The sequence below is a fragment of the Brevundimonas sp. genome (genome assembly GCF_041648115.1).
GTDB lineage: Bacteria > Pseudomonadota > Alphaproteobacteria > Caulobacterales > Caulobacteraceae > Brevundimonas.
Window position 1 is genome coordinate 109090 of record NZ_JBAZPR010000011.1, and the last position, 46246, is coordinate 155335.

A 46246-nucleotide genomic window follows, 5' to 3' on the forward strand; every position below is an offset into this window, starting at 1 on the left:
CCCACTTCGGCGACTGGGGTTTCCAGATGGGGCTTCTGATCGTCGCCTGCGGCGACGAAGACCTGGCCGACGCCTTCATGGTCGAGGGCGACGGTCCCTTCCCGGCCGAAACGCCCGTCACCCTGGCCGACCTCGACCGGCTGTATCCGCTGGCCGCAGGCAAGGCCAAGGAGGACCCCGCCTTCCGCGACCGCGCCCGCAAGGCGACGGCGGAACTGCAGAACGGCCGCCCCGGCTATCGCGCGCTGTGGCAACATTTCGTAGCCGTCAGCCGCGAGGCGCTGAAACGCGAATACGGCGACCTGTCGGTCGATTTCGACCTTTGGAACGGCGAGAGCGACGCCGACCCTCAGATGCCCGAAATGCTGGCGCATTTGAAGGACACCGGCCTGCTGGTCGAGGACGACGGCGCCCAGGTGGTTCACGTGGCCAAGCCCGGCGAGACGCGCAAGAAGAAGCTGGCCGACGGCTCGGTGATCGAGGCCCCGTCTCCTCCGCCCCTGCTGGTCATCAGCTCGGAAGGCTCGGCCATGTACGGCACGACCGACCTGGCCACGATCCTGGATCGCAAGAAGGCTCTGTCGCCCGACCTGGCCCTCTATGTCGTCGACGAACGCCAGGCCGAGCATTTCGAACAGGTGTTTCGCGCCGCCTACTTGGCCGGTTATGCCGTTGAGGACGCGCTGGAGCATCTCGGCTTCGGCACCATGAACGGCCAGGACGGCAAGCCCTTCAAGACCCGCGCGGGAGGCGTGCTGAAGCTGCGCGACCTGATCGACCAGGCGACGGACAAGGCGCGCGAACGGTTGCACGAAGCCAAGCTGGGCGACGACCTGTCGCCGCAGGAGTTCGAGGCCATCGCGCACAAGGTGGCCATCGCCGCCCTGAAGTTCGCCGACCTGTCGAACGCGCGGACCACCAGCTACGTCTTCGACCTCGACCGCTTCATGAGCTTCGAGGGCAAGACGGGCCCCTATCTGCTGTACCAGTCGGTGCGGATCAAATCCCTGCTGCGCAAGGGTGCCGAACAGGGGCTGACGCCCGGCGCCATCGTCATCGCCGAACCGGCCGAGCGCGACCTGGCCCTGACGCTGGACGCCTTCAACACCGCCGTGTCCGACGCCTACGACAAGCGGATGCCGCACCTGGTGGCCGAGCACGCCTATCGCGTGGCGCAGTCCTTTTCGAAATTCTACGCCGCCTGCCCGGTGCTGATCGCGCCGGATGAGGCGACCAAGCGTTCGCGCCTGGCCCTGTCGGCGACGGCGCTGCGCCAGCTGGAAATCGCGCTGAACCTGCTGGGAATCGACACGCCGGAGCGGATGTAGCGGGCGATCGCTCCGCATGCTATATTTGCTAGCAGATGGAGATCGCCATGCCTGCCAACCTTCATGTCCGCAACGTGCCTGATGAAATCGCACGGCGGATCAAGGTGCGCGCCGTCCAGAACGGCCGTTCCGCCGAGGCCGAGCATCGTGCGGCGCTGGAGCAGGTGTTCGGCGGGTTGGGCAAGGACGAATGGCTGAGACGCGCCGACGCCCTGCGCGCCTCGATCCTCGCCCGCAGAGGCGGTGAACTGCTGCCGTCCTCCGTTGATTTGATCCGCGAAGATCGAGACAAACGGTGATTGTGATCGACGCCAGCGTCGTCATCACCGCTCTTTTGCCAGAGGCCGAAAGCCCGGTCGCCAGGACGCTCATAGCGACAGAGGTCTGCGTCGCACCCGATCTTATCATCAGCGAATGCATCAACGCGCTTTGGAAGAACGTCAAACTAAGCCGCATCCTGGTCGCAGAGGCTGAGATCGCTCTCGAAACCCTGCCAAACCTCGGCATCAGCCTGATGGCGGGGCGAGAGCTAGCCGATCGCGCTTTTGAACTGGCCGTCGCCCTGGATCATCCCGCCTACGATTGCTTCTATCTCGCTCTGGCGGAAAGTCAGAGCGCTCCACTTTTCACCCAAGACGGACGTTTCCTGCGCAAGACACAAGGCTCAGGGGTTTCAAAAGCGGACGTACGCCTGCTCGACTCGGTAAGCCAATGACTGACCTCAACGCCTATATCGCCGGCCTGCCCAAGGCTGAACTGCACTTGCACATCGAGGGCAGCTTGGAGCCCGAGCTGATGTTCGAACTGGCGCAGCGGAACGGCGTCGCCATTCCTTACGACAGCGTCGAGGCCGTTCGGGCGGCCTATGATTTCTCGAACCTGCAGGACTTTCTGGACATCTATTATGCAGGCGCCGCAGTCCTGCTGACGCGCCGGGATTTCGAGGATCTGGCCTTCGCCTATTTCCAGCGCGCGGCCGCCGACAATGTGCGCCACGCCGAAATCTTCTTCGATCCCCAGACCCATACTGACCGGGGCGTGCCCTTCGGCGTGGTGGTCGAGGGGCTGATCGCGGGCATGGACCGGGCCAAGGCCGAACTGGGCGTCAGCAGCGGCCTGATCCTCAGCTTCCTGCGTCACCTGACCGAAGACGAGGCCTTCGCGACCCTGGAGGCGGCCAAGCCCTATCTGCATCATTTCATCGGGGTGGGGCTGGATTCGTCGGAGGTCGGTCACCCGCCGTCCAAGTTCCAGCGCGTCTTCGCCGCAGCCCGCGACCTGGGCCTGAAACTGTGCGCCCACGCCGGTGAGGAGGGTCCGCCCGCCTATGTGCACGAGGCGCTGGACCTGTTGAACATCGACCGGATGGACCACGGCAATCGCTCGATGGAGGACGAGGCGTTGATCGAACGGCTGGCGCGCGAGCAGATGACCCTGACCGTCTGCCCGCTATCGAACTTGAAACTGTGCGTCGTTGACGACCTGAAGGATCACCCCGTGCCCGAAATGCTGCGCCGGGGCCTGCACGTCACCCTGAACTCGGACGACCCGTCCTATTTCGGCGGCTATGTGAACGACAACTACAGCCGGTTGGCTGAGGCCGTCGGCCTGACGCGCGAGCAGGTGACGCAACTGGCGAAGAACAGTTTCGAGGGGGCGTTCCTGAGCGAGGCGGACAAGGCGGCGTTCGTGGCTGAGGTCGAGACCTACGCGCAACGCCAATGACAGTCATTCAAGTCACGCTGTCCATTGGTCTATGGTTGAGCATGGCGACCGGTCTCCTGGCTGCGCTTGGGGCGCATCTAGCCGCCGACCACAGCAAGCGAAACGGGATCGTCCCAAAGCGTACGTCGGACTTTTTCGATTTTTCGAAAGACGTCTTCTACTTCGGCATTGGGCCATCTTTTCATGCCATTTTTTCGGACGTCCATCGTCGCTATGAAAGCCGCTTCATAACGCGCTGCATCTACGCGGCTAGGACCGGATTCGTGCTGGCTCCAGCCTTTGTTGTCGCGCTTGTAATCAGCGCCTTTCTGAGCTGAGGCCCATTTCCAACGCCTGCATGTTCCTGATATGTTCCTTGGATGGAGCTGGCGAGAACACAGGCGGAAGACGCCGCTGGCCTTCGCTGGCTGTTCGTAGATCTGAACGCCTTCTTCGCCAGCGTTGAACAGCAGATGAACCCGGAGTGGCGTGGAAAGCCCGTCATCGTCCGGCCGGCCGAGAGCGAATACACCGGCGCCATCGCCGCCAGCTATGAGAGCAAGGCCTGGGGCGTCCATACCGGAATGCGGGTGTCGGAGGCGCGCAAACTGTGCCCCGGCCTGATCGTCGCCGAGGCGCGGCCCGATCTGTATGTCGCCGTCCACAAGAAAATCATGGCCGAGATCGACCGCCATATTCCGGTGTGGAAAATCGGCTCCATCGATGAATGTTCGTGCGAATTGATCGGCCCGGAGCGTCTGGAGGCGAACGCCGTCGCCTTGGCCCGAAGGATACAGGCGGGCATTCTGGAGAATGTCGGCGACTGTCTGCGGTCGTCCATTGGACTGGCGCCGTCGCGGTTTTTGGCCAAGACCGCCTGTGGCATGAAGAAGCCCGCCGGGCTGACGATTCTCAGGGCGAACGAACTGCCCGGCGCGTTGCTGGACCTGCCGCTGTCGAAATATCCGGGCATAGGATCGCGTATGCGACTGCGGCTGGAGGCGGCGGGCGTCACGGACACCGCCGGCCTGTGGGCCATGAGCGCGAAACAGGCCCGCGCAGTCTGGAACAGCATCGAGGGCGAACGCATCTGGCGCGGCCTGCACGGCCTGGACAGCGAACCGACGCCGGAGAAGCCGCCCGCCTCCATCAGCCACAGCCACGTCCTGGCCCAGGCCATGCGGACCCCGGACAAGGCGCGCGCCGTGGCGCGGCGGCTGGTGGTCAAATGCGGGGCGCGACTGCGGCGGATGGGTCTGACCGGGGCGAGCCTGACCCTGCATCTGGACATGGGGCCGAAGACCACGCCGAGAAGCGGCCGGCGTGGCTGGGAGACGGCGGCGATGAGTTGCGCCGTCGCGCCGACGCAGGACACCTTCGCCCTGCTGACCGCGCTGGACAGCCTGTGGCGCAAGGTCGAGCCTGAACTGGAGGCCGGGCGGCTGAGCTATGTCGGGGTCGGGGTTCATGGGCTGAAATCCCGCGACGCCTTCGAGACGGACCTGTTCGATACCGGCCCGGACCAAGGCGGCGAGGCCCCGTCCCTGCGCCTGTCCCAGGCGCTGGACGCGCTGAACCGCCGCTACGGCAAGGACACCGTCAGCATCGGCCCCAAGGCGGGTCTGCCCGAATATATCGGCGCCAAGATCGCCTTCACCCGCATCCCGGAGGCGGAGGATTTCTGGGAGTAGATTGTCCCCTTTCGTCATCCTCCGGCAAGCCGCTTGCGGCGCAGACCGGGGGACCCAGCGGCGCGCGTTAGCGCGAACCTGTCGAGCGTTCGCTGTTCGACGGTGGTGCGGCGGACGCATCGCCTTCGGCGCCGCTGGGTCCCCCGGTCGCTTCGCGCCGGAGGATGACGAAAAAAGAGATCAGCCGAAGAGTGATGCCGCCTCGATCTCCACCACCCCCAGCGCTTGGAAACTGTCCCGCGCCGTCGCTTCGGTCGGCGGGGCGATAGCGCGGCTGGCGTCCGAAATCACAACGGTCTCAAAGCCCAGCCGAACCGCGTCCTCGGCGGTGAAGCGGACGCAGTAGTCGAAGGCCAGGCCCGCGAGGAAGACGCGGGTCACGCCCAGGTCACGCAACAGGCCGGCGAGGCCCGTCGCGGTGCGATGGTCGTTCTCGAAGAAGCCGGAATAGGAATCGACCGCCGGATTATAGCCCTTGCGGATCACGGCCAGGGCCTTCTCGACCGTCGGGGCGACATCGGGATGGAAGACGGCGCCGGGCGATCCCTGAATGCAATGATCCGGCCACAGCATCTGGCGACCGTAACCGACTTCGATCTCGGTGAAGGGCGTCGCGCCGGGGTGGTTGGAGGCGAACGAAATCTGGTCCGGCGTATGCCAGTCCTGGGTCACGACCACCCGATCGAACCGCTCGGCCAGCCGGTTGATCAGCGGCATGATCGCCGCCCCGCCCTCGACCGCCAGACTGCCGCCCTCGCAGAAGTCGTTCTGCGGGTCGATGACCAGAAGCGCGTCTGTCGCGGCGATCTTCATCAGACGCCCGCGTAGGCGTCGATCTCGTTGGCCGAGCCCAGCGCGACCGGGATACGTTGGTGCAGATGCTCGGGCTGCACGTCCAGGATCGCCTGCTGTCCGTCCGTCGTCGCCTTGCCGCCGGCCTGTTCGACCAGGAAGGCCATCGGATTGCCTTCGTACATCAGGCGCAGCTTGCCGGGCTTGTTCGGCTCCCGCCTGTCCCACGGATAGAGGAAGACCCCGCCGCGCATCAGGATGCGGTGAACGTCTGCGACCATGGCCGCGACCCAGCGCATGTTGAAGTTCTTGCCGCGCGGACCGTCCTCGCCCTTCAGCAGGTCGCCGACATAGGTCTGCACCGGCTCGGACCAGTGGCGCAGGTTCGACATGTTGATCGCGAACTCCCTAGTGTCCGGCGAGATGGAGATGTCGTCGTGGGTCAGCAGCCAGTCGCCGTCGTTCGACAGGGTGAACCCCTTCACGCCCGCTCCGGTCGTCAGCACCAGCATGGTCTGCGGTCCATAGACGGCATAGACGGCGGCCACCTGATTGCGGCCCGGCTGCAGGAAGTCGGCCTCGGTCGGCGTCGCGGTCGCGGACTTCAGCACCGAGACGATGGTGCCGACGGGGGCGTTGATGTCGATGTTGGACGAACCATCCAGCGGGTCGAACAGGACCAGATATTCGCCGGCCGGATTGGTCGCGGGCTGGACCTCGTCCATCTCCTCGGACGCGACGCCGGCGACGGCGGGGCTGGCCAGCAGCGCGTCGGTCAGCATGTCGTTGGTCATGACGTCGAGCTTCTTCTGCTCCTCGTCCTGGACGTTGATCCGGCCAGAAGCGCCCAGCGCCCCGGCAAGGGCACCGCCTGCAACGACATCGCTGATCTCGGCGCAGGTCGCGGCGACGACGGTCAGGACCGTCTTCAGACCCTCGGGCGCATCCAGGGCGGCGATATGGGCGTCGAGGCTTGTGCGGGTCATGCGGTCGATCCGGTTCTGAAGGTCGCCCGTTCTTGGCGGGCGAGACGCCACACCGCAAGAAAAACCCTCTCCCGTTGGGAGAGGGCTTGAGCGCCCGAGAGCGTAGCGATTGGTTAGCGCGAAAGGGTGAGGGGTTACGCTGTGCGACGCGATCAGCACCGTAACCCCTCATCCGGCCCTTCGGGCCACCTTCTCCCTCAGGGAGAAGGGCCTCAAACTCAGATTGGCAGGATCGCCGTACCGAACGCCCGCTTCAGTTCGTGCGCCGCGAACGTCTGCGCCGCCATGGCGTCCGGCACGACCGTCGCCATGCCGAAGAACTCGTGCGTCGAGCCGTGGAAGGTCTTGTGACGCACGTCCACACCCGCCTGTTCCAGCTTCTCGGCAAGCAGTTCGCCTTCGGTGCGCAGGGGGTCGATCTCGGCGCAGATGACGGTCGAGGACGGCAGGCCGGCCAGGTTCGCCTTTTCGACGATGTTGATGCGCGGATCCTGGGCGTCGGCCTCGTTGGCGAAGATGTGCTTCACGAACCACTTCATCATCGGCTTGTTCAGCGGCTTGGCGTCGGCGTTCTCGACGTACGACTCATTGTCCATGTCCACGCCGGCGACCGGATAGACCAGCACCTGATGCACCGGCAGGGTCACGCCCGCATCGCGCGCCATCATCGACACGCCGATGGCCAGGTTGCCGCCGGCGCTCTCGCCCATGACCGCCACCTTCTGCGGGTCGCCGTGGAAGCTCTGGGCGTTGTCCAGCACCCAGCGATAGGCGGCGAGGGCGTCGTCGTGGGCGGCGGGGAAATGATGTTCCGGGGCCTGGCGATAATGGACCGACACCACGATCACATCCGCCATCTTGGACACGCCGCGCGGGCCACCGTCGTAGACGTCCAGATCCGCGATCACGAAGCCGCCGCCGTGAAAATAGACCACGACCGGATGCAGCTTGTCCTCGGAATGGTCGTGCGGCTTGTAGATGCGTGCCTGGATAGGGCCGGCGGCGCCGGGGATGGTGATGTCGGTCGTCTTGACGCCCAGATCATCGCTGGGGTCCTTGCCGTCCTTGCGCAGCAGGGATTTCACCGCGTCGGTCGGAGTCGGCTGCTGACGCGCCTCGGCCGGCGACAAGGTCTCGATCGGCTTGCCGCCGAGAGACGCCAGTTCGTCCAGCACCTTCTGCATCGGGCCGTCGGCCTTGGCTGGGGTGTCACGCGGCTTGTCGTTGTCGCCGAACAGCTTGTCTATAATCGACATTTTGGAATTCCTGGGTTTAGAGTGGGGGCTCCTCACGACAACCCGCCCCACGCATCCTTGTTCCCCGACCGCTTGACTTGGGACCAGAGTCGATGCCTTAGGTCGAGCGCTCTCGCGGGAGAGTTCGGAGTCTGGAAACAGACCTCGACGCCGAAGGCGCAACCGCCCCGGAAACGCTCAGGCAAACGGACCGCGACAGCATACGGACGCTGGAAAGTCGCTCTCGATGGGCGCGCCGACGGAGCAAGGCGACATGATTTGGTCGCCGGAATCTCTCAGGCTTCAGGACAGCGGGGGCGCGAGGACGGCGGAGCTCCGCCACAACACGCGACCGTGAAAGCCTGAACCATGACTGACCAGACCCTGAAGACGACCGCTCTGAACGCCGCGCACCGCGCGCTGGGGGCCCGCATGGTGGGCTTCGGCGGCTACGACATGCCGGTCCAGTATGAGGGCGTTCTGGCCGAGCACCGCTGGACCCGCGAACACGCCGGCCTGTTCGACGTGTCGCACATGGGCCAGTGCAAGATCACCGGCGAGGATGCGACCGCCCAGTTCGAGCGTTTCGTGCCCGGCGACTATGCGATCCTGAAGGCCGGCAAGCAGAAATATTCGCTGCTGCTGAACGACAAGGGCGGGATCATCGACGACCTGATGGCCGGCCGCCCCGATCACGACGGCCTGTTCGTCGTCGTCAACGCTGGCAACAAGGACGAGGACTTCGCCTTCTGGGACGCGAACCTGGAGGGCGACGCCAGGCTGACGGTTCTGGACCGCGCCCTGATCGCCATCCAGGGGCCGGAAGCCGCCGAGGTCATGGCGGCGCACGAGCCGGTCCTGGCCGAGATGGGCTTCATGGAATGCGCCCGGCTGATGCTGTTCGGCGCCGACTGCTATGTGTCCCGCTCGGGCTACACCGGCGAAGACGGCTATGAGATCTCGGTCCCCGCGGACCAGGCCGAGCGCATCTGGAACGCCATTCTGGAAGACGCCCGCGTCAAGCCGATCGGTCTGGGCGCCCGCGACAGCTTGCGTCTGGAAGCCGGCCTGCCGCTGCACGGCCACGACATCGACCCGACGACCTCGCCGGTCGAAGGCGCGCTGACGTTCGCCCTGTCCAAGTCCCGCAAGGAGCGCGCGGACTTCAACGGCGCCGACCGCATCCTGAAGGAACTGGCCGACGGTCCGTCACGCGTCCGCATCGGCCTGATCGTCAAGGAAGGCGCCCCGGCCCGCGAAGGCGCCGAGATCGCCGACGCCGATGGCAACGTTATCGGCAAGGTCACCTCGGGCGGCCCCTCGCCTACGCTGGGCCAGAACATCGCCATGGGTTTCGTGCCTCCCGCTTTTTCCGAGCTGGGCGCGGACCTGAAGGTCATCGTGCGCGGCAAGACCGCCGCCGCCGAAGTCGTCGCCATGCCCTTCGTGGCGCAACGGTATTACCGCAAACCCAAGACCGTCTGAGGATCAGATCATGAAGTTCACCAAGGATCACGAGTGGGTCAGCCTGGACGGCGACATCGCCACCGTCGGCATCTCCAAACACGCCGCCGACGCCTTGGGCGACGTGGTATTCGTCGAGGTGCCTGAGGTCGGCAAGACCGTCTCGAAGGGCGACAGCTTCGCCGTGGTCGAGAGCGTCAAGGCGGCGTCGGACGTCTACGCCCCCGTCTCGGGCGAAGTGGTCGAGGCCAACGACGCCCTGTCGACCGCCCCGGAAACCGTCAACTCGGCCGCCGAAGCCGACGGCTGGTTCGCCAGGATCAAGGTCTCGGACGCCTCGCAACTGGACGCCCTGATGGACCAGGCCGCCTACGACGCCTTCCTCGCCACCCTCTGATTTCCCCTTCCGCTCATCCCCGCGAAGGCGGGGACCCAGTTCTTTCGCGAGAACAGTGCTGGGATGGGCGGAAACTCCTCCGGCCACATCGGTCGCCCAAAGCACTAGGTCCCCGCTTTCGCGGGGATGAGCGGATTAGAAAATGCGTTATCTCCCCCTGACGCCCGACGACCGCACGGCGATGCTCGCCGCCATCGGCGCGAAATCGATCGACGACCTGTTCGTGGACGTGCCGCAATCGGCGCGGCTGGACGGCCCCGTGGACCTTCCCCGCGTGGCGGGCGAGCTTGAGGTCGAACGCGCCCTGTCCGCCATGGCGGCCAAGAACGCCACGGCCGGCGCCGTGCCCTTCTTCTGCGGCGCAGGGGCCTACAAGCACCACGTCCCGGCGACGGTGGATCACGTGATCCAGCGCTCGGAGTTCCTGACCAGCTACACCCCCTACCAGCCGGAAATCGCGCAGGGGACGCTGCAGTACCTGTATGAGTTCCAGACCCAGGTCGCGAACCTGACCGGCATGCCCGTCGCCAACGCCAGCCTTTATGACGGCTCGACCGCCATGGCCGAGGGCGTGCTGATGGCGACCCGCGTGACCCGTCGCAACAAGGCGGTGATTTCGGGCGGCGTCCATCCCCACTACGTCAAGGCGACCGAGACCGTGGTCCACGCCGTCGGCGTCGAGACCCTGGCCCTGCCCGCCGCCGTCGACGCGGAGGCCGCCGTGATCGACCAGATCGGTCCCGACACGGCCTGCGTCGTCGTCCAGACCCCCAACGTCTTCGGCACAGCGACCGATGTCACGAAGATCGCCGAGGCCGCCCACGCCGCCGGCGCCCTGCTGATCGTCGTGGTCACCGAGGCCGTGTCGATGGGCCTGCTGAAATCGCCCGGCGAGATGGGCGCCGACATCGTCGCGGCCGAGGGCCAGTCGATCGGCAACGCCCTGAACTTCGGCGGTCCCTATGTCGGCCTGTTCGCCACGCGAGAGAAGCTGATCCGCCAGATGCCCGGCCGCCTGACCGGCGAGACGGTGGACGCCGACGGAGAGCGCGGCTTCGTCCTGACCCTGTCGACGCGCGAGCAGCATATCCGCCGCGACAAGGCGACGTCGAACATCTGCACCAACTCGGGCCTCTGCACCCTGGCCTTCACCATTCACATGAGCCTGTTGGGCGAGACGGGCCTGCGCAAACTGGCCCTGCTGAACCACGAAAAGGCCGTCGCCACCCGCGACGCCCTGGCCGCCATCCCTGGCGTGGAAATCCTGACCTCGCGCTTCTTCAACGAGTTCGCGGTGCGCCTGCCCAGGAACGCGGCCGAGGTCGTGGATGCGCTGGCCGGCCATCACATCCTGGCCGGCGTGCCCTACAGCCGCCTGGCCCCCGACGCCGGTATGGATGATGTCCTGCTGGTCGCCGCGACCGAGACGACGCTGGATGCTGACATTCAGATCCTCGCCAAGTCGCTCTCCAAAGTCCTCGGCGCGTAAGGGACACTGACCATGAGCACCATGAACACCGTCGGCCGCCCGACCGCCCCGAACCAGGTCCAGACCAAGCCCGCCACCCTGACGGGCGGCCGCGGCCTGTTGCAGAACGAGGCCCTGATCTTCGAGGGCGACGGCTGGGGCAAGACCGGTGTCGATTTGCCGGAACCCAAGACGGACGGCTCCGACCTGGGCGACCTGGTTCGCAAGGATCCGATCGGCCTGCCCGGCCTGTCCGAGCCGGAAACCATGCGCCACTATGTGCGTCTGAGCCAAAAGAACCACGCCATCGACCTGGCCATCTATCCGCTGGGCTCGTGCACGATGAAGCACAACCCGCGCCTGAACGAGAAGATGGCGCGCCTGGCCGGATTCTCCGACATTCACCCGCTGCAGCCGATCTCGACGGTGCAGGGCGCGCTGGAGCTGATGGATACCCTGGCCCACTGGCTGAAGACGCTGACCGGCATGCCCGCCGTCGCGCTTTCTCCGAAAGCAGGCGCGCACGGCGAACTGTGCGGCCTGATGGCCATCCGCGCTGCGCACGAGGCCTCGGGCCAGCATGAGAAGCGCCGCAAGGTGCTGGTGCCGACATCCGCCCACGGCACCAACCCGGCCACGGCCGCCTTCGTCGGCTATACCGTCGTCGAGGTCGCCCAGACCGAGGACGGCCGCGTGGACGTGGCGGACCTGGCGTCCAAGCAGGGCGACGATGTCGCCGCCATCATGGTGACCAACCCCAACACCTGCGGCCTGTTCGAGCGCGACATCCTGGAGATCAGCCGCCTGACGCACGAGGCCGGCGCCTATTTCTACTGCGACGGGGCCAACTTCAACGCCATCGTCGGCCGGGTCCGCCCCGGCGACCTGGGCGTCGACGCCATGCACATCAACCTGCACAAGACCTTCTCGACGCCCCACGGCGGCGGCGGTCCGGGCGCGGGTCCGGTCGTGCTGTCCGAGGCCCTGGCCCCCTTCGCCCCGGCCCCCTGGGTCGTGCACGACGATAACGGCTATCGCCTGATCGAGCGCGAGGAAGACGAGGCGGAACAGGCCTTCGGTCGTCTGTGCGCCTTCCAGGGCCAGATGGGCATGTATGTGCGCGCCCTGTCCTACATGATGTCGCACGGCGCCGACGGCCTGCGTCAGGTGGCGGAAGACGCCGTCCTGAACGCCAACTACATCAAGGCTCGTCTGTCTGACCTGATGTCGGCCGCCTTCCCCGACGGCCCCTGCATGCACGAGGCCCTGTTCGACGACGAATGGCTGAAGGGCACGGACATCACCACGCTCGACTTCGCCAAGGCGATGATCGACGAGGGTTTCCACCCGATGACCATGTATTTCCCGCTGGTCGTCCACGGCGCCATGCTGATCGAGCCGACGGAAACCGAATCCAAGGCCGAACTGGATCGCTTCATCCACGCCATGCGCCTTCTGGCCGAGGCGGCGAAAGCCGGCGACGTCGATCGCTTTAAGGGCGCCCCCTTCCACGCCCCGCTGAAACGCCTGGACGAAACCCGCGCCGCCCGCTCGCCGGTCCTGCGCTGGTCGGCGCCGGCCGGATCGAACCAGGCGGCGTAAAGCCCGACTCGACAGCGCCCGTCTTTCGGGCGACCCTGATCTCATGCAGGTCGTGGTCGAACAGGAAGAAGACGGGCGCTGGATCGCCGAGATCGAGGCGGTGCCTGGCGCGCTCGCCTATGGCGCTACGCGCGACGAAGCCGTCGCCAAGGTCGAGGCCCTGGTGCTGCGCGTCTTGGCGGATCGGCTTGACAACGGCGAGCCCGCACCTGAACTGGGCCAGTTCTTCGCCGCCGCATGAGCCAATGGCCCAGCGCAAAGGCGCGTCGCGTTCTGGCCGCCCTGCATCGGCTGGGTTGGATCGAGAAGAGACGTTCCGGCTCGCATAGAACCCTGTCGCGCCAAGGCTGGGCCGATGTCGTTTTCGCTTTTCATGACGACGAAGAGATCGGACCGCGCATGCTCGCGCGGATCGCGAAGACGACAGGCCTGCTGCCTCGTGACCTCTAGTAAAGATTTGAATGACCTGGACCGCCAACGACATCCCCGACCTCTCCGGCAAGCGCGCCGTCATCACCGGCGCGACCGGCGGGCTGGGGCTTGAGACCGCCCTGGTGCTGGCGGGCAAGGGCGTCGAAGTCGTGCTGGCCGCCCGCTATCCGGCCAAGGGCGCCGAGGCCGAACGGCTGATCCGCTCACGGCATCCCAACGCCGTCGTGCGGTTCGACCTGCTGGACCTTGGCGCCCTGTCCTCGGTCGAGGCCTTCGCCGAGCGGCATCTGGCGGATGGCCACCCCATCGACATCCTGATCGACAACGCCGGGATCATGGCCCTGCCGACGCGGCAGACGACCGTCGACGGGTTCGAGATGCAGCTTGGCACCAACTACCTGTCTCACTTCGCCCTGGTCGGCCGCCTTCTGCCCCTGCTGACCGCCGCGAAAGCCCGTGTCGTCCAACTGTCCAGCGTCGCCCATCGCAGCGGCCATATCCGTCTGGACGACCTGAACTATCAGACCGGCTACAGCCCCTGGACCGTCTATCAGCAATCGAAACTGGCCATGCTGATGTTCGCCATCGAGCTTCAGCGCCGCAGCGATGCGCAGGGCTGGAGCCTGACCAGCGTCGCCGCCCATCCCGGCTTCGCCCGCACGGACCTGATCGCCAACGGCCATGCCGGAAAGCCCGGCCTGTTCGCGCACGGCGCTAGCCTGCTGGAGAGTGTGCTCAGCCATTCCGCCGCCGACGGCGCCCTGCCGATCCTGATGGCCGCGACCCTGCCTGATGTGGTCCCCGCCGGCTATTACGGCCCCACCGGGTTCCAGGAAATGAAGGGCCCGCCCGGCGTCGCCATCATCAAGCGCCAGGCCAGGGACGCCGATGTCGCCCGCCGGCTCTGGAGCCAGTCCGAGACCCTGACCGGCGTGCGCTATGGCTGACGAATCTAGCCTTGGTTGGGTTCGAACAGGAAGTTGTTGCAATAGTCGGGGTCACGCCAGAACCGCTCGCCCTTCTGGCTTTGATGTAGGGCCAGATCGAACTCCGACACCGGCTTCAGTGTTCGCCCTTGGACGAAAGCGCCTCTGTATCCCCGCGCTTCCAGATAAGAAAAACAGTCGTACACCGTCCCAGTCCGTAAGTGGCGCTGTTCACACTCGAAGAGAAGCACGGGGCGATGCTGACGCAGAATGCGTTCGGCGCCCTTGAACACGTCCAGTTCCGCCCCCTCGACATCCACCTTCAGCAAGGCCACGCGTGAGCCATCGTTAAAATAATCGTCCAGCGAGACCATCGGGACGCGCAGTGTCTCGGCGCCCGCGATCGGCGCGATACTGGCTTCGGGAGAGCCAGGCGAAGGCACATAGAGGTCGCAATGGCCCGACCGATCTGAAACCGCCGCCGCCTCGATCACGATGTTGTCCAATCGTAGCCGGTGCGCCGCGGATCGGATGTATTCGGCCAGTTGCGGTTGCGGTTCGAAGGCCGCCACCCGTCCCGCCCAACGCGACATCCAGTACAAGTAACTGCCCTTGTTGGCGCCGATGTCGCACACGACGTCACCGCTTGAGATGCGCATCCTGAGCAGCGCCAGTTCCGTGGCCTGATCTCGGAACCTTGCGCGATACGCCCTCCACAGGAAACGTGCTCTCATTATCTTCGCCTGCGTTCGGTTCGCCAGAAAACAGGGTCTATACTGCCTGTCGCTGAACGATGAAATAGGCAGAATAGATCCTAGAGCTATTTTGCCTCCGCCCGCCTCATGCGCGGATGACTTGGGAGGAGATCGTCGGGCGCAACATTCGTCGTTTGCGAAAGGCCAAGGGCCTGACCCAGGAGCAGCTGGCTCATGACGCAAGCGTGGCCATGCGCTATGTCGCCGGCGTCGAACGAGCCGAAGAAAATCCCTCTTTGAAATTTCTGGTCAAGATTGCTGATGCTCTGAACGTGAAGCCTGCTGTCTTGCTGACGCCGGAAGCAGGTCCGTCGGAATCCGAAGGCTGAACTCAAAGAATTCTAAGCAGGCGGCACGCGCAATCGCGTTCTGTGTCGCGCCTGCAACGGCACGGGCGTCACACACGAACATGACGAAAGCTTCACCCACCGGACATCCCGGCGCCATCGATGCAGGACGTTAAGGGTGTTGTGGCAACGTCGTCACGGTCGCCCTTTCCTTTCCCGACGAGGGATCGCGCGGCCGGGGCGTTCGTTGTCATGCGGGCCTCCCCTCCCCATCTGGCGTATTCGTGACCTTTCTGACCACCCTCCTCGACCGGCCTTCCAAACAGCACAGCCGCACGCTGCGCGTCGTGAAACGCTGGGCGCTGATGGCGGGTGGTCTGTTCGTGGTGCTGCTGGGCATTCTGATCGCGCCCCTGCCCGGCCCCGGCGGCATTCCCGTCATCGCGGTCGGTTTGATGCTGATTCTGAAAAGCTCGTTCTGGGCCAAGCGTCAGTTCATCCGCGCCCAGCATGCGCGGCCGAAATGGTTCTATCCGTTCCGCCGACTCATGCGGAAGAAGCCCGAGTTCGCGCCGGTCTTCTGGCAACAGGCCCTGCGCGCCGAAAAGGTCGTGGTGAAGCGGTCCGGTCGTCGCCTGTCGCGCGGCCGCAAACAGATGCGGCGCTATTTCCGCAAGCTGTTCCGCTAGTTAGCGGCCATCTCGCGGTTGCGTTGCTGCAACCGCTAACCACGGCAACGTGAACACGCCCCTCCCCAGTCAGGCGTATCCTGTCTGCGCGTTATCAGAGAACCACTCATGCGTTGGGAGGCGCTAAGGTCATGATGTCACGCGTACAAAAGGGTCTGATCGCCGGGTTTGCGGCGACCATGGCCGCGTCACTGCTCGAAATACCCAATATGTTCCTCAACTGGTTCGATCCCTTCCAGGGTGTCATCGCCAGCATGATCGGCATGCCGGGGAACTTGGCCGTCGGTTGGGTAATCCACCTGATCAGCGGTATCTTCATCCTGGGGCCGCTGTTTGCGACCCTCTGTCCCCGACTGCCGACCGATACGCCCGAAACCAAGGGCATCGTCTTCGCCGTCGGCGCCTGGGTGCTGATGATGGCCGCCATCGTCATGTTCGGAAACTACCGGACCTTTACGGCCGGCGCCGGCTTCGGCACCTTCGCCTGGCTGCTGATCACCCACGCCGTGTTCGGCATCGTGCTGGGCAATGTCTATGCCCGGCTGGTGGCGCGCGACAGGCGTATGGGCGCCCCGATGATCGGCGGTGCTCACGCCCACTGACTGCGGCTCTGCACCGTCCAAGAAAAAGGCCCCCGACGGCGACGTCGGGGGCCTTGTTTCATTCAGCGTCACGCCGATCAGTTCAGGCGATCGCTGATCTGGGCGATGGCGCTGTCCAGCAGCGGATCCTTGGCGCCGCTGGCGATGCGGGCGGTCAGGATCTGTTCGGCGGTCTTGGCGGCCAGTTCGGCGGCGGCGGCCTTCACCTCGGCCGAGGCCTGAGCTTCGGCCTGTGCGATGCGAGTCTCGGCCATCTTCTGGCGACGGGCCAGGGTCTCTTCCAGCTTGGCCTTGGTTTCGACTTCCAGACGACGGGCGTCGGCTTCCGCCTGGGCCATCATTTCGGCGGCCTGGGCCTCGGCCTCGGCCTTCTCCTTGCGGATTTGGGCCAGCAGAGCCTCGGCCTCGGCGCGCAAGCGAGCGGCCTCGTCCAGGTCGGCCTGGATCTTGGCGGCCTTGGCGTCCAGGGCCTTGGCGGCGATCTTGGGCACGCCGGCGGCGACCAGGATGCCGAGGAAGATCAGCAGACCGACGCCGACCCATAGTTCAGGGTTGGACAGGCTGTAGAAATGGCCGAATTCGAGGAAGGCGGGCATATCAAGCGGCTCCCTTGAGCGCAGCGGCGACGTCGGCGGCGCTCGGCGCCTTGCCGGTAAGACGCTCGACCATGGCGGTCGCTGCGTCATGGGCGATAGTGGTGACGTTGGCCATGGCCGCGTCGCGCGTTTTGCCGATGGAGGTTTCTGCTTCGGCGATGCGAGCATTCACGACCGCTTCTTCAGCGGCTTGGCGGGCATTGGCCTCTTCGGTCACCCGAGCCTTGGCTGCGGCTGCGGTGGCGCGTGCGTCGGCGCGGGCCTTGGCGACTTCGGCCTGAGCGACTGTGGCCTGCTCGGCGGCTTCGGCCTGAACTTGACGGGCCGTCGCGACGGCAGTGGAAATCGTGTCGGCGCGCTCGTCCATCACCTTACGCATACGCGGGGCGAAGATTTTGGCGACCAAGAGGTAAAGGACGACAAACAGGAGCAGCAGATAGGCGATCTGCCCGACCCAATGCTGGGTCTCGAACTGCGGCAAGCCTCCGGCTTCATGCTCGGAAACGGCATGGGCCGTGTTCTCGGGCATATGTCCGGTTTGAACCGCGACGTCGGCGGCTTCTTCCACCGAAAGGACCGGCGGCGATGCTGAGGAGTGGGCGGCCATGTTCATCCGTCGTGAAAACAGTCGCGGCGGCGCGGACCATCAGGCCGCGCCGCCGCCGGTAGCAGTATCAGGCGATCAGCCCAACCAGGCCAGGATACCCAGAACGAAGGACAGGATGCCCAGGGCTTCGACCAGAGCGGCGCCGACGAACAGGTTGCCGACTTGGCCGGCGGCAGCCGAAGGATTGCGCAGGGCGCCCGCCAGGAAGTTGCCGAAGATGTTGCCCACGCCGATGGCCGAGCCGAGCATGCCCAGGGTGGCTAGGCCGATACCGAAGTATTTGAAGGATTCAGCTTCCATGATGATTTCCTATTCCGTCTTTAGGTTGGTTGGTTTTTCAGGACTGGGTCGCGGCCTTAGTGGCCATGACCCAGGTTGACCACATCGTTGAGATAGATGCTGGCCAGAACGGCGAAAACGAAGGCCTGAAGGAAGGCCACGAGGAACTCCAGCGCAGTCAATCCGACCACCATGCCCAGAGATAGGGCGGCGACCGGCAGGCCCAGCAGGCCCAGACCACCGGCGGCGGCGAGGCCGCCCATAGACACGACGAAGCCAGCGAAAATCTTCAGCGCGATGTGGCCGCCCAGCATGTTGCCGAACAGGCGAAGGGCCAGGGTGATCGGGCGCAGCAGGAACGAGACGAACTCAATCGGCACGACCAAGAACATGACCGCCAGCGGAATGCCCGACGGGGCGAACAACTTGAAGAAGCCCAAGCCATGCTTGGCGAAGCCGATGCCGATGACCAGCAGTATGGTGATCAGGGCGAAGGTCGCGGTGACCGCCAGTTGGGACGTCGCCGTGAAGGTCAGGAACAGACCCAACAGGTTCATGCCTAGGACCAGCATGAAGATGGTCAGGATGAACGGGAAATATTTGCGACCCTCATGACCGATGATCGAGTCGGTAACCCCGTCGATCAAACCGAACAATTGTTCGCCCGTCGCCTGAAGGCGGCCAGGAACGATCTTTGCGTTCGACGTGACCAGGGTCAGGAAGCCGACGACCAGCACGAAGGCGATCGTCATCGCCATATGCGAATTGGTGAAGGCAAGGCTGGTCTCGCCGACGAGCGGCAGGTTGACCGTGCCGAAGTCCAGGCCCTGAAGGGGCGTGACTGTAAACTGTTGAATCGGATCGGCCATGGGCCTTATCGGTCCTCGTCTTCGTCGGCTTCCTCGAACGGGATAGGCTTCGCCTCGATCCCCGCCGCCTTCGCCTGCGCCATCAGCCGGTTAGCTGTGCGACGCGCCATGTAAATCGATAGTGCGAAGCCCAAAAGGATTCCGCAGATGATGCCCCACGGGGTGGTTCCAAGGAACCGATCCGCAAGAAAACCCAACCCCAGCCCCACCAGAACGCCGCCGATCAGATCGGCGATGATCTTGTAGGCCTCACTGGTCACCTTCTGGGCGGCCAGATGCGCATGCTCCTGCTGAGCGGTGCGCGTCTCCAGCGAGGATGCGCTTTCGTTGAGGCGTTTGATCGCCTCTTCGCGCGATTCCGTCATTGGGGACATGCCTGAAATGCTCAACGCCGAACGACGTCCGAACGGGTCTGAATTCGGCGCGGAAACTAATCGTGAGCGGCCCATAGGTCAAGGCGTCGTGATCACGCTCTAAACCGTTGTAGAGCCTAGACTTTCGCCACCTGTGGACAAGCCGTGACGATGCGCCGCTGTTCGCAACGACAGAATCCCGCCCCTCGCGACACGGGTCAGATGGCGATCAGCGCCGCAAACGACTAGGTTCACGGTCATGAATGCGCATGTTCCTCCCCCCGCCGCTCCGCTTCGCCCGATTTCGGTTCGGCTGGCGACGCCGCGCGGCTTCTGCGCCGGGGTGGACCGGGCGATCCAGATCGTCGAGCGCGCCATCGAGAAGTTCGGCGCCCCCGTCTATGTGCGCCATGAGATCGTTCACAACCGCCACGTCGTCGAGCGGCTGAAGGCCATGGGCGCGGTCTTCGTCAAGGAACTGGACGAATGCCCGGACGACCGGCCGGTCGTCTTCTCGGCCCACGGCGTGCCCAAGTCGGTGCCCGCCACCGCCCGGGCGCGCGAGCTGGTGTTTCTGGACGCCACCTGCCCCCTGGTGTCCAAGGTCCATGTCGAGGCCGAGCGCCACCACGCCGCCGGCAAACACATCATCCTGATCGGCCATGCGGGCCACCCCGAGGTGATCGGCACCCTGGGCCAGTTGCCGCAGGGCGCCATCAGCCTGGTCGAGACCGAGGCCGACGCCGAATCGTTCGAGCGCCCCGGCGACGCCCCCCTGGCCTATGCGACCCAGACCACCCTTTCGGTCGACGACACGGCCGGCATTCTGAAGGTCTTGAAGCGCCGCTTCCCCGAACTGCCCGACCCGCACAAGGAAGACATCTGCTACGCCACCACCAACCGCCAGGACGCGGTCAAGGTGCTGGGCGAAGGCTGCGAGCTGGTGCTGGTGGTCGGGTCCAAGAACTCGTCCAACTCGGTCCGGCTGGTCGAGGTGGCGATGCGAGCCGGGGCCGGAGCCGCCTATCTGGTGGACGATGCGTCCCAGGTGGACTGGTCCTGGTTCGAAGGGGTCCAGACGGTCGGCGTCACCGCCGGGGCCTCCGCGCCCGAACCGCTGATCGAGGCCCTGGTCGACGCCATCCGCGCCCGTTTCGACGCCACGGTGACCGAGGATGGCGGCGCCCGCGAGACCGTGACCTTCAAACTGCCGCGCCTGCTGACGGCCTAGGCTACGGCTTCCAGCGGCAGGGCGACACGGAAGGTGCTGCCGACGCCGGGCGCGGTCACGACCTCGATCTTGCCGCCCATCAGCGCAGCCAGGCCATGCGCCGCCGTCAGGCCCAGGCCCAGGCCGTCGGCGGTGCGGGTGTTGCTCTCGTCACCTTGGGTGAAGGCCTCGAACAGGCGCGCCGCCTCGGCCGGTTCCATGCCGGGGCCGGTATCTTCGACCTCCAGCACCAGTTGATCGCCGGCGACGGCCCTCAGGATGACCTGGCCCGTCCGAGTGAAGCGCACGGCGTTGTCGCTCAGCGCCGCCATCAGTTTTTCGACATGGACCGGATCGCCCAGCCATTCGCCCTCGACGGCCTCGACGTCGATCTTCAAGCCCTTGGCATGGGCCGCGCCGCTGAAATCATTGGCCACACGCCGCAGCAGATTGTCAGGCCGGAACGGCCGGCTCTCCAGCGTCACCGCCCCGTCGCGCAACCGCACCACGTCCAGCAGTTCTTCGATCAGCCTCAGTTGCTGACGCCCCGACGCCTTCAGGATTTCCAGCCGGTCGCGCTGCTGCGGCGTCACCATATCGGCGCCGATCACCTCGGCCATGCCCAGGACGCCGTTCAGGGGCGTGCGCAGTTCGTGACTGACGTTCGACAGGAAGCGGGTCTTGGCCTGGTTCGCCGCCTCGGCCCGCTCAAGCGCCGCCGACAGGGCGACCTCGGACGCCTTCAGGCGGCCCACATCGGCGGTCGTGTTCCACAGCAGAGACGCCGTGCCGATGATCAGCACCACGAACAGCACCACCAACAGCGGTCCTGCCTGGGTCAGAATCTGATAGCCCGGTCGTTCCGGCGCCCAGACGACGCGGCCCAACAATCCGCCCCCAGCCTCACGCACATCCACGCCGATCATGCCCTGGGGCGGCTCAGCGTCGCCGGGCTGGAAATGGATGCGGTCCAGCGCCAGTCGCGTCCGCAACAGGTCCAATTCACCCAGGAAAGGCTTGAACGACGCCACCACCGGATCGGACGCCGGCGTCGGCCCCATCGTGGTGTGACGCACGACTGTGGACGCGCCCAGCACATAGACGGCGTCGCCCACCTGCACGAAGCCCGCCTTCAGACGAACGGCGGCGTCCGCTGTCAGCGAACGATCACGCCCCGCCGCCTCGGCGCGCAACCGATCGACCAGACGCCGGGCCGCCCTGGCGAACGGATCGCCGGCTTCGAAGCTCTCTGGCGACCCTTGCGTGCTGATGCGGAACAGCCGGCCGCTGGCGTCATAGCCAAGCGTGAATTCGTGCTTGTGCTGCGCAGCGTAGAACGAGCCCAAGGTGCGGTCGTACCAGGCCACATCGCCGGTCGTCATATGATCGACCGCCTCGTCCCAGACCGAGGCCGTGGTCAGGTTGTCGCCGATGATTTCCAGTGCGCGCGTCAGGCGCAGCTTGACCAACGCCTCTTCCTTGCGCGCCTGGTGCGCATCGATGCCCTGGCTGACCGTGCCCAGAACGCCCGCCATGCCGATGATGGACGCCAACATCAGGATCACCGCGATCCTGAACGTGCTCCACGCCCGCCAACCCGTTTTCGATGTCACGCCACTCATATCGTCTCGCTTAGAGGGCGCTGACTAAGACTGCGTGAACGTGACGTAACGTCAGCGTGTCGCACCGACAAAATCTTGAGCGAACTCGGGGGCATCGTCGTCGAGGGGCAGACTGCCGTCCTCGTCGTCGGCCTCGGAGGCGCGGCTGGGGTCCGGCACCTCGAACCCGACCGGCAGCGACAGGTCCAAGAGGCCCGCCGCCTTCATCTCCTGCACGCCCGGCAAATCATACAAGGTCGCCAGGCCGAAATGCTCAAGGAACCGATCCGTGGTCGCATAGGTGACGGGCCGCCCCGGCGTGCGCCTGCGCCCCCGCAACCGCACGAAACCCATCTCCAGCAACAGGTCCAGCGTCCCCTTGGAGATGGTCACCCCCCGCACGCTCTCGATCTCGGCGCGGGTGACAGGCTGGTGGTAGGCGATGATAGCCAGGGTCTCCAGCGCGGCCTTGGACAGGCGCCGCGGCTCCTCGCGCTCCTGCGTCATCATGAAGGCCAGGTCCGGCGCGGTTCGGAACCGCCAGCGGTCGGCGACGCACTCCAGCTCCACCCCTCGGCCCTCGTAACGGGCGCGCAGGCCCGATATGGCGCGCGCGACGTTGCAGTTCTCGGGCAGCCGCGCGGCGATCTCGGCGGCCGTCAGCGGCCCGGCGGCCGCGAACAACAGGGCCTCGACCCGCCGCTCGATTTCGGCTTCGTCGGGTTGGAAGGCGAGGTCAGACATAGAAATATTCGCTCATCCCCGCGAAAGCGGGGACCCAGTCCTGTCGCTCGGCAATGCGTTGGCCATCCATCGGCGAAGGAATGACAGACCTTTGCGCCCAAATCACTAGGTCCCCGCTTTCGCGGGGATGAGCGGAAAGTGAAGCCATCACCCCATCAGTTCCAGCGGCTGGCCCTGCCCGCGCCGTTTCAGGAACAGCTCGGCGAACGCCTGCGTCTGTCGAATGTCCATCGCCCCCTCCTTCACCAGCTCCAGACTGGCCGACAGGGTCGAGGCCGTAAAGCTGGCCTGGCTGGGGCCTTCCTCGCCCTCGCGATGCGGCGCCACCTGGTCCAGCGGGGTCCAGTCGGCCAGTTTCGGCATGATCTCGCGCAGCCAGTCGCGCGCCGCCTCCAACGGAAAGGCCTCGACCCGCTGGCCGGGAGAATACTGCCGCGCGCCCTCGCGCCGACGCTGGGTCACATAGGCGCTCATCAGTTCGTACAGGCTGGCGTCGATCCGGTCGGAGGGTGTGATCACCGTCGCCTCGGGGTCGCCGCGCGTGAAGACGTCGCGCTTCAACTGCGGCCGGGCCATCAGCTGCTCGACCGAGCGGCGCATCGCCTCCAGCTTCTGCAACCGGAACGCCAGGGCGGCGGCCATCTCCTCGGCAGGCGGCTCTTCCCCCTTGTCCTTCTCGGTGCGCGGCAGCAGCAGCCGCGACTTCAGATAGGCCAGCCAAGACGCCATCACGAGGTAGTCCGCCGCCAAGGCGAAGTTGCGTCGCCGCGCCTCGTGCACGAAGGCGAGATACTGTTCCGCCAACTGGGTGATCGACAGCTTCAGCAGATCGACCTTCTGGTTCCGCGCCAGCGCCAACAGCACATGCAGCGGCCCCTCATAACCGTCCAGATCGACAACGAACGCCTCGCGATCCTCGACCTCGGCGACGGCCGTGAAGTCCAGATTGGGCTGAAACGCTTCGGACATTTCCTTGGCCTACCGCGCTTCGCGCGGCTTGAGGCCGGTACAGTCTAGGCGACTCATGCCTGCGCCTCCCCCACGTCCGGTCCCTTGGCGACATCCAGCCGACCGCCGATGGCCTCGAAGAACCGCGCATGGGCCGCGACGGGGTCGAGCGGCTCGGGAGCGCGAACGATCCGCGCCATCGCCGCCTCGGCCCGCGCCTTCGGCCTGCCCTTCAGCCTGCCGGTCGCCTCGGCCACGGCTTGCATCTCGGCCATATCGCCGTTGCAATGCAGAACTACGTCGCACCCAGCCTTCAGCGACAGATGCGCCCGTTCGCCCAGCGATCCGCTCAGCGCCTGCATCGACAGGTCGTCGGTCATGATCAGGCCTGAGAAGCCCAGATGCTCGCGCATCATCTTAACGGCCTTTTTCGACTGGGTCGCCGGCCGTTTCCGGTCCACGGCGGTGAAGACGATATGCGCCGTCATCGCCAGCGGCATGTCTGACATCGCCTTGAACGGCGCGAAGTCCCAGCCGTCCAGCGTCTCGAAATTGGCGTGGACCATCGGCAGGTCCTTGTGGCTGTCGGCGAAGGCACGGCCATGGCCGGGCATATGTTTGATGCAGGGCAGCACCCCGCCTGCCAGCAACCCTTCCGCCGCCGCCCGCCCCAGCAGGGTCACGGTCTGCGGATCGGGGCCATAGGCGCGGTCGCCGACGATGTCGTGGGCGCCGGGCACAGGCACGTCCAGCACCGGCAGCAGGTCCACGTTGACGCCCACCTCGCGCAGGTCGTGCGCCATCAGTCGCGCGCCCAGCCGCGCCAGCTCACGCGCCTGCGCCAGATCGTTGGCCGCCTTCAGATAGGCCTTCCCCGGCGGATATTTGGGCCAGTGCGGCGGCCCCATCCGCTGAACGCGGCCGCCCTCCTGATCGATCAGGATCGGCGCCTCGGGGTCTCCGATGGCGGCCCGCAGCGCGTCGGTCAGCGCCCGCACCTGCTCCGGCGTGTCGATGTTGCGCCGGAACAGGATGAAGCCCCACGGCCGCGCCTCGGCGAAGAAGGCACGTTCGTCCTCCGTCAGCCGATGACCGGCGCAGCCGTAGATCGCGGCCGATGTCACCGAACGATGCAGTCCCGCCCGGCGGCCTTCAGCGCATTGCAGAAGGCGACCGCCCGCTCGCGCGACAGGCCCGAGAAGGCCGTGCGGTACAGCGTCGAACCGCTGGACGAGGTCACTTCGGTCACGCGCTTTTCGGCGCCCGAGGCGAACGAGCCGAACCGGCCGGCGACGGCGGCGTATTCGCGATCGGCAATCTCGGTCGAGGAGAAGGCGCCGATCTGCACCGAGGCCGAACCGCCCGCAGCGGCCGGAGCCTTGGTCGCCGGAGCGGCGACAGGCGGCGCGGTCGTCGGACGCGGCGTCGGCGCGGCGGGGGTCGCGGCCGTCACGGGCGGCAGACCCTGGCCGGTCGGGGCGGCGGTCGGCGGCGCGGCCGGACGCGGCTGGGGCGTCTCGGGCGGCGGGGTGAAGGTCACGGGGGCGTCGGTCGTCTCGCCCTCATCGCGATAGACGCGCACGCCGGCGGCCGGATCGATCGGCTGGGCGTCCACGGGCGGGGCGGTCTTCATCTCGCCGACGGGCTGGCCCACGGCGGGCGGCGCGTCGGTCGAGGCGCGCATCCCCGAGCGATAGAAGAAGATCACGGCGACGATCAGCAACAACAGCACCACCGCGCTGATGATCAGGGTGACCGGCGGCGCCTTGCCTCCGCCCGAACCGACATTGCGGCCATTGCGCGGGTCATAGGAATTGCGACGGAACGGCAGGTCGTCGTCGGTCGGGGGCGTATAGGCGCCCCGGCCTGGCTTGTTGTCGTCGTCAAAGGACATGGTCGCACTCCGCCGTCTGTCGGCCGCGAATCGGCGCGCCGAACCTTCACTCTACGCCCCCGCGTGCATCTTTCGAATCACAGATCGAGGGCGAGGTCGAGGCTGAACAGTTTCTGGTGCACTTCTATGGCGTAACGGTCGGTCATCCCTGCGATATAGTCGCAGACCGCCCGCGCCCGCCGCGTCCGGTCCTGGGTCATCGCCGGCTCGCTCCATTCCGGCGGCATCACCTCCGGCTCGGCCATGAACAGCTCGAACAGTTGCGACAGCACCCGCCGCGCCTGGCTGCGCGTGCGGTTGACCCGGTAGTGGCGATACATCCGCTCGAACAGGAACTTCCTCAGCACCGCCAGATCGGCGTGCATCTCTGACGAGAAATCCACCATCGTTCGTTTCGCCGTGCGCACGTCCTCGGTCGTGACGATCCGGTCGTCTTCCAGCCGCCGCGCTGTCTCGGCCAGCACGTCCTCGACCATGACGCCGATCATCCGCCGCACGGCCTCGATCCTCAGCATCCGGTCGTCGATGCCCTGATAGTCGCGACGCACCTGCGCCAGCATCGGCCCGATCAGCGGCACCTGATCCAGGTCCTGCAGCGTGATCAGTCCCGCCTGCACCCCGTCGTCCACGTCGTGGTTGTTATAGGCGATGTCGTCGGCAACGGCCGCGCATTGCGCCTCCAGCGACGCGAAGGTGCCGAGACGCAGATCCCACCCCGCCTCGCCGCCTGCTGCATACGGCCGCACCACCGACCAGGCCGGTTCGTCCAGCCGGTGCGACACCGGGCCATTGTGCTTGATGACCCCCTCGACCGTCTCCCAGCTCAGATTTAGCCCATCGAACTGCGGATAGCGGTTCTCCAGCTCGGTCACGACGCGGAAGCTCTGGACGTTGTGGTCGAAACCGCCATGCCCGGCCATCTGCACCACCAGCTCGTCCTCACCCGCGTGGGCGAAAGGCGGATGGCCCAGGTCGTGCGCCAGGGCGATGGTCTCGGCCAGATCATCGTCCAGCCTCAACGCATGGGCCAGCGACCGCGCGATCTGCGCCACCTCCAGCGAATGGGTCAGGCGGGTGCGGTAATGATCGCCCTCGTGCGCCACGAAGACCTGGGTCTTCTCCTTTAGCCGCCTAAACGCCGTCGCATGGATGATCCGGTCGCGGTCGCGCGCAAAGGCCGTGCGGGTCCGGCTGGCCGGCTCGGGCACGCGGCGGCCCAGGGTCAAGTTCGCCCGTTCGGCGTATGTCGCGAGGTCTGTCTGGCTCAAGTGATCAACTTTGAAGCATGCGGGCCTTTGCGAAAGCCCCTGCGCGCCTCATATAGACAGCCGTGAGCACCGTCCAATCCACAGAACCATCCACACCCGCCTTCAGCGTCGCCTCGCGTGCGCCGGAGGGCATCGTCCTGGCCGCCAGCGCCGCCAAACGCCTGGCCAAACTGGGCGCGGCCGAGGGCAAGACGCTGATGCTGCGTGTCGCGGTCGATGGCGGCGGCTGTTCGGGCTTCCAGTATCGGTTCGAACTGGTCGAAACGGCCGAGAACGACGATCTGCGCATCCAGGCCGACGGCCAGGCCGCCCTGATCGACCCCGTCTCGGTCCCCTTCCTGAAGAACTCCGAGATCGCCTACGTCGACGAACTGGCCGGCGCCCAGTTCGTCGTCCGCAATCCCAACGCCGCCTCCAGCTGCGGCTGCGGCGTCAGCTTCTCGATCTGACGCCTGAGTCCGGCCTTGCGGGCCGGAGCCTGCGCTGCATGATGGGATAGTCACGCTATCCGACCGTCTTGCGGAGACCCCCTATGCTCAGCCTCGCCCTCGCCCTGCTCGCCGGCCCGGTCTCGACCGAGATCGCCCTGCCGTCACGGCCTGCGCCGCTTCACGGAACCCTGCTGGCGCCCGACGCGTCCACGGCCGTCGCCGTCATCCTGCCCGGCTCCGGCCCGACGGATAGGGATGGGAACAGCCCGATGGGCGTCTCGGCCTCGACCTATCGCCTGCTGGCCGAGGGTCTGGCGGAACAGGGCATCGCCACCGTCCGCATCGACAAGCGCGGCATCGCCGCCAGCGCCGCCGCCGGTCCCGCCGAGGCCGATCTGCGCTTCGACGCCTATGCCGCCGACGCCCGCGCCTGGGCGACGGAGGCCGCCGCGCGCGCGGGCCTGCCCTGCGCCTGGCTGATCGGCCACAGTGAAGGCGCCCTGGTCGCCCTGAAGGCGGTCGAAAAGGACGACAAGATTTGCGGCCTGATCCTGCTATCTGGCGCCGGCCGCCCAGCGGGCGCGGTGCTGCGCGAACAGCTGGCGACCCTGCCCGAGCCGATGAAGACCCAGGCTTTCGACGTGCTGACTCAGCTTGAGGCCGGCCGCACCGTTTCCGACACGCCGCCTGCGCTGGCGGCCCTGTTCCGCCCCTCGGTCCAGCCCTATCTGATCTCGTGGCTGCCGCTGGACCCCGCCGCCCTGCTCGCCGCCTACGACGGCCCGGTCTTCATCGGCCAGGGAACCACCGACCTCCAGATCGGCGTCACGGACGCCCAAGCCTTGGCCGCCGCCGACCCCAAGGCGACGCTGAAACTCTGGGACGGCGTCAACCACCTCCTCAAGACGGCCCCCGCCGACCGCGCCGCCAATATGGCGACCTACGCCGACCCGGCGCTGCCGCTCGCGCCGGGCGTGGCGGAGGATGTGGGAGCGTTCATTCGGGCGAACGGGAGGCGTTAAAGCCGTCGTCATGCGTCTGCGGGACGGATGACAAAACTTTAAACTGACGTCGGCGCGCAGTCTGTCATGCTGAAGCTCTGATCCGGGGAGCCCACAATGATGCAGTCGAAATCCATGTCCGTCTGGGCGCCTCGCATCGGCGCCGCGATGCTGATGACGGTCGCCGGCGGTCTTGCGATCAACGCCTCAGCTCAGACGGCGGCGGGCGGTTGGCTCGTGGATGCGGCGCGCAATCGCGAGACCGAGGCCGCGCGCGTCTTCATCGCCAGAGGCGCGGACGTCGATCATGCCCGCCTTGGCGACGGCACGCCCCTGATCGTCGCCGCTGCTCAGGGCGACATCGCCATGGTCCGACTGCTGCTGGAGCAGGACGCCGACGTTAACAAGCCTGTCGCCGGCGACGGCAATCCGCTGATCGCGGCCGCCGCACATGGCCGCACGGAAGTAGTCGATTACCTGATCACAAAGGGCGCCGATGTGAACGGCATCGTCGCGGATGACGAGACGCCTCTGATCAATGCGGCGCGTGAGGGGCATCTGGAGACGGTTCGCCATTTGGTCGCCAGGGGCGCGGACGTCAATCTCGCCGTTCGGGCCGAGCTTGTGTCAGGCGGCACCGAGTTGCGGTCCCCCTTGAACCAGGCACGCCGCAATCACCACCGTGAGGTCGCCGCCTTTCTCATCGCGCAAGGCGCGAAAAGCTAGATCGAGCAGCCTACTCCCCCGCCGTCCCCCGCGCCTGATCCGCCAAGGCGAAGAACCGCTCCCGCACCTCTGCCGCGAACGGGTTGTCGCGTTCGATGGCGCGGAAGACGGCGGGGCTGTCGTGGCGGACCATGTCGACGGCCTGCATCAGCCGGTCGAAGCTGGCGGTGGTCATGCGCGTCGGCAGGGGCTCCATCGCCATCAGGACGCGGGCGATCAGATGGGTCAGGCCCTGGACCGTGGCGGCCTCGCGGTCATGATCCTCGGGACTGACTGAAAAGACCTTCAGCCCCAGCGCCCGGCGGCAGAAGGCGGCGACGCGGCGGGCGTCCTTTCCGCCGCGCACCTCGCAAACGGCGATGCGCAGGCCCGCGATGCCGTCCTTGCCGCTCTGCGGGCCGAACAGCGGGTGGGTGCCGACGACCCGCACGCCGGGCGGCAGCAGGGCGTCCATCGCCTGCGCCGGCTTCACCTTCACCGATCCCACGTCGATGACCAGGGCATCAGGCGCCAGATGCGGGCGGATGGCGATCAGCGTCGCCTCCAGCGCCTCGACCGGCACGGCCAGCACCACCGTGGGACAGGCGGCGGCGGTCGCCAGGTCGGTCAGGGTCGCGACGCCCTCGCCGTCCCCGACTCCAGGCGTCGCCGCCGGATCATGGGCCAGGATGTCGAACCAGGCCGACAGATGCCGCGCCGTCAGCCGCCCGAAGGCGCCGAAGCCGATCAGGCCGAGCTTTTCCCTCTTTCCCGTCACCCTCGGGCTTGTCCCGAGGGCCTACGTTGGATGCCCCACGAGCCGCACCGCAGACACGACGGCGCGTCCGCGTCGCTTGCCTCACGCGCGGAACGGTAGGCCCTCGGGACAAGCCCGAGGGTGACGGATTTCATGTGGCCCCTCACAGCGTCTCCATGAACCGCACCGGCCGCCCGTGCGCCGATCCGATCAGTTCGCCGTCCTTCATCACCACCCGGCCGCGCACGATGGTCGCCATCGGCCAGCCGGTCGCCTCGACGCCGTCGAACGGGGTCCAGCCACAGCGCGTCGCCTGCTGGTCATGCGTGATCGTCTTCTTGACCTTCAGGTCGACGATGGTCAGGTCGGCGTCATAGCTGACGGCCATTCGCCCCTTGTTGGCCGTGCCGAACACCCGCTGCGCTCCGGCCGAGGTCAGGTCGATGAACCGCTCCAGGCTCAACCGCCCATTGGCGACATGCGTCAGCATCAGCGGCACCAGCGTCTGCACCCCCGGCATGCCCGACGGCGAGGCCGGATAGGGCTTGGCCTTCTCCTCTTTTGTATGCGGCGCGTGGTCGGACCCCAGCACGTCCGCCACGCCCTGCTGCATGCCCCACAGCCACAACGCATCCACATGCTCCTGCGACCGGATCGGCGGGTTCATCTGGGCGTAGCTGCCCAGCCGCTCATAGGCCTCGGGCGCGACCAGGGTCAGGTGCTGGGGCGTGATCTCGACGGTGGCGACATCCTTGTGGAAGCGCAGATATTCCATCTCGTCTTTCGTCGTGACGTGCAGCACGTGGATGCGCGCGCCGGTCTCCTGGGCCAGCCCGACCAGACGCCGCGTCGAACGAATAGCGCTCTCGGCGTCGCGGACCTCGGGGTGGCTGGTCCAGTCGCCGGTGCGGGCCAGGCCGCGCCGCTCGACCAGGCGGTATTCGTCCTCGGAGTGGAAGGTTGCGCGGCGACGCACGTTCGACAGGACCTTTCGCACCCCCTCGTCGTCGGCGATCAGCAGATCGCCGGTCGAGGCGCCCATGAAGACCTTGACCCCGCAGCAGCCGGGCAGCCGCTCCAGCTCGCCCAGATAGTCCGCATTCTCGTGCGTGCCCCCGACGTAGAAGGCGTGGTCGGTCCACATCCGGTCCTTCGCCCGCACCAGCTTGTCGGCCATGGTGTCCGGGTCGGTGGTGTTGGGATTGGTGTTCGGCATCTCGAACACGGCGACGACGCCGCCCAGGGCCGCCGCGCGCGATCCGGTCTCCAGATCCTCCTTCCACTCCAGCCCCGGCTCGCGGAAATGGACCTGGGTGTCGATCACGCCGGGCAGGACCGTCAGGCCCGTGGCGTCGAAGGTTTCGCCGGTCGAGGCCTGCGACAGGTCGCCGATAAAGGCGATCTTGCCGTCGATCACCCCGACGTCGGCCATGCCGCGCCCCGCATGGTTCGCCACCTCGCCGCCACGGACAATCAGGTCATAGGTCTGGGTCATGGGGCGGGCTCCTGCGAATGTTTCCGAGGTTCTAGCGGATGCAGCGTCCTTCGCGAAAGCGGCTAAAGCTTCTCCCTCCCCGATCGGGGAGGGGGGTCGAGCCGCAGGCGAGACCGGGTGGGGAGGGCAAGGCAATACGGCACAGGGCCTTCGCAGGATCGCCGGCCGCCCCCACCCGGCCGCTTCGCGTCCACCCTCCCCGGCCGGGGAGGGAGATCGGGTTCAGCCACGCGCCTTCAACATCCGCATCGACGCCTTCAGCACCCGTTCCCACGGCAGGTCCATCATATGCTGGATCGCCTGGTTCAGGCGCGGATCCAGTTTCCTGAACTCTTCATAGGTGCGCGGCCCCCGCACGGCCTCGCCCTTCCACGGCCCGCGCACGGCCTCGTCCGACGGCCCGAACACCGCCACCACCGGCGCGCCCGAGGCCACGGCCAACTGGGTCCAGATCGAGTCCGCCCCGACGTACAGCACCGACTTCGACAAGGCCGCAACTGTCTGAAGCCGAGTCAGCTTGCCTTGCAGTTCGATCACCCGCGCGCGCGGCACGGCGTAGCGGATGGTATGCGCCGCCTCGCGGTCAATCTCCTCGCCCACGATCATCAGCCGCCCGCCCGCCAACGGCCCGTCGTCAGACAGCAGCTTGGCCGCCACCTTGGCGTAGCGTTCGGCGGGCCAGCGTTTGCCCATCCATTCCACGCCCGGCCCGACCACCAGGATCGGCCCGTCACCGCCGGTTGTGGGGATCAGCGCCTGAACCTGGCTCAGCGTCTCGTCCGACACATACAGCTTCGGCGCCGGAATCTCCTCCGGCTCAAGCTTCAGCACCGCCGCCGCCGCCTCGACCGCATGAAGGCCGGGCGCATCCTTGCCCCGCACCGCCCGCTTCTGCCGCCTCAGCTTGCCCGACAGGTCCGAGCCGCGCATGTCCACGACCAGCCCCCATTTGGTCCCGCGCACCTGGTTCCACAGGGCGATCCATTCAAAATGGCCTTCGCGCTCCAGCACGATCAGCCTGGTCAGGCGCGGCGTATCGGCGAACAGCGGCGCGCTGGCGGCCGATCCGACGATGGTGAAGGTCGCATGCGGCAGGCTCTCGACGAGATGCGCCAGCACGCCCGAGGACAGCACGGCGTCCTCGGCGTCCGCCTCGGCGATATACAGGATGGGAAACCGCCCGATCATCCGTTGACGGATACAGGGATTCTATCGGGGGTTCAGCGCCAAACGCAGGTTTCCACAGGCAGGCGTCCTGCGTTACAGCGACGCGCATGAGCCAGTCCCCCGACCCTGCAGCCGCCGCCCTCGAACGCTTCAAGGCCCAGCGCGTCACGGCCATCTATCGGCTGGACCTGATCGCCAAGGGCGCGACCATTTCCTACGAAGACGGCACGCCCATCGACATGGCGTCCGAAAAGGCCCGGCTCGAAACCGTCGTCGCCGACATGGACCGCCGCATCGCCCAGCTCGAACGCTCATTGGGGTGAGCCTTCCCCTCCTCCCCGGCCGGACCTGCGGCGGTTGCGTCGAATGCTGCCGGGTCATTCCGCTGGACCTGCCGAAGCTGGCCAAGCCGACCGGCGAGCTGTGCGCCTATTGCGTCGACGGCGCGGGCTGTTCCGTCCACGCGATCCGGCCGAACACCTGCCGCATCTGGTTCTGCCTGTGGCGCGTGGTCGAACTGTCGGACGACTGGCGGCCGGACCACAGCGGCGTCATCGTCCGCCCCGACGGGGTCGAGGACGGGATCATCACCCTCTATGTCCTGCGGCGCTCCGACTTCCTGGCCTCGCCCGACTTTTTCATGACCGTCGCCGGCTGGATCGCCGAGGGCATCCAGGTCGCCCTCAGCATTCCCGGCCCGGTCGGGACATATCCGGCCCGCGCCGTCGTCACCGACTGGCTGCGCCCGGCGGTCGAAGACGGCGACCCCTCCGCCTTCCTGGCCCGCGTCCTGCGCTCGCTCGATAAGCTGGCCGGACACGATTTCGAGCCCGACGGCGTCGTGGCGCGATACGCCGTCACAACCCAGGATGATCCCAAGGCTTAGCCGAAGCTTAAGTCCTTGCCGCTATTCTGAAATCCGTAACGCCGCCGCTTTGAGAGACACGCCGGAAATGCAGGCCTGGGACGCGCTTCGACGCCCGATCTGGATGTTCGATCCGTCCGCCATGCGAGGCGTCTATGCGAACGCCGCCGCCCTGGATCTGTGGGGCTCCGACAGCCTCGACGCCCTCCTGGCCCGCGACTTCAGCCAGATGTCCCCCGCCGTCCTGGCCCGCACAGAACGACTGGCGCGCGAGACGGCGAACGGCGAGACCCTGTCCGAACACTGGACCTTCTATCCGAACGGCCGGCCGCTGACGGTGACGGCGATCATCTCCACCCATTGGCTGGACGACGGCACGCCGGTCCTGCTGTTCGAGGCCGCCTCCATCGAGGTCGAGAGCGAAGAGCGTCGCGCGGTCGAGGCCCTGCGGCACACCTCCACCCTGATCTCCCTGTTCGACAGCGAAGGTCGGCCGCTGTTCTCAAACCCGGCGGCCTTCGCGGCCTATGGCTCGACCACCCACCCCTTCGAGGCCCGGTTCGCGGAACCCGAGCGCGCCCAGCCCATGCTGGCGGCGGCCCTGTCCGGCGACCTGTCCTCGGACGTCTGCGAGATCATCACCCGCGAGGGCCTGCGCTGGCACCACCTCGACATCCGCCCGGTCATCGATCCCGTCACGGGCCAGCTGGGCGTCATGCTGAACGAGATCGACGTGACCGAACGGGTCGAGGCCGAACAGGCCCGCGTCGCCGCCGAACAGAAGACCGCCATGGCCGAGGCGCGTCAGAAGTTCCTGACCGACATGTCGCACGAACTGCGCACGCCGCTGAATTCGGTCATCGGCTTCTCGGACCTGCTGTCCAAGGCCGGCCTGGCCCAGGAACACGCCGACCACGCCGCCCGGATCAACGGCGCGGGCCAACGTCTTTTGTCCGTGGTCAACGACATGATCGACCTGTCGGCCGACAACGTCATTCCCCTGCCGACGCCCGATACAGTCATCGAAGAACCCGCGCCTGCCAATGAAGACGCCGCCGCCCTGCGCGTCCTCTATGTCGACGATCACGACAGCAACCGCGCCCTGGTCATGGCCGTTATGTCCGCCCAGGGCATCGTATGCTCCACCGCCGACGACGGCGCGCAAGGGGTCGAGGCCGCCCGCGACGGCGACTGGGACGTGATCCTGATGGACATCCAGATGCCGGTCATGGACGGCGTCGATGCCACCCGCGCCATCCGCGCCCTGCCGGGTCTGGTCGGCCGCACGCCCATTCTGGCTCTGACCGCCAACACCCTGCCGGAACAGCTGATCCAGTACGAAGAGGCCGGCATGGACGACTGCATCGCCAAGCCGATGAACATCGTCGATCTGGTCACCCGCGTCACGGCCTGGGGCGCCAGCGACTGGCGCAACTTCGACCCCCTGTTCGATCCCGAAGCCGCCGCCGTCGCCTAAATTCAGCGCGGCGTCTTCTGGACCCGCCGTCCGCGCCCTATCTTGGCGCCATGCCCATCGCCCGTCTCGACAGCCGCGCCCTGATCTCCGTTACGGGCGAGGACGCGAAACCCTTCCTGCACAATCTGCTGACGCAGGACGTGGAGACGCTGGCGGAAGGCGAACTGCGCTTCGGCGCGCTGTTGTCGCCGCCCGGCCGGCTGCTGTTCGACCTGTTCATCCTGGGCCAGGCGGACGGCGTCCTGCTCGATGTCGCGACTGAGCGCCGCGACGCCCTGTTGCAGCGGCTGTCGATGTACAAGCTCCGCGCTAAGGTCGTCGTCGCCGCCGACGACCGCGCCGTCTTCGCCGCCTGGCCGGAGGTCGTCGCTGGCTTCATCCCCGACCCGCGCACCCCGCTGATGGGCGGCCGCTTCTATGGCGATGCGACCCCCGACGCCAGCGAGGCCGACTACCATGCCCACCGCCTGTCCATCGGCCTGCCAGATCCGACCGCCGACGCCCCCCAGGACAAGACCTATCCGATCGAGGCCGACTACGACCTGCTGAACGGCATCGACTTTCAGAAGGGCTGTTTCGTCGGCCAGGAGACGACCTCGCGCATGAAGCGCCGGGGAACGATCAAGAACCGGATGCTGCCGCTCGACTTCGACGGTCCGCCCCCCGCCTTCGGCGCCGAGGTGCTGAAGGGCGAACTGCGCGCGGGCGAGGTGCTGTCCGGTCGCAACGGTTCCGTCATGGCCCTGCTGCGGATCGACCGCATCGACGGCGCCCTGACCGTGGACGGCCGCCCTGTGCGCTTGCGCAAACCCGCCTGGATGGGCGAGGACGTGCTCCCCTCCTCCAACGCGTGAGTCCCCCATGAAGATCGCCGACCAGATCGTCCTCGTCACCGGCGGCGCACGCGGCGTCGGGGCGGCGTGCATCCGCGCCTTCGCCAACGAAGGCGCCCGCGTGATCATCAACTGGCGCGCCAGCGGCGAGGCCGCGACCGCCCTGGCCGCCGAGATCGGCGACCGCGCCGTCGCGCTCCAGGCCGACGTGACCGACCGCGCCGCCGTGGACGCCATGGTCACCTCCGCCCAGGCCCATTTCGGCGCCCCCGTCACCACAGTGGTCAACAACGCCCTGGACTACAGCTTCAACGGCGACGCCCGATCCCGGATGACCGCCATCGGCTGGGACGAACTGGCGGCCCAGTTCTCGACCGTAGTCCACGGCGCCCTCAACACCATCCAGGCGACCGCCCCCGGCATGGCGGCGGCCCGGTTCGGCCGCGTCGTCAACATCGGCACCAACCTGTTCCAGAACCCGGTCGTGCCCTACCACGACTACACCGCCGCCAAGGCTGCGCTGCTATCCCTGACCCGCACCGCCGCCGGCGACCTCGGCCCCGACGGCGTCACGGTCAACATGGTCTCGGGCGGCCTGCTGCGCACCACCGACGCCAGCGCCGCCACGCCCGAGGCCGTGTTCGACTTCATCGCCGGCATGACGCCGCTCCGCAGCGTCACCACCCCCCAAGAATTCGCCGACGCCGTCCTCTTCTTCGCCTCGCCTTGGAGCCGCGCGGTGACGGGCCAGAACCTGGTGGTGGACGGCGGATTGGTGCGGGACTGAAATGACGACCGTCTCCTCCCCACTCCGTGGGGAGGTGGCGCGGCGCGCCTTCGCGCCGTGACGGAGGGGTTCTTAACCGCATCACTAGCGCCTGTGGGACTTCAAGAGCCCCTCCACCGCTTCGCGGTCCCCCTCCCCATTTCATGGGAAGGAGACGCTCTCCATCGTATTCGCTCAGTACATTCGTCCAGATTTCAGAGCCTTACCCACCACCAGCGTCAATCGTCCGACCACTGATCCAAACGCCTGTACAATGCGCGGTTTCGACAGGGAGGACGCAAAACTCGACCGCATCGGACCTCTCTCACAATCGACCCGAATTGCACTTTCTTGCACTTTGCACTGTTTTCGCAGGTGCAGTGCAATTTCGCCCCACCACCCATTTCAGACAATTTAGACTATTCAGACGGTGTTTTTCCGCCGCCTGAGTCTCAAATCCCGCCCTTCCCCTCACCAGAACACACTGGCAACCTCCCGCCATGACCGACTCACACGCAGACGGCCGCTGCGGCTGGTGCGGCACCACCGACCCGCTTTACATCGCCTATCATGATGCGGAATGGGGCGTGCCGGAACGCGACCCGCGCGCCCTGTGGGAGAAGCTGGTCCTCGACGGCTTCCAGGCCGGTCTCGCCTGGATCACCATCCTGCGCAAACGCGAAGGCATCCGCGACGCCTTCGACGGCTTCGACCCTGAGATCGTCGCCCGCTATGGCGAGGACGACATCCAGCGCCTGCTCAACGACCCCCGCATCATCCGCTCGCGCGCCAAGATCAACGCGGCCATCCGGGGCGCCCAGATCTGGCTGGAGATGCGCGAAAACGGCGAGGACTTCTCCGCCTGGCTCTGGTCCTTCGTCGACGGCGAACCGATCCAGACGACCCACGCCGACTTCCGCCAGGCCCCGACCCAGACCGAACAGTCCGTCGCCATGGCCAAGGCCCTGAAGAAGCGCGGCTTCAACTTCTGCGGCCCGGTGATCGTCTATGCCTTCATGCAGGCCGTCGGCATGGTCAACGATCACCAGACGACCTGCTTCCGTCACAAGCAGGTTCGTGCGATGGCCGCGCATGGCTAAAGCCCCCTCAAAACCCGAGACCTTCCCGACCCTCGCCCTGGAGACGGCGCTGATCCAGCGCGTCAACGGCCCCGTCTGCGGCGTGGACGAGGCGGGTCGTGGTCCCTGGGCCGGCCCCGTCTCGGCGGCGGCGGTCATCCTGAACCCCGACGACCTGCCGCCCGGCATCGACGATTCCAAGGCCCTGACGGAAAAGCGCCGCGCCGCTCTGGAGCCCGAGATCAAGGCGCGCGCCATCGCCTGGGGTGTCGGCTTCGCCTCGGTGGAGGAGATCGAGGACCTGAACATCCTGCACGCCACCGGCCTGGCCATGTGCCGCGCCATCGAGGCGCTTCAGGCCCAACCTGTCGCCGCCCTGGTCGATGGCAACTATCGCTTCAAACTGCCGTGCGAGATCCAGACCGTGGTCGGCGGCGACGGCCTGTCGCTGTCCATCGCGGCGGCGTCGATCCTGGCCAAGACGGCGCGGGATCGACTGATGATCGATCTTGACGCCCAATATCCCGGCTACGGCTTCGCCAGCCACAAGGGCTATAACGCGCCGATCCACCAGAACGCTTTGAAAACATTGGGGCCTTGCCCCGCCCACCGGCGCAGCTGGTCGCCGATCAAGGCCCTGCTTCAGGACGCCTGACGCCGCTTCAGATGTGCATGAAGCCGCCCAGCAGCGCGCCCATCAGGGCGGCGACGGCGGCGCCGGCCAGCGCCATCATCCAGCGCGGCGGCGGGCTCAGCTCGGGTTCCAGATCGACGTGCTCGACCGCCTGCGTCGCCTGGGTCGGGCGGCTGTAGCGGGCGGCGTTGTGGGTGAAAGTCGGCCGTGCTTCGGCGGCCGGCGCGTCCCAGCCCCAGTCGCCCTCGACGACACGCGGCGCCCACGAACGCGGTTCCGCCGCCGGACGGATGCGGTAATCCTCGGTGCGATCGGTGGTCGGATAGGTGTGCGGGCGCGGTTGCATAGTCCCACAACGACACGCCGCGATTCGCGTTCCGCAACTTGCGACTGTTGTTTTCGCTGCGCTTATGCGGCCACAGGCAGTTCGACCGGCCGATCCGTGACCACGAACAGATGTTCGACGTTCCTCAGCCGCCCCACCGTCCCGACCTTCTCGCCCTTGGGATTGTGGATGCCGATCCGGGCGCCGACGTAACGCGGGTGCGCCACTTCCAGCACCTGAACATGGCCCCGCGCCGACAGCATCTCGACCAGTTCGGCCCGGCTCAGATAGCCCTCGTCGTTGAAGCTGACGATCAGGTTCGGCGCCTTGACCCGTTCGATCACGCTTCGCAGCGCCGGCCCGATGCCGGGCCGGCTGTTGAAGGCGCTCTTGCGCGTCCTGACGTCCACCCGCTTGTTGGCGATCCCATAGGTCTCGGGCCGGTCCCACAGCACCAGGCTCTCCCAGCAGTGGTAGTTGGCCAGATAGGAATGCTGGTTATAGGGCGGGTCCAGATAGACGAGGTCGGCCTCGACCTGTTCGGCGATCTCGATCGCATCGCCCTGCGTCGCCCGGCACGGCCCGCCGTCCACCGCCGCAACCATGTCCGGCGTCCGCAGCTCCAGCGTCTTCAGCGCCCTGGGCGCCCATTGCTTCATATAGGCCATCTGGACCCCGGCGGTGGAATCCACCCGGTCCGCCGCTTCCATCAGGCTGACCAGCACGATGGCCTTCAGCTCGGGCTCCAGCCCCATGGCCTCGATCCGGTCGCGCATGGCGTCGATGCGGGCGCCGTTGTCGGGGTGGAAATAGCGGGCGTCCTGGCAAAAGGCCTGGGTGAACCATCCCGCCTGCGGCGTCACCGTCCGCAACTCGGCCAGCACCGTCTCGACCCGGTCGATCCACCGTTCCCGATCCGCCTGGACATAGGCAGTCGCCAGGGCGTGGGCATAGGCGTTGTAGTCGTTCGACCAGACCTGAAACCCTTGCTTCTTCAGCGCATGACCGACCCGCGCCGTGCCCGAAAACAGATCGCAGACCCGTCCGCCCTGGGGCAGGACGCCGGCGACGGCGCCCGTCACATGGCCCAGCAGGGCGCGCTTGGAGCCGATGTATTTGATCATGACGCGGCGCGACTCATCCGCCCACCATAGCCGCTTCGCGCGCGACAGGGAGAGGTCCAGTTGGTGCGGGCGGCCGGGCTTGAACCGGCAAGGACTTTCGTCCGGCAGATTTTAAGTCACACACGCCAGTACCAAGATATTGATACTCATCATGTTTCTATCACACACTACTAGGATGTGTAAGGTTCTGTGTAAGTGAAAGGTGCGCTTGGCGCGCTGAACCGTATCGGCGGTCGGTCCAGCTTTGTCCTGGCTGCTTTGCGCCAGGAGCAGACATTGCTGGCACGCCGGAAACACGACATTCAGACAGGCCTAAAAGATCTGCTTTTCGGCCAAGAGGCTAAGGCGGTTTCCGATCCATTGCGGACATCTGTCGCCAGCTTAAACCTGGGCTAATGAGGACCGTTCCCGCAGCCTTCCGACTAGCCTTCAGGGGACCGGAGGGCTTCTACACTGTCCACTTCCTGCCGACTGAGGAATGGACCGGCGTGATCGTATCTGTCGGCGATGTGACGATGCGCTGGCAGGTGGTGGTCGCTGATCAGGAAGAGAGCGGGCTGGTCGTGCTGGGTGGTATGACGGACGGGAGCGATTCCCTGTGGGGCGACCCGTTTTGGTTCGAGCTTCGTTTCAGTGGTCTGCAGCCCGTGATCGGTATTGGGGCAATCAGGTTGTCCGGCGTGAAGATCGCGCCGCCTGATTTCGGCAGGTCCGCTTATAGGCGATGAGCTGATGACCGCTTCCGACCTGTAGCCGACCTTAGGCGTCCAAAAGAGCGTCTGCCGAACGGGTGCAAGTAAGCGCAGCGAGATCTGGCTCGACCGACAACTTCTCAACAACGGCCCCATTCAGCACCATCATGAAGCGACGGCAGCGCTCACCTAGAAAGTGGTCAGGGTCGAAACGCACGAGGCCTGTTTTTTTCGCGAACTCCAGATTGCCGTCCGACAGAAAGATCAACTGCCCCTTCGGGTCGAGCTCCCGCGCCCAAGCATCCAATGTCCAAGGGTCATTTGCCGCCATGCAGGCTATGAAACCGAAGCCCGACGCTTTCAGTTGCGCTGCCCGAGCGACGAAATCGGGGACATGCGTTCCGCTGCAGACCGGGGTGAAAGCTCCAGGCACGCCGATGACGATCCCGCGCCGGCCTTGGAACAACGTCTCGACGCTCTGACTTGTGACAAGCCCTTGCTGAAGTTGCCCCAGTCTCACTGGCGGCACACGCTCACCCACACGAATGGTTCTAATCATGGCCTCTCGCCGGTTCGGTGCCCCAGGCTATCGTAGCGGCGGAGCGGCTGACGAATGGTTAAGCGGCCCAGTCGGCCTCGCGGCGAACCACCATCAGCGCGGCAAGGACCGCAAATCGCCCTGGGCGAAACGTCGGTTCCCGACCCATTGCGGAAGTTTGGGCGCTGCGCATCTGGCGGACACGCGGGACGGGTCTGGCGGCTTGGCGTGGAAACGCGGCCCTCAGCGGCTGACGAAGGCGCCTAGAACTCCGATGGCACCGACCAAGATGCCGCCAGGCCGTGATTGGATTGACCTGTGATTGGCCAGCTTCAAGCAAAGCGGGGCAGGAACTTCACTTTACAGACGGCATTTATTGTCCAGCTCTTAATGATGGGAGACAGCTGGATGACCGCCTATGTGTTCCGCCTTCATGATGGCCCGGACACCCCTCCGCGCGAAGAAAACGTCGAGGCTCGAAGCGATGCAGAGGCCCACGACCTTGCAGACCTAAGGATAAGGCTTTCTGGCACATTTACCGCTGTCGATGTCAGCCGGGCCGGGCAACATGTTTTTTCAATTAGTAAGCGTTAGCTGCGGCCAGAAGCCAGAACACACGTGGGCATGAGGCAGGATGTCGCGTGCGGTAGAGCCTCTGGAACTCGTTCTGCACGCTGATGTTAAAAGCGCGCCAAACTACTGGGGCTGCCATGTCTGACTCTGTCTGCGTTTTTGTCGTCGAAGACGAAGCGCTCATCCTGGTTACCATCGAACAGGCGCTCCAGGATGGAGGTTTCGCCTTCGAGTCAGCGATGACCGGAACCGATGCTCTCCAACTCTTTCAGGACCACGGGGAGAGGTGCCGAGCGTTGGTGACGGATGTGAACCTGGGTGGCGCGATAACGGGATGGGACGTAGCGCGTCGGGCCAGAACATTAAACCCTGCCTTACCCGTCGTATATGTGACGGCAGAGCATGCGAATGACTGGTCGATCCACGGAGTGCCCAACAGCGTCATGGTCAGCAAACCATTTGTCGAGGCGCAAATCGTAAGCGCGGTAGCATCACTCTTGAACGATCAATCAGCTGCCGTGCAGCCGATCTGATAATAGTTTCGTCGGACCGGGACGATCGGTGTAATTATGGTCACAGCTACCATAGTGTCAAAGAGCTAGGTTTCGCTATTCTCCCGTTCCATGGCGGTGATCAGGTTCTCCAGATGCTTAATGCGCTCCTCTGATGCAGCCCGTTCCGCTTCAGTAATATCCATGCCACCGACGTGTAGCCGGAAGTCATGCCCGCGCCAGAAGTCCTGTGTGTCAAGGCATTGAGCAAGCGTCTGGCGGAACAGACCTAACAGTTGTTCTCGCGGGGACGGCTCCATGCACGAACTATGGCAGCGGTTGAAAAGCGGAACAGTCGTCTTGCCGACATATAGCCTGAGCGCATTCGGCACGTCCGCTTTCCGGCGACTCCACTTTCCGTCAGCGGCGTGACAGGTTCGCGACCTGATGGACCGACGACACGCCAGGCGGGGCTGAGTGCTGAAACCGATCATCATCAAGCTGTCGCCTGGCGCATCTCTGGTCTTGCTCGATTGCCTAGAACACGGAGTGATGTACCGATGTGCGCTCCATCTCGGCTGCGGCTAGGAAAGAGCCAGTCGTCACGCCGTCGCCCTCGACTTTCCAGCCAGTGCGCCAACGCGTCTCTCGCGGCCTCCGTGACCGGTCGACCCGTCTTCTGCTGAATAATCGTCGATCGCTGCCGTACGACGGCGCCTCGGGCGATATCACCAAGTCTGAGTTTAACGAGATCGCAGCCCCGCAGCTTGGCGTCTAATGCGATGTTGAACATCGCCAAATCCCGGGCCGATCCGATCGACTTCACATGCTGTCGGATCGCCCAAATGTGCTTGGGTTTGAGCGGGCCTTGGCTCCGGTCAACCGACCAGCGTTCCAGGGTTTGCGAGGTAAGCGAAACAGATCGGGCTGGCTCATGGCCACCTCCCACGATCAACGCCCCCTTCTCAGGAGAAGCGCCATACGGCGCATATGCGCCAGGAGTGGCTATCGTTGGTGAGGTCTGAGAAGCGCCATAAGCGGACATTTGCATGCCGTCGGACTCCGGACATTCAGCCGAGCCTGTCGATGTCAGAGACTGCGATCTCCTCGTAGCCCAAGAGCCGAGACCGAAAAGCAGTCGGCACAACTTCAGCTTGCCGCTCCGCAGATTTTTTGACTCTCCTTGACCGGAGAGCGGCGCACTGCAGGGGTTGTAAGCAGCCCCCGGCGATTGCGCTTCGACATACCTGGCCAGTCAGCACCTGCAGCGAGAAGAGGGCGGCCAGGCACCTGGCGAGCCGCGTCTCAGTCCAGGACCTCACCGCTTTGGTCGGTAAGCTTGTACGCCAGAACCTGTGCATCTTCGATCTTCGGCAGGCCGTCGAGCAGTTCCGGGCCCTTGGCGACGAGTGCACGGCCAACCTTTCCTGCCAGATGAGCCAACCTCCCCGCGTCTCCCGGGAAGGTGTCGAAGATGGCGAAGTCGTCGTGACCGAAGCGGACCGCATACCATGTCGTCGTGTCCGGCTCCTCCATCACGGCCGCCAGTCCGTCGCGCAGGAAGGCCTCCACATCAGCCTCCTTGCCGGGCTTTGCGCGCAGTCGCACGAACAAAGCCTTTTTCACGGGTGAGCGGGTTTCAGCATTGGCCATCACGGTCTCCTTTCGAGTCCAGGGCGTCATGCTAACGCTCCGCCTCTGTAATGGCTGCGCCTGAACTGCACAGCGTTCCGCGTCGCACCGTTGGGCGAAGACTACCAGCGGGTCAGGCCTCGCTCCGCGCCATGGGTCTTTGCATGAGGGCGAGGCGTCATCAGTTAGGATCCCGTTCCATGTGTGAAAGCCCATTTGCGGCTGCCCCGCCCTGTAGAGCGCGATCGAGATACAATGCCGTTCGGCTCTCCGGGGACGCAGCCACGACCGCCGGCGGGCCGCTAACGACGATCCGCCCGCCCTCGTCACCGGCGCCGGGCCCGATGTCGATGACCCAATCGCTGGCCGCTGCGACCTTCATGTCATGGTCGACCAGGATGACGGTGTTGCCGGCGTCGACCAAGGCGTTGAGTTGGCCGAGCAGGCGCTCAACATCGGTTGGATGAAGACCTGTGGTCGGCTCGTCGAGAACATAGAGTGCCCCGCCGCGTTGAGCGCGTTGCAGCTCTGTGGCCAGTTTCACCCTCTGCGCTTCGCCGCCCGAGAACTCGGTCGCGGGCTGTCCAAGACGGAGATAGTTGAGTCCGACCTCACGCAGCACCTTGAGCGACCGGCAGACATTTGGGGCATCGCCGAAGAAGTCCCAGGCCTGCTCGACCGTGAGCGCCAGCACCTCGGCGATGGTCTTGCCGCTGTAGGTGATCTCAAGCGTCGTGGGATTGTAGCGGGCGCCATGGCAGGCGGGACACGGGGCGTAGACGCTGGGGAGGAACAGCAGTTCGACCATGACGAACCCCTCCCCCTCGCAGCGCGGACAGCGCCCCTTTGCGACGTTGAAGGAGAACCGCCCGGCGTCGTAGCGGCGCTTCCGAGCTTCGGGTGTCGCCGCGAACAGGGCGCGGACATGGTCGAACAGCCCGGTGTAGGTGGCGAGGTTGGAACGCGGGGTGCGGCCGATCGGCTTCTGGTCGACCTCGATCAGCCGCCGGACCCCTTCGAGCCCGCCGACGATCCGACCCTCGGTGGCGACGGACGGCGCGTCCTCGAATCCGGCTTCGGTATCGGCTTCATCCTTGCCCGCAGGCGCGGCGCCGAGGGCTGCGGCGACCAGCTCGACCAGCGCCTGGCTGACCAGGCTGGACTTCCCCGAGCCGGAGATCCCGGTCACCGTGGTCATCACACCGAGCGGGATCTCGCAATCGACCTGCTTCAGATTGTTGCGCGAGACCCCCTCGAGCCGCAGCCAGCCGGCGGGCTCGCGCTGGCGGCCCGGCATCCCGCCGTCTTCGTCGAACAGATGGTGCCGGGTCTCGGACGCGGCGACCTTGCGCAGGCCCTCGATCGGGCCGCTGTAGAGGATCTGGCCGCCGTGTTCGCCGGCGGCGGGGCCAACATCAACGATCCAGTCGGCGCGGCGAACGACATCCATGTCGTGCTCGACGACGAACAGCGAGTTGCCCACTGCCTTCAGGCCGTCGAGCGCTCGTAGCAGCGCCTCGGTGTCGGCGGGATGGAGCCCTGCGGACGGTTCGTCCATCACATAGACGACGCCGAACAGATTGGAGACAACCTGGGTGGCGAGCCGCAGCCGCTGCAGCTCGCCCGGCGACAGGGTCGGGGTGCTGCGTTCCAGCGTCAGATAGCCGAGGCCGAGGTCAAGCAGCACCGACAGCCGGCGGCACAGATCGCCGGCGATGCGCTCGACGACCAGCGCCTTTTCCGGGTGGGTCTTGCGCAACGTCCTGAGCTTGCCGGCTTTGGCCTCGGCGTAGGGCGCGAAGATCTTCGAGAAGCGGGCCATGGGCAGCCGGCTCATCTCGGCGATATCGAGGCCCTCGAAGAGGACCAAAAGGGACTCCCGGCGCAGCCGCTTGCCGTCACAGACCGGGCAGGGCCGGGCGATCATGAAGCGCGCGGCGCGCTTCTTCATCATGGCGCTGTGGGTGGTCGCATAGCTGTGAGTGACGTGGCGCTTCGCGCTCGAGAAGGTGCCCATATAGGCGGGCTCGATCTTGCGCCGGATGGCGCGCTGGATCTCGTCGTGGCTCCATCCGGGATAGACGGGGACTTGGGGCTGCTCCTCGGTGAACAGGATCCAGTTGCGCACCTTCTTGGGGAGCTCGCGCCACGGCGTGTCGACGTCGATGCCGAGAGTGATCAGGATGTCGCGCAGATTCTGGCCGCCCCAAGCCATAGGCCACGCGGCGATGGCGCGCTCCCGGATGGTCTTCGAAGGATCGGGCACCATCGAGGCCTCCGTGACCTCATGGATCCGGCCGAGGCCGTGGCATCGCGGACAGGCCCCCTCGGGCGTGTTGGGCGAGAAGGATTCCGCCTCGAGGTGCGGCTGTCCGGGCGGATAGTCCCCGGCGCGCGAATAGAGCATGCGCAGCAGATTGGAGAGGGTGGTCACACTGCCGACAGACGATCGGGTGGTCGGCGATCCGCGCTGCTGCTGCAGCGCCACCGCCGGCGGCAGACCCTCTATCAGGTCGACCTCGGGCACCTCCATCTGGTGGAAGAGGCGGCGCGCGTAGGGTGAGACCGACTCCAGATAGCGGCGCTGTGCCTCGGCATAGAGCGTGGAAAAGGCCAGCGACGACTTACCGGAACCCGACACGCCGGTGAAAACGACCAGCGCATCGCGCGGAATGTCGACATCGACATTTTTGAGATTGTGCTCTCGCGCGCCACGAATGCGGACGAAGCCGGAGGCCTTGGCAGCTCGCATGCGAACATCCTGACCCCCTGATAGTCCTGCCTAGCCTGTTCGGTTGCATCAGACGGGGGATATTCCCGGTCTTCGTCATGGATGGCTGGGCGTCGGACGCGATTAGACAGAGGCGAAACACGGTCTGGGGCGTTCGCTCCAACGAGCCGGAAGGCAGGAGACCGACATGCGCACCGTGACGC

The 46246-nt window shown here is 66.0% G+C and carries 55 protein-coding genes and 1 riboswitch (1 of these 56 cut by a window edge); of the genes, 30 read left to right on the top strand and 25 right to left on the bottom strand.

The window, feature by feature from the left end:
- The 6 genes in view from argS to WC597_RS11750 are tightly spaced (at most 47 nt apart) and all read left to right on the top strand, a layout consistent with a single transcriptional unit that may run on beyond the window.
- Window positions 1–1328, top strand: the 3' portion of a protein-coding gene (gene argS / locus WC597_RS11725) for an arginine--tRNA ligase (protein WP_372693477.1). Its footprint begins 475 nt before the window's first position; 1328 of the gene's 1803 nt are visible here — the last part of the coding sequence; its start codon lies beyond the left edge, outside the window; it ends in the stop codon at window positions 1326–1328.
- A gap of 47 nt (window positions 1329–1375) precedes the next feature.
- Complete coding sequence (locus WC597_RS11730) at window positions 1376–1627, top strand: hypothetical protein (RefSeq protein ID WP_372693478.1); 252 nt, start codon at window positions 1376–1378, stop codon at window positions 1625–1627.
- Entirely contained in the window at window positions 1624–2043 is a 420-nt protein-coding gene (locus WC597_RS11735; protein ID WP_372693479.1) for a type II toxin-antitoxin system VapC family toxin, read from the top strand. The genes WC597_RS11730 and WC597_RS11735 overlap by 4 nt, the downstream gene beginning before the upstream one ends.
- On the top strand, window positions 2040–3053 hold the full coding sequence (locus WC597_RS11740; RefSeq protein WP_372693480.1) for an adenosine deaminase: 1014 nt from the start codon (window positions 2040–2042) through the stop codon (window positions 3051–3053). The genes WC597_RS11735 and WC597_RS11740 overlap by 4 nt, the downstream gene beginning before the upstream one ends.
- Complete coding sequence (locus tag WC597_RS11745) at window positions 3050–3370, top strand: hypothetical protein (RefSeq protein ID WP_372693481.1); 321 nt, start codon at window positions 3050–3052, stop codon at window positions 3368–3370. The genes WC597_RS11740 and WC597_RS11745 overlap by 4 nt, the downstream gene beginning before the upstream one ends.
- A 42-nt stretch (window positions 3371–3412) precedes the next feature.
- Window positions 3413–4723 (top strand): type VI secretion protein ImpB, encoded by a 1311-nt coding sequence (locus WC597_RS11750; RefSeq protein ID WP_372693482.1) that lies wholly within the window; start codon window positions 3413–3415, stop codon window positions 4721–4723.
- Window positions 4724–4903: 180 nt separating this feature from the next.
- Here the strand turns inward: WC597_RS11750 and pncA are convergent, their stop codons facing one another.
- From pncA to WC597_RS11765, 3 genes are all read right to left on the bottom strand, one after another.
- The gene (pncA, locus tag WC597_RS11755; RefSeq protein WP_372693483.1) at window positions 4904–5536 is read right to left on the bottom strand and encodes a bifunctional nicotinamidase/pyrazinamidase; all 633 of its coding nucleotides are present in this window, start codon (window positions 5534–5536) and stop codon (window positions 4904–4906) included.
- Window positions 5536–6501: a class 1 fructose-bisphosphatase gene (locus WC597_RS11760; protein WP_372693484.1), complete on the bottom strand. Its 966-nt coding sequence runs from the start codon at window positions 6499–6501 to the stop codon at window positions 5536–5538. Before WC597_RS11760 ends, pncA begins: the two co-directional genes overlap by 1 nt.
- Before the next feature lie 218 nt (window positions 6502–6719).
- Entirely contained in the window at window positions 6720–7757 is a 1038-nt protein-coding gene (locus WC597_RS11765; RefSeq protein WP_372693485.1) for an alpha/beta hydrolase, read from the bottom strand.
- A gap of 105 nt (window positions 7758–7862) precedes the next feature.
- Window positions 7863–7960, top strand: a riboswitch (glycine riboswitch).
- Between the two features lie 145 nt (window positions 7961–8105).
- Between WC597_RS11765 and gcvT the strand changes: the two genes are divergently transcribed.
- The 7 genes from gcvT (at window position 8106) to WC597_RS11800 (ending at window position 14046) form a co-directional block, all read left to right on the top strand.
- Complete coding sequence (gcvT, locus tag WC597_RS11770; protein ID WP_372693486.1) at window positions 8106–9221, top strand: glycine cleavage system aminomethyltransferase GcvT; 1116 nt, start codon at window positions 8106–8108, stop codon at window positions 9219–9221.
- Window positions 9222–9231: 10 nt separating this feature from the next.
- Entirely contained in the window at window positions 9232–9597 is a 366-nt protein-coding gene (gcvH, locus tag WC597_RS11775; protein ID WP_372693487.1) for a glycine cleavage system protein GcvH, read from the top strand.
- Between the two features lie 142 nt (window positions 9598–9739).
- Window positions 9740–11086, top strand: coding sequence for an aminomethyl-transferring glycine dehydrogenase subunit GcvPA (gene gcvPA, locus WC597_RS11780; RefSeq protein ID WP_372693488.1), 1347 nt, complete (start codon window positions 9740–9742; stop codon window positions 11084–11086).
- A 12-nt stretch (window positions 11087–11098) separates the two neighbouring features.
- Window positions 11099–12667 carry an aminomethyl-transferring glycine dehydrogenase subunit GcvPB gene (gene gcvPB / locus WC597_RS11785; RefSeq protein ID WP_372693489.1) on the top strand — a complete coding sequence of 523 codons (1569 nt, stop codon included), beginning with the start codon at window positions 11099–11101 and terminating at the stop codon, window positions 12665–12667.
- A 43-nt stretch (window positions 12668–12710) separates the two neighbouring features.
- A complete protein-coding gene (locus tag WC597_RS11790; RefSeq protein ID WP_372693490.1) occupies window positions 12711–12908 on the top strand; it encodes a type II toxin-antitoxin system HicB family antitoxin in 198 nt (65 codons plus the stop codon).
- Complete coding sequence (locus WC597_RS11795; protein WP_372693491.1) at window positions 12905–13117, top strand: type II toxin-antitoxin system HicA family toxin; 213 nt, start codon at window positions 12905–12907, stop codon at window positions 13115–13117. The genes WC597_RS11790 and WC597_RS11795 overlap by 4 nt, the downstream gene beginning before the upstream one ends.
- A gap of 11 nt (window positions 13118–13128) precedes the next feature.
- Entirely contained in the window at window positions 13129–14046 is a 918-nt protein-coding gene (locus WC597_RS11800) for an SDR family oxidoreductase (RefSeq protein ID WP_372693492.1), read from the top strand.
- 5 nt (window positions 14047–14051) lie between these two features.
- Here WC597_RS11800 and WC597_RS11805 read toward each other — a convergent pair whose 3' ends face one another.
- A complete protein-coding gene (locus tag WC597_RS11805; RefSeq protein WP_372693493.1) occupies window positions 14052–14684 on the bottom strand; it encodes an FkbM family methyltransferase in 633 nt (210 codons plus the stop codon).
- 191 nt (window positions 14685–14875) lie between these two features.
- Here WC597_RS11805 and WC597_RS11810 point away from each other — a divergent pair, with 191 nt between their 5' ends.
- The 3 genes from WC597_RS11810 (at window position 14876) to WC597_RS11820 (ending at window position 16358) form a co-directional block, all read left to right on the top strand.
- Complete coding sequence (locus tag WC597_RS11810; protein WP_372693494.1) at window positions 14876–15109, top strand: helix-turn-helix domain-containing protein; 234 nt, start codon at window positions 14876–14878, stop codon at window positions 15107–15109.
- 242 nt (window positions 15110–15351) lie between these two features.
- On the top strand, window positions 15352–15756 hold the full coding sequence (locus WC597_RS11815) for a hypothetical protein (protein ID WP_372693495.1): 405 nt from the start codon (window positions 15352–15354) through the stop codon (window positions 15754–15756).
- Between the two features lie 131 nt (window positions 15757–15887).
- Window positions 15888–16358 carry a DUF6789 family protein gene (locus WC597_RS11820; RefSeq protein WP_372693496.1) on the top strand — a complete coding sequence of 157 codons (471 nt, stop codon included), beginning with the start codon at window positions 15888–15890 and terminating at the stop codon, window positions 16356–16358.
- 77 nt (window positions 16359–16435) lie between these two features.
- Here the strand turns inward: WC597_RS11820 and WC597_RS11825 are convergent, their stop codons facing one another.
- The 5 genes from WC597_RS11825 to WC597_RS11845 form a co-directional block, all read right to left on the bottom strand.
- Window positions 16436–16954 carry a F0F1 ATP synthase subunit B gene (locus WC597_RS11825; protein WP_372693497.1) on the bottom strand — a complete coding sequence of 173 codons (519 nt, stop codon included), beginning with the start codon at window positions 16952–16954 and terminating at the stop codon, window positions 16436–16438.
- Between the two features lies 1 nt (window position 16955).
- Window positions 16956–17561, bottom strand: coding sequence for a hypothetical protein (locus WC597_RS11830; RefSeq protein WP_372693498.1), 606 nt, complete (start codon window positions 17559–17561; stop codon window positions 16956–16958).
- 75 nt (window positions 17562–17636) lie between these two features.
- The gene (locus WC597_RS11835) at window positions 17637–17861 is read right to left on the bottom strand and encodes a F0F1 ATP synthase subunit C (protein WP_372693499.1); all 225 of its coding nucleotides are present in this window, start codon (window positions 17859–17861) and stop codon (window positions 17637–17639) included.
- 56 nt (window positions 17862–17917) lie between these two features.
- Window positions 17918–18709: a F0F1 ATP synthase subunit A gene (locus WC597_RS11840; protein WP_372693500.1), complete on the bottom strand. Its 792-nt coding sequence runs from the start codon at window positions 18707–18709 to the stop codon at window positions 17918–17920.
- 5 nt (window positions 18710–18714) lie between these two features.
- On the bottom strand, window positions 18715–19158 hold the full coding sequence (locus WC597_RS11845; protein ID WP_372693501.1) for an AtpZ/AtpI family protein: 444 nt from the start codon (window positions 19156–19158) through the stop codon (window positions 18715–18717).
- A 163-nt stretch (window positions 19159–19321) separates the two neighbouring features.
- Here WC597_RS11845 and ispH point away from each other — a divergent pair, with 163 nt between their 5' ends.
- Complete coding sequence (ispH, locus tag WC597_RS11850) at window positions 19322–20293, top strand: 4-hydroxy-3-methylbut-2-enyl diphosphate reductase (protein ID WP_372693502.1); 972 nt, start codon at window positions 19322–19324, stop codon at window positions 20291–20293.
- Here ispH and WC597_RS11855 read toward each other — a convergent pair.
- From WC597_RS11855 to WC597_RS11880, 6 genes are all read right to left on the bottom strand, one after another.
- Complete coding sequence (locus tag WC597_RS11855) at window positions 20290–21828, bottom strand: ATP-binding protein (RefSeq protein ID WP_372693531.1); 1539 nt, start codon at window positions 21826–21828, stop codon at window positions 20290–20292. The two genes, ispH and WC597_RS11855, sit on opposite strands and share 4 nt — an antisense overlap.
- Before the next feature lie 117 nt (window positions 21829–21945).
- Complete coding sequence (gene scpB, locus WC597_RS11860) at window positions 21946–22617, bottom strand: SMC-Scp complex subunit ScpB (RefSeq protein WP_372693503.1); 672 nt, start codon at window positions 22615–22617, stop codon at window positions 21946–21948.
- Window positions 22618–22764: 147 nt separating this feature from the next.
- A complete protein-coding gene (locus WC597_RS11865) occupies window positions 22765–23586 on the bottom strand; it encodes a ScpA family protein (protein WP_372693504.1) in 822 nt (273 codons plus the stop codon).
- Window positions 23587–23639: 53 nt separating this feature from the next.
- A complete protein-coding gene (gene nagZ / locus WC597_RS11870) occupies window positions 23640–24689 on the bottom strand; it encodes a beta-N-acetylhexosaminidase (protein ID WP_372693505.1) in 1050 nt (349 codons plus the stop codon).
- On the bottom strand, window positions 24686–25459 hold the full coding sequence (locus WC597_RS11875; protein ID WP_372693506.1) for an SPOR domain-containing protein: 774 nt from the start codon (window positions 25457–25459) through the stop codon (window positions 24686–24688). Before WC597_RS11875 ends, nagZ begins: the two co-directional genes overlap by 4 nt.
- Before the next feature lie 77 nt (window positions 25460–25536).
- Entirely contained in the window at window positions 25537–26727 is a 1191-nt protein-coding gene (locus WC597_RS11880) for a deoxyguanosinetriphosphate triphosphohydrolase (RefSeq protein WP_372693507.1), read from the bottom strand.
- Window positions 26728–26858: 131 nt separating this feature from the next.
- Here WC597_RS11880 and erpA point away from each other — a divergent pair, with 131 nt between their 5' ends.
- The 3 genes from erpA to WC597_RS11895 all read left to right on the top strand — a co-directional run bounded on the left by erpA (window position 26859) and on the right by WC597_RS11895 (window position 28885).
- The gene (gene erpA / locus WC597_RS11885; protein ID WP_372693532.1) at window positions 26859–27176 is read left to right on the top strand and encodes an iron-sulfur cluster insertion protein ErpA; all 318 of its coding nucleotides are present in this window, start codon (window positions 26859–26861) and stop codon (window positions 27174–27176) included.
- 83 nt (window positions 27177–27259) lie between these two features.
- On the top strand, window positions 27260–28180 hold the full coding sequence (locus WC597_RS11890; protein WP_372693508.1) for an alpha/beta hydrolase: 921 nt from the start codon (window positions 27260–27262) through the stop codon (window positions 28178–28180).
- 96 nt (window positions 28181–28276) lie between these two features.
- Complete coding sequence (locus tag WC597_RS11895) at window positions 28277–28885, top strand: ankyrin repeat domain-containing protein (protein ID WP_372693509.1); 609 nt, start codon at window positions 28277–28279, stop codon at window positions 28883–28885.
- A gap of 10 nt (window positions 28886–28895) precedes the next feature.
- Here the strand turns inward: WC597_RS11895 and WC597_RS11900 are convergent, their stop codons facing one another.
- The 3 genes from WC597_RS11900 to WC597_RS11910 form a co-directional block, all read right to left on the bottom strand.
- Window positions 28896–29642 (bottom strand): prephenate dehydrogenase/arogenate dehydrogenase family protein, encoded by a 747-nt coding sequence (locus tag WC597_RS11900; protein WP_372693510.1) that lies wholly within the window; start codon window positions 29640–29642, stop codon window positions 28896–28898.
- A gap of 142 nt (window positions 29643–29784) precedes the next feature.
- The gene (locus WC597_RS11905) at window positions 29785–31116 is read right to left on the bottom strand and encodes a dihydroorotase (protein ID WP_372693511.1); all 1332 of its coding nucleotides are present in this window, start codon (window positions 31114–31116) and stop codon (window positions 29785–29787) included.
- Window positions 31117–31338: 222 nt separating this feature from the next.
- On the bottom strand, window positions 31339–32304 hold the full coding sequence (locus WC597_RS11910) for a glycosyltransferase family 9 protein (RefSeq protein WP_372693512.1): 966 nt from the start codon (window positions 32302–32304) through the stop codon (window positions 31339–31341).
- Window positions 32305–32390: 86 nt separating this feature from the next.
- Here WC597_RS11910 and WC597_RS11915 point away from each other — a divergent pair, with 86 nt between their 5' ends.
- The 7 genes from WC597_RS11915 (at window position 32391) to WC597_RS11945 (ending at window position 37958) form a co-directional block, all read left to right on the top strand.
- Window positions 32391–32606, top strand: a complete 216-nt coding sequence (locus WC597_RS11915; RefSeq protein WP_372693513.1) for a hypothetical protein — start codon at window positions 32391–32393, stop codon at window positions 32604–32606.
- On the top strand, window positions 32603–33169 hold the full coding sequence (locus WC597_RS11920) for a hypothetical protein (RefSeq protein WP_372693514.1): 567 nt from the start codon (window positions 32603–32605) through the stop codon (window positions 33167–33169). The genes WC597_RS11915 and WC597_RS11920 overlap by 4 nt, the downstream gene beginning before the upstream one ends.
- Window positions 33170–33236: 67 nt before the next feature.
- Entirely contained in the window at window positions 33237–34625 is a 1389-nt protein-coding gene (locus WC597_RS11925) for a response regulator (RefSeq protein WP_372693515.1), read from the top strand.
- 50 nt (window positions 34626–34675) lie between these two features.
- Entirely contained in the window at window positions 34676–35479 is an 804-nt protein-coding gene (locus WC597_RS11930) for a folate-binding protein YgfZ (protein WP_372693516.1), read from the top strand.
- A gap of 7 nt (window positions 35480–35486) precedes the next feature.
- Window positions 35487–36245: a 3-oxoacyl-ACP reductase gene (locus WC597_RS11935; protein ID WP_372693517.1), complete on the top strand. Its 759-nt coding sequence runs from the start codon at window positions 35487–35489 to the stop codon at window positions 36243–36245.
- A 479-nt stretch (window positions 36246–36724) separates the two neighbouring features.
- Window positions 36725–37324 (top strand): DNA-3-methyladenine glycosylase I, encoded by a 600-nt coding sequence (locus WC597_RS11940; RefSeq protein WP_372693518.1) that lies wholly within the window; start codon window positions 36725–36727, stop codon window positions 37322–37324.
- Window positions 37317–37958: a ribonuclease HII gene (locus WC597_RS11945; protein ID WP_372693519.1), complete on the top strand. Its 642-nt coding sequence runs from the start codon at window positions 37317–37319 to the stop codon at window positions 37956–37958. The genes WC597_RS11940 and WC597_RS11945 overlap by 8 nt, the downstream gene beginning before the upstream one ends.
- Window positions 37959–37965: 7 nt before the next feature.
- Here WC597_RS11945 and WC597_RS11950 read toward each other — a convergent pair whose 3' ends face one another.
- Both WC597_RS11950 and WC597_RS11955 read right to left on the bottom strand, forming a co-directional pair.
- On the bottom strand, window positions 37966–38283 hold the full coding sequence (locus tag WC597_RS11950) for a hypothetical protein (protein ID WP_372693520.1): 318 nt from the start codon (window positions 38281–38283) through the stop codon (window positions 37966–37968).
- Window positions 38284–38345: 62 nt separating this feature from the next.
- A complete protein-coding gene (locus WC597_RS11955) occupies window positions 38346–39386 on the bottom strand; it encodes a DNA adenine methylase (protein WP_372693521.1) in 1041 nt (346 codons plus the stop codon).
- Between the two features lie 488 nt (window positions 39387–39874).
- Between WC597_RS11955 and WC597_RS11960 the strand changes: the two genes are divergently transcribed.
- On the top strand, window positions 39875–40114 hold the full coding sequence (locus tag WC597_RS11960) for a hypothetical protein (protein WP_372693522.1): 240 nt from the start codon (window positions 39875–39877) through the stop codon (window positions 40112–40114).
- A 31-nt stretch (window positions 40115–40145) separates the two neighbouring features.
- Here the strand turns inward: WC597_RS11960 and WC597_RS11965 are convergent, their stop codons facing one another.
- Window positions 40146–40637, bottom strand: coding sequence for a peroxiredoxin family protein (locus WC597_RS11965; protein WP_372693523.1), 492 nt, complete (start codon window positions 40635–40637; stop codon window positions 40146–40148).
- Window positions 40638–41024: 387 nt separating this feature from the next.
- Between WC597_RS11965 and WC597_RS11970 the strand changes: the two genes are divergently transcribed.
- The gene (locus tag WC597_RS11970) at window positions 41025–41210 is read left to right on the top strand and encodes a hypothetical protein (RefSeq protein ID WP_372693524.1); all 186 of its coding nucleotides are present in this window, start codon (window positions 41025–41027) and stop codon (window positions 41208–41210) included.
- A gap of 116 nt (window positions 41211–41326) precedes the next feature.
- Window positions 41327–41722, top strand: a complete 396-nt coding sequence (locus tag WC597_RS11975) for a response regulator (RefSeq protein ID WP_372693525.1) — start codon at window positions 41327–41329, stop codon at window positions 41720–41722.
- A gap of 65 nt (window positions 41723–41787) precedes the next feature.
- Here WC597_RS11975 and WC597_RS11980 read toward each other — a convergent pair whose 3' ends face one another.
- From WC597_RS11980 to WC597_RS11995, 4 genes are all read right to left on the bottom strand, one after another.
- Entirely contained in the window at window positions 41788–42072 is a 285-nt protein-coding gene (locus tag WC597_RS11980; RefSeq protein WP_372693526.1) for a hypothetical protein, read from the bottom strand.
- A gap of 104 nt (window positions 42073–42176) precedes the next feature.
- Window positions 42177–42731 carry a tyrosine-type recombinase/integrase gene (locus WC597_RS11985; RefSeq protein WP_372693527.1) on the bottom strand — a complete coding sequence of 185 codons (555 nt, stop codon included), beginning with the start codon at window positions 42729–42731 and terminating at the stop codon, window positions 42177–42179.
- 254 nt (window positions 42732–42985) lie between these two features.
- Window positions 42986–43333 carry a putative quinol monooxygenase gene (locus WC597_RS11990; RefSeq protein WP_305639909.1) on the bottom strand — a complete coding sequence of 116 codons (348 nt, stop codon included), beginning with the start codon at window positions 43331–43333 and terminating at the stop codon, window positions 42986–42988.
- Between the two features lie 160 nt (window positions 43334–43493).
- Complete coding sequence (locus WC597_RS11995; RefSeq protein WP_372693528.1) at window positions 43494–46064, bottom strand: excinuclease ABC subunit A; 2571 nt, start codon at window positions 46062–46064, stop codon at window positions 43494–43496.
- Window positions 46065–46246 lie beyond the last annotated feature (182 nt).

Excerpts from the sequence above, each read along its gene's own strand:
- WC597_RS11940 (WP_372693518.1), top strand. The coding sequence starts at position 36,725 with ATGACCGACTCACACGCAGACGGCCGCTGCGGCTGGTGCGGCACCACC.
- WC597_RS11740 (WP_372693480.1), top strand. The coding sequence starts at position 2,040 with ATGACTGACCTCAACGCCTATATCGCCGGCCTGCCCAAGGCTGAACTG.
- pncA (WP_372693483.1), bottom strand. The coding sequence starts at position 5,536 with ATGAAGATCGCCGCGACAGACGCGCTTCTGGTCATCGACCCGCAGAAC.
- gcvPA (WP_372693488.1), top strand. The coding sequence starts at position 9,740 with ATGCGTTATCTCCCCCTGACGCCCGACGACCGCACGGCGATGCTCGCC.
- WC597_RS11895 (WP_372693509.1), top strand. The coding sequence starts at position 28,277 with ATGATGCAGTCGAAATCCATGTCCGTCTGGGCGCCTCGCATCGGCGCC.
- WC597_RS11810 (WP_372693494.1), top strand. The coding sequence starts at position 14,876 with ATGACTTGGGAGGAGATCGTCGGGCGCAACATTCGTCGTTTGCGAAAG.
- WC597_RS11800 (WP_372693492.1), top strand. The coding sequence starts at position 13,129 with ATGACCTGGACCGCCAACGACATCCCCGACCTCTCCGGCAAGCGCGCC.
- WC597_RS11855 (WP_372693531.1), bottom strand. The coding sequence starts at position 21,828 with ATGTTGGCGTCCATCATCGGCATGGCGGGCGTTCTGGGCACGGTCAGC.
- WC597_RS11745 (WP_372693481.1), top strand. The coding sequence starts at position 3,050 with ATGACAGTCATTCAAGTCACGCTGTCCATTGGTCTATGGTTGAGCATG.
- gcvT (WP_372693486.1), top strand. The coding sequence starts at position 8,106 with ATGACTGACCAGACCCTGAAGACGACCGCTCTGAACGCCGCGCACCGC.
- WC597_RS11820 (WP_372693496.1), top strand. The coding sequence starts at position 15,888 with ATGATGTCACGCGTACAAAAGGGTCTGATCGCCGGGTTTGCGGCGACC.
- scpB (WP_372693503.1), bottom strand. The coding sequence starts at position 22,617 with ATGTCTGACCTCGCCTTCCAACCCGACGAAGCCGAAATCGAGCGGCGG.
- WC597_RS11910 (WP_372693512.1), bottom strand. The coding sequence starts at position 32,304 with ATGATCGGGCGGTTTCCCATCCTGTATATCGCCGAGGCGGACGCCGAG.
- WC597_RS11965 (WP_372693523.1), bottom strand. The coding sequence starts at position 40,637 with ATGATTAGAACCATTCGTGTGGGTGAGCGTGTGCCGCCAGTGAGACTG.
- WC597_RS11845 (WP_372693501.1), bottom strand. The coding sequence starts at position 19,158 with ATGGGCCGCTCACGATTAGTTTCCGCGCCGAATTCAGACCCGTTCGGA.
- WC597_RS11930 (WP_372693516.1), top strand. The coding sequence starts at position 34,676 with ATGCCCATCGCCCGTCTCGACAGCCGCGCCCTGATCTCCGTTACGGGC.
- WC597_RS11915 (WP_372693513.1), top strand. The coding sequence starts at position 32,391 with ATGAGCCAGTCCCCCGACCCTGCAGCCGCCGCCCTCGAACGCTTCAAG.
- WC597_RS11865 (WP_372693504.1), bottom strand. The coding sequence starts at position 23,586 with ATGTCCGAAGCGTTTCAGCCCAATCTGGACTTCACGGCCGTCGCCGAG.
- WC597_RS11945 (WP_372693519.1), top strand. The coding sequence starts at position 37,317 with ATGGCTAAAGCCCCCTCAAAACCCGAGACCTTCCCGACCCTCGCCCTG.
- WC597_RS11830 (WP_372693498.1), bottom strand. The coding sequence starts at position 17,561 with ATGGCCGCCCACTCCTCAGCATCGCCGCCGGTCCTTTCGGTGGAAGAA.
- ispH (WP_372693502.1), top strand. The coding sequence starts at position 19,322 with ATGAATGCGCATGTTCCTCCCCCCGCCGCTCCGCTTCGCCCGATTTCG.
- gcvH (WP_372693487.1), top strand. The coding sequence starts at position 9,232 with ATGAAGTTCACCAAGGATCACGAGTGGGTCAGCCTGGACGGCGACATC.
- WC597_RS11890 (WP_372693508.1), top strand. The coding sequence starts at position 27,260 with ATGCTCAGCCTCGCCCTCGCCCTGCTCGCCGGCCCGGTCTCGACCGAG.
- WC597_RS11950 (WP_372693520.1), bottom strand. The coding sequence starts at position 38,283 with ATGCAACCGCGCCCGCACACCTATCCGACCACCGATCGCACCGAGGAT.
- WC597_RS11985 (WP_372693527.1), bottom strand. The coding sequence starts at position 42,731 with ATGCAAATGTCCGCTTATGGCGCTTCTCAGACCTCACCAACGATAGCC.
- WC597_RS11875 (WP_372693506.1), bottom strand. The coding sequence starts at position 25,459 with ATGTCCTTTGACGACGACAACAAGCCAGGCCGGGGCGCCTATACGCCC.
- WC597_RS11805 (WP_372693493.1), bottom strand. The coding sequence starts at position 14,684 with ATGCGCATCTCAAGCGGTGACGTCGTGTGCGACATCGGCGCCAACAAG.
- gcvPB (WP_372693489.1), top strand. The coding sequence starts at position 11,099 with ATGAGCACCATGAACACCGTCGGCCGCCCGACCGCCCCGAACCAGGTC.
- WC597_RS11925 (WP_372693515.1), top strand. The coding sequence starts at position 33,237 with ATGCAGGCCTGGGACGCGCTTCGACGCCCGATCTGGATGTTCGATCCG.
- WC597_RS11835 (WP_372693499.1), bottom strand. The coding sequence starts at position 17,861 with ATGGAAGCTGAATCCTTCAAATACTTCGGTATCGGCCTAGCCACCCTG.
- WC597_RS11995 (WP_372693528.1), bottom strand. The coding sequence starts at position 46,064 with ATGCGAGCTGCCAAGGCCTCCGGCTTCGTCCGCATTCGTGGCGCGCGA.
- WC597_RS11730 (WP_372693478.1), top strand. The coding sequence starts at position 1,376 with ATGCCTGCCAACCTTCATGTCCGCAACGTGCCTGATGAAATCGCACGG.
- WC597_RS11990 (WP_305639909.1), bottom strand. The coding sequence starts at position 43,333 with ATGGCCAATGCTGAAACCCGCTCACCCGTGAAAAAGGCTTTGTTCGTG.
- WC597_RS11935 (WP_372693517.1), top strand. The coding sequence starts at position 35,487 with ATGAAGATCGCCGACCAGATCGTCCTCGTCACCGGCGGCGCACGCGGC.
- WC597_RS11840 (WP_372693500.1), bottom strand. The coding sequence starts at position 18,709 with ATGGCCGATCCGATTCAACAGTTTACAGTCACGCCCCTTCAGGGCCTG.
- WC597_RS11825 (WP_372693497.1), bottom strand. The coding sequence starts at position 16,954 with ATGCCCGCCTTCCTCGAATTCGGCCATTTCTACAGCCTGTCCAACCCT.
- WC597_RS11795 (WP_372693491.1), top strand. The coding sequence starts at position 12,905 with ATGAGCCAATGGCCCAGCGCAAAGGCGCGTCGCGTTCTGGCCGCCCTG.
- WC597_RS11970 (WP_372693524.1), top strand. The coding sequence starts at position 41,025 with ATGACCGCCTATGTGTTCCGCCTTCATGATGGCCCGGACACCCCTCCG.
- WC597_RS11750 (WP_372693482.1), top strand. The coding sequence starts at position 3,413 with ATGGAGCTGGCGAGAACACAGGCGGAAGACGCCGCTGGCCTTCGCTGG.
- WC597_RS11765 (WP_372693485.1), bottom strand. The coding sequence starts at position 7,757 with ATGTCGATTATAGACAAGCTGTTCGGCGACAACGACAAGCCGCGTGAC.
- WC597_RS11905 (WP_372693511.1), bottom strand. The coding sequence starts at position 31,116 with ATGACCCAGACCTATGACCTGATTGTCCGTGGCGGCGAGGTGGCGAAC.
- WC597_RS11760 (WP_372693484.1), bottom strand. The coding sequence starts at position 6,501 with ATGACCCGCACAAGCCTCGACGCCCATATCGCCGCCCTGGATGCGCCC.
- WC597_RS11975 (WP_372693525.1), top strand. The coding sequence starts at position 41,327 with ATGTCTGACTCTGTCTGCGTTTTTGTCGTCGAAGACGAAGCGCTCATC.
- WC597_RS11955 (WP_372693521.1), bottom strand. The coding sequence starts at position 39,386 with ATGATCAAATACATCGGCTCCAAGCGCGCCCTGCTGGGCCATGTGACG.
- WC597_RS11790 (WP_372693490.1), top strand. The coding sequence starts at position 12,711 with ATGCAGGTCGTGGTCGAACAGGAAGAAGACGGGCGCTGGATCGCCGAG.